The sequence below is a fragment of the Ottowia sp. genome (genome assembly GCF_047975795.1).
Classification (GTDB): Bacteria; Pseudomonadota; Gammaproteobacteria; order Burkholderiales; family Burkholderiaceae_C; genus Ottowia.
In genome coordinates, this window is the sequence record NZ_JBKEEE010000084.1 from 1 (window position 1) to 44,684 (window position 44,684).

Consider the following 44,684-nt stretch of genomic DNA (forward strand, 5'->3'; position numbering starts at 1 on the left):
ACGCTTGCGCGTGCGTTTGGCTGCAAGCTCGAATCCAGTGGTGGCAAGGCTTGTCTGTTGCATCGCTCCACTGTCTCAGATCAGGCCGTCATGGGGCTGACTTTTGCAGACCTTCCTTAAATCAGGTTTACGCATGACTTCTTCCGCCACAGCCTCACCGCCGCGCAGCAAATGGTCGCTGTACCTGGACTTGATCCGTTGGGATCGTCCTGCGGGCTGGCTGCTGCTGCTGTGGCCTTCTTTGAGCGCGTTGTGGCTGGCCGCAGGCGGCTTTCCGGGCGGGCATCTGGTGGTGGTGTTTGTGCTGGGCACGATCTTGATGCGTTCGGCCGGTTGCTGCATCAACGACGTGGCCGACCGCAACTTTGACCGCCACGTCAAACGCACTGCCCAGCGCCCGGTCACCAGCGGCGCAGTGAGTGTGCGCGAGGCGCTGGTGCTGGGCGCAGTGCTGGCTTTGGCCGCCTTTGCCCTGGTGCTGACCACCAGCGCTGCCGCCATCGCCTGGTCGTTCCCGGCGCTGGCCATCAGCCTGATTTACCCCTACGCCAAGCGCCACGTGTCCATGCCGCAGGCGGTGCTGGGCGTGGCCTTCAGCTTTGGCATCCCCATGGCATATGCCGCCGTGCAGTCGCACCTGCCTTGGCAGGCGTGGGCTTTGCTGGCGGGCAACCTGTTTTGGGTGCTGGCCTACGATACCGAATACGCCATGGTCGATCGCGATGACGATCTGCGCATCGGCATGCAAACCTCTGCCATCACGCTGGGCCGCTGGGATGTGGCGGCCATCATGGGCTTTTATGTGCTGCACTTAGGGCTTTGGGCCTGGATCATTACTCGCCAGCTCACCAGCTCCGTGCTGTGGCTGGTCTTCGCCGCCGCGCTGGCGCAGGTTTTTTGGCACTACACCTTGATCAAAGACCGCACGCGCGAAGGCTGCTTCAAGGCATTCAGGCTCAACCACTGGCTGGGGTTCACGCTGTTTTCGGGGGTGGTGGTGGGGTATGCGATGGGTGGATGAGGCGTCATGCACTCACTGGCCCCGTCAGCACCGTCAATGACCACAAATTCAAAAAGGTAAACCGGCCCGAAGGACGCCAGCCGCCGGTGTCGATGAAATACACGTTGCCCAACTGCTCCATCGCAGGCAAGGTGGTATGTCCATGCACCACCGCGTGTACATATTCCACCGGCGTGGCATCGCGCTGCTGATGGCGCATGGACCACCACAGGCAGGAGCCTGCCACGCTGTTCATGCTGTCCAGATCGCGCCAGTCAACGCGCTTGGCATCGCGCCAGTCATAAGAAGGGAAGTCGGCATGCACCAGGCCTACCAGCCCGTCCGGCGTTTCAACCTCGCGCACCAGCGGCAAGGCCGCCAGCCGCTGGCCCAACTGCTGCTGCTGCGCGGACGGCAGGTCATCAAGCCACTGACCCCCATGTCGGAGGTGATCGACCTGATCGAACGGATTGCCCAGGGCGCGATGCCAGGCTAGCAGATCGTGGTTGCCCATAATGGCATGAAACCATGGCAAATCCAGCCATTGCTCTACTTGATCGGACTCTGGCCCACGATCGACCAAATCGCCAACAGAAAACAACCGGTCGCAGCTCGGATCGAATGCAATTGCCGTGAGCGCCGCTTGCAGCGCAGAAAAAGCGCCGTGGATATCGCCTACGGCAAAGTCGCGCCCGTGCAGATTGGCCTCATGCCGGACGATGGAAGGTGGGGGCATGGTCTGAACATACCATTTTGCGCAGCCATCTTTTTGACTGAGTTTGATGGCTTAGTCCCGCGTTTCATCGTCCATGATGCAGCCCGCGCCGCCTATGTCTGCTCCGCCTACGCCTGCCCCAGCTCTTTGGCGCGCTGGGCGCAGGCGTGCATGGCGGCGATGAAGGATTCGGCCATGCCCGCTTCGCGCATCACCGTCAGCGCTGCATAGGTGGTGCCGCCTTTGCTGGTGACGCGCTCGCGCAGGGTGGCCAGCGCTTCGGGCGATTGGGCCGCCAGAGCGCTGCCGCCGGTGAAGGTGGCGGTGGCCAGGTGGCGCGCTTGGTCTGCCGTCAGGCCCAGCTCAACACCTGCTTGTTGCATGGCTTCAAGAAAATAAAACACGTAGGCGGGGCCGGAGCCGGACAGGGCGGTGACGGCGTCGAGCAGGTCTTCGCGCTCCACCCAAAGGTGGCCGCCGGTGCTGGCGATCACGGCCTCGGCCAGCATGCGGTCGGCTGGTGTGGCGGCGGGGGCGGCGAACAGGCCGGTCATGCCCTGGCCTATCAGTGCGGGGGTGTTGGGCATGCAGCGCACGATGCGTGCGGCCCCGGTGGTGGTGGCGATGGCGTCGGCGCGAATGCCCGCCATGACTGACAGGTGCAGCGCCTTGCCGGTGTGAGCGCGCACGGGTGCGACGGCTTCGCCAAACACCTGCGGTTTGACGGCCCAGACCAGCAGATCGGCCCCGGACAGCGCGGCACTGGCGGTGGGGGCGTCAGGGACAGCCGTTACGCCGTGCTGCGCCAGCAGCGCCTGGCGTGTGGCCTCGAAGGGTTCGATGACCTGGATTTGCGCCGCAGGCAGGCCGTGCCGGATCAGCCCGCCGATGATGGCGCTGGCCATGTTGCCGCCGCCGATGAAGACGATGCGGGTGCTGGAAGGCAGGGTGGCTGTGGTGGTCGTGTTCATGGCTGGATGTGTGGTGAAAGGGATCAGGGTTCGATGACTTCAAAAGCCGCGAACTGCGTGACTTGCAAGGTGTTGAAGCCGTCGTCGGTGCACATCAGCAGCGTGCGGTTGCCGCTGGGTAAAGGTGGCCCCCAGGCCATGGCCTCGAAGTTGTCGACGTGTGGCAGGCCGCAGTGCTGCAAATCGAGCAGCAGGCGTTTGGCCATGGGCTGGATGCGGCGCCCGCGCAGGGCGGGTTTGGGCAGGGTGTCGGTGGCACCGGGCAAGTGGGCTTCGTACAGTTTGGCGGACAGGCCGGTCAAGGGTGTCCAGGCGCGTTCCAGCACCCACAGGTGTTCGGGGTCGCGCATCAATATTTCGGCAATGCCGTATTCGGCCGGGCCGTGCGGCCGGTTAGGCCCCAGGGGCAGCGGCTCGGGCTGGTAGGCGCGCTGCTGGTCGGCGCGGCCACTGGCCAACTCAAACCGGGTAATGCGGCAGGGTGCGGCCAGCAGGCCGGGCAGCTTGGGGCCGATGTCTTGCGCCAGCGCACCTTCCATGGCGGCCCAGGCGTGGCGGCCGTCGGGGCTGAGGCTCAAGCCTTCAAATGCTTGGTTGTTGCGCGGGCCGCGGCCCATGCGGCGCACCTCGCGCAGGTGGGTAGGCAGCGTCAACTGTCGCAGCAGGCGGCCGTCCAGAGTGGACTCGTACAACGCTGGGGGCTGGCCCGCGCGGATGCGGCCTTCGCTGCTCCACAGCAAGGTGGTCTGGCCGTTGGCCGGGTTGTGGCGCAGGGCCAGCCCTTCGGGATCGACAGCGGCGCGGGCAAAGGGCTGGCCACGGGCGTCGGTCAGGGTGATGACGCGCACCCATTCAGGCCGCAGGGGCTGGCCGGTGTCAAAGCCGGGCAGGCGCAGCACGTAGCAGCGGGCTGGAGCGTGGGTGCCGCGGTCGTCCGACAGCGCGTACCAAAGCTGGGTGCGGGCGTCGTAGGCCAATGCGGACAGCCCGCCAATGGGCGTTTTCTGGAAAGTGCCGCCCGCAGGCAGGCTGCTGTGGGCCAGCAGGCGCAGGGTGGGTGGCGTGGGTGCTGTGTCAGAGGCAGTGGCTGTGCTGGCACGCGCCATGGCGGGCCAGGTGCAGGCGGCAGCGCTGGCGGTCAATGTGCGCAGTGCGGCCCGCCGGGAAAGCCGGGGCACGGGCGACGGCGCAGTCAGGGGTGAACGCATGGGGCGTCAGTCTACGCCGTGCCGGGGCAGGCTTTAAAAACATCTTTAAAAACGGGTTTTGCGCTGATATGTAAAGCGTTTGCAGCTATGAATTGAATAGTTGATGGCGTGCAGACAAAATCACCGGCACCGATGCTGACCAAGCGTTTGACGCAGGTGGGTAAAGCTTGTGCAGCTGTCCAAAACATAGTTTGAAGGCGTGTACATTGTGCGCCTTGATCATGACTGCTGCTTCTTTCGCCGCCCCGTTCACTGCCCCTTTGCCCACCGACCGTGCTGCGCTGTTGCAGCGCCTGGCGGATGAACCCCGGTTTGATCTGGCGGTGGTGGGCGGCGGGGCCAGCGGCGTGGGCGTGGCGCTGGACGCGGCTGTGCGTGGTCACAGCGTGTTGCTGGTAGAGGCGCACGACTTTGCCAAAGGCACGTCGTCGCGCGCCACCAAGCTGGTGCACGGCGGGGTGCGCTATTTGGTGCAAGGCCACATCGGCTTGGTGCGCGAGGCGCTGCACGAGCGGGTCAACCTGCTGCGCAGCGCGCCGCATCTGGCGCAGCCGCTGTCGTTTGTGATGCCGTCTTACCGTTGGTGGGAAACACCGTTTTACGGCGTAGGCCTGAAGCTGTACGACGTGCTGGCGGGCAAGGCAGGCCTGGGAGACACGCAATGGCTGTCGGCGGCGCAGGCTGTGCGCCTGCTGCCTGGCGTGCAGTCGCACGGGCTGAAAGGCGGTGTGCAGTACTGGGACGGCCAGTTTGACGATGCCCGGCTGGCGCTGGCCGTGGCCCGCACGGCGGCGCGCGCAGGCGCGCTGGTGCTCAATCACTGCGCCGCCACTGAGGTGCTACACGACGCCGGGCGGGTGGCGGGTCTGGTGGTGCAGGACGCGGAAAGCGGCTGCACATTCCGCGTGCAGGCGAAGTGCGTGGTCAACGCCACCGGCGTGTGGGTGGACGCGCTGCGCCAGCAGGACGCGCAAGCTGGCGGCGGCAGCGCCCGGCCCATGGTGGCCCCCAGCCAGGGCGTGCACGTGGTGGTGGACGCTGATTTTTCGCCCGGTGGTCATGCGCTGCTGGTGCCCGGTACCGCCGATGGCCGGGTGCTGTTTGCCGTGCCGTGGCTGGGCAAGCTGATTTTGGGCACCACCGACACGCCGCGCGCTGATGTGCCGCTGGAGCCAGCGCCTTTGGCGCACGAGCTGGATTTCATCTTGCAAGAAGCGGGGCGCTATTTACAGCGTGCGCCCACCCGCGCCGACGTGCGCAGCACCTGGGTGGGCCTGCGCCCGCTGGTCAAGCCGGATGGCGGCGAAAGCGGCAGTACCCAGTCGATCAACCGCGAACACGCGGTGGTGGTGTCGCCTTCTGGCCTGGTGACAGTGACGGGTGGCAAATGGACGACTTACCGGGCCATGGCCGAGGATGTGCTGGCGCAGTGCGTGGCCGCAGGGCTGCTGCCACCGCAAGGCGGCAGCCAAACGGCAGGGATGCGGCTGGTGGGGGCGAATCAGGATGCAGGCGAAGCGGTCAGCCTGAGCCAGCCGCCGGGCCTGCACTTGTACGGCGCAGAGCAATCGGCCGTGGCCGACTTGCCAGGTGCTGACCACTGGCTGGCCCCCGGTTTGAGCGAAGCCATGGTGCGCTTTGCAGCCCGCCATGAATATGCGCGCACGGTCGAAGACGTGCTGGCGCGCCGATCACGCCTGCTGTTTTTGGATGCAGCGGCTGCCAAGAATGCCGCGCCTGCGGTGGCGCAGGTGCTGGCCGATGCGTTGGGCACGCACGGCAGCGGTATGCGCAGCAGCGGCATGCACGACGTGCAGTTAAACGCCTTCCAGCAACTGGCCACGGATTACGCGCAGCACGCGGCTTGACCTCCGGTCTTTCAAGCGTCTGTGGCGGGTGTGCGGCGGCGGAACATGGCGTGGCCGTCGATCAGCAACACCTGATCGCCCTGCTGGTTGAACATCTCCCAGTGCGAGCGGATCAGGCCCACGTCGGGGCGCGAGTTCATAGGGCGCGCTTCGATGATGCGCAGCCGCATGTGCAGCGTGTCGCCGGGGAACACGGGCTTGAGCCACTTGATTTGTTCCAGACCGGGCGAACCTAGGCTGGACGCACGGTTGAGAAAGTTGCGCACCATGATGCCCATGGCCATGGCGCAGGTGTGCCAGCCGCTGGCTGACAGCTTGCCGAAGATGGATTTCGCCGCTGCCGCATCGTCCAGGTGAAAGGGCTGCGGGTCGTATTGGCGGGCAAAGGCGATCACCTCGTCGCGGTCGACGGTGATCTGGCCCAGCTCCAGCGTTTTGCCCGGTGTCAGGTCTTCCCAGAAGTATTGAATGTCGGCTTGCGGGTGGGGGTTGGTGTCGTTGTTCATTGCATCACTCCTCTTATCGTGCGCCAGAAATATCCAGCAAACTCATGGTGGTGTAGCTTGCCTGCGCCGACAGCAGCCAGACAATCGCGTGGGCGACTTCCTGCGCCGTGCCGCCGCGCTGCATGGGCACGCTAGCCTTCAACTCTTGCACGCGGTGGGGGCGGCCACCGCTGGCGTGAATGTCGGTCTCGATCAGGCCAGGCCGCACCGCGTTGACGCGAATGCCCTGGCTGGCCACCTCTTTGGCCAGCCCGATGGTGAAGGTGTCGATGGCGGCCTTGCTGGCGGCGTAATCCACATATTCGTTGGGCGACCCCAGCCGCGCCGCCGCGCTGGACACGTTGACGATGCTGCCACCGGTGCCACCACGGACGGTGCTCATGCGCCGCACCGCCTCGCGTGCGCACAGCATCGAACCAATCACGTTGATGCTGAACAAGCGCTGCCAGCGCGCCACCGTCTGCTCGGCCACCGGCAAGGCTTGATCGACCACGCCCGCGTTGTTGACCAGCCCGTTCAAAGCACCAAACTGCGCGTCAATGCGCTCGAACATGCGCAGCACCTGGGATTCGTCTTGAACGTCGGCCTGCACGGCCATCGCCTTGCCGCCTGCGGCTTCAATGGTGCGCACCACCTGCTCGGCCGCCGCAGCGTGGGCGGTGTAGTTCACCGCCACCTGCCAGCCAGCGCGTGCGGCCAGCACCGCGGTGGCCGCACCAATGCCGCGGCTGCCGCCGGTGATGAGCACAGCGTGGGCGGTGCGTTCAGTGTGTTCGGTGCGCAATAGCTGTCTCCTGCACAATGGTTGTCAGATGCTGGCCTTGGCGAGGCTGGCCCCATTATTCAGGAGACTTCAGGAGACACGCCCATGAGCCGCACTGTGCTGTATTACTTTGCCCCGCAAAGCCCCTGGGCTTATCTGGGGCACCGTCGTTTTGCCGACTTGCTGCGCGCCAGCCGACGCGACGTGGCTGTGCTGCCGGTGGACTACGGGCGCATTTTCCCGGCCAGTGGAGGCTTGCCACTGGGCCAGCGTGCACCGCAGCGGCAGGCTTATCGGCTGCTGGAGCTGCGCCGCTTTGCCGAACATCTGGACGTGGCTTTGAACGTGCAGCCGCGCTTTTTCCCGGTGGACGGCAATCCGGCGGCCCTGCTGATGACTGCCGTGGCGCAAACCGATGGGGCCGACGCCGCCATGCGTCTGGCCGATGCCGTGCTTACCGCCTGCTGGCATCAAGAGCGCGACATTGCCAGCGACGCCACGCTGGCCGAGCTGCTGGACGAAACCGACTTGCCCGCCGAACGCCTGGCCCAGTCGCACCAGCCGGAGGTGAAAACGCGCTATGACGCCCATACCCAGGCGGCGATCGACGCCGGGGTGTTTGGCGCGCCCAGCTGGGTGATCGAAGGCGAACTTTTCTGGGGGCAGGACCGCCTTGAATTCGTGGCCCGCAAACTGGGGTTATGAGTCAGGATTCATGAACTGAATTGGGTTGGAGCGCCCGTTTAAAAAACGTAGGCAGCTATTGATACAGGAGTAACTTGTAATGAAGCAATGGGTTGATTTGGCTGCGGCTGATGGCCGCGCCGTTCCCGCCTACGTGGCCCGGCCCAATGGTGTGCCCAAAGGGGCTGTGGTGGTGGTGCAGGAGATTTTTGGCGTTAATTCGCACATTCGCAGCGTGGCTGACGACTATGCGCAAGACGGCTATCTGGCCGTGGCCCCGAGCACGTTTGAGCGCGTCAAACCCGGCGTCGAGCTGGGCTATGCCGAGGCCGACATGAAAGAAGGCATGGGCTACAAAGGCGCGGTCGAGGCGCTGCCTGCGCCCGGCGTGATGCAGGACTTACAGGCCGCCATCGACTACGCGGCGCAGCACAGCGGCGGCCAAGTCAAGCAAAAACCAACGCTGCCCAGCGCGAAACCTCATCACGGCTGCGGCAAAGTCGGCATGGTCGGTTATTGCTGGGGCGGGCTGCTGACTTGGCGCGCCGCCTGCACACTGCACGGCCTGGCCGCTGCCGTGCCGTATTACGGCGGCGGCATGACGCGACCCGAAGAAATGGCCCGCCAGCCGCAGGTGCCTGTGCTGGCCCACCTGTCTGACCGCGACCAATGGGTGCCCATGGACAGCATCGAAGCGTTCAAAAATGCCCACCCTGAGGTTGAAGTGCACCTGTACGCGGCGCAGCACGGTTTTAATTGTGACCAGCGTGGTGCCTGGGATGCGGCCGCTGCCAAACTGGCGCGAGAGCGCTCGCTGGCGTTTTTGGCCAAGCATCTGGCTTGATTTGCTTCATAAACAGTAGCTTGAAACGGTTGGTGTAACTGCGAATAAGCTGTATCTGAAAATGATGAGCGGGGGCAGATGCGGTACCGTTGATGGCGCATATATGCTTAATATCTTGAAAACCATAGGTGTTTGCCCGGTAGGGCATCTTTACCAATGGGCGTTTGCAGGGGTTTTCTTTGGCGGGCAGCTTCGTAGAATGTTCCGTCGTAGGCAGGCATTACGGTCTGCTTATGGAGCGATTCCGGCTTGTTCGCCGGTTTATTTGACCTGATGAGTGATTCAAGGAGCAACCCATGATCAAGCTGATTTCTTCTGCCGCTGCTGCTTTGCTGCTGACCGGTACTGCTTTTGCTGCCACCGACAGCATCGTCGTGGCCCAAAACACCCGCGCTGAAGTCAAGGCCGAAGCCAAGGCGCATCCGCCCGCAGCGGGCCTGGCCAATGCCACTTCTGATGCGCCGAAAGCCGCTTCCAGCAAAACCCGCGCCGAGGTCAAGGCCGAAGCGCGCAAGTCCAAGCCTGCCGCTGGCCTGCAAAGCGATGTGGGCACCACCGCGCCCAGCAACAAAACGCGCGCTGAAGTGCGTCAGGAAACCCGTGAGGCCGTCAAGGCCGGTGATGGCCCGGCCACCAACGCCACCACCAAGTAAGCCTGAGTCATAACCGTTTGGCGGCAGCAAAGAGGCGGTTTTTCAAACCGCCTCTTTTTTTGCATGCACCCGACAGGAGAGGGCGAGCAGAGAAAGACATTCAGCGTTGTGAGCGGGTGATGTAACGCCTGCGCCAGAACATGACGACGATGCCCACGGCCAGCACCGTCATCAGCACCATGGCCAGCCACATGCCTTCGGTGCTGTGGATCAGCGGCAGGTGGTCGAAGTTCATGCCAAAAAAGCCGGTGAACAGGTTCAACGGTAAAAAGATGGCCGTGACCGCAGTGAGCGTGCGCATGATGTCGTTGGCGCGCTGGCCTTGCGCGCTGAAGTGCAGTTGCACCGCCGTTTCGGTGGATTGTTCCAGCCGTCGGGCGTGGTGCAATACGCGGTCAATATGTTCGATGACGTCGCGCGCACGGGCCATCAACTGGTCGCGCCGCGCCTGCGCCTGTGCGGCGTCGGCGGCGTAGGACGACAGCGGCAACTCGCCCAGGGTGTCCAGCCATTCCTGCATGGCGTCGTGCTGCTCTTCGCACAAGTCTTCCAGCACGTGCAGGCGTTGGCGCGCGTGGATGACGGCGTTCCACACGTCGGGGTGCGGGTCGGCGCGCAGCAGCTCGTGCTGCGTGGCTTCGAGTGCGGCGGACAGGTCTTTGCGCAAATCCAGGTAGCTGTCGACCATGTGGTTGATCAGTCGCAGTACCAGATCGGACGGGCTTTGTGGAATACGGTGGCGCACAATGGTGGCGTCAACACTGAGCTGGGCATCAGAAAGCGAGCGCTGCACAAAGTGGGACGCGGTGTAACAGCCGGGCGGGTGCACGCTGATGAGCAGGCGGTCAAAAATGGCAAAACCGACGGCGCGAGTGTCGATGCGGTCAAAGGCGTCGGGCGTGGCATCCGATGTGCGGGTGCGGTCATGCGCGTGCTGCACTTCGGGCAAGGTGGCCAGTCGCCGGAAGATCACGGTGTCGTAGATCGAGGTGGCGTCGTAGTTGGACGGATGGGCGTCGCTGCCCAAGTCGATTATGTGCACATCCAGCAGGGCCGAGCCGCCCAGTTGCTGAGCTGCCGCTTGCAACTGATTCTGATGGCGGGGGAAGTCGCTGCGCTCAAGGTAAATCCAGACAAAGCCGTCGCTGGGGGCTTGAGGAGGCAAGTTGTCCAGAAAACGCAGGCTGCCTGCGGTGAATTCGAGGATGTGCACGGTGCGGCTTGAGTGTGTAGAGGCCGCCGGTCAGGCGGTGGCGAGCAGGCGCGCCGCATCACGGGCAAAGTAGGTCAGCACACCATCGGCACCGGCGCGCTTGAAGGCCAGCAGCGATTCCATCATCACTTGGTCGTGGTCCAACCAGCCGTTTTGCGCGGCAGCTTTGAGCATGGCGTATTCGCCGCTGACCTGGTAGGCGAATGTGGGCACACTGAATTTAGTTTTTACCCACTGCACGATGTCCAGGTAGGGCATGCCGGGCTTGACCATCACCATGTCGGCACCCTCGGCAACGTCCATGGCTACTTCGCGCAATGCTTCATGGCTATTGGCGGGATCCATTTGATATATTTTCTTATTACTTTTGCCCAAATTGCTGGCTGATCCCACCGCATCTCGGAACGGGCCATAAAACGCGCTGGCGTACTTGGCTGAGTAGGCCATGATGCGGGTGTGGATGTGGCCTTGCGTTTCCAGTGCGCTGCGAATGGCCCCGATGCGCCCGTCCATCATGTCGCTGGGAGCTACGATGTCGACCCCTGCTGCTGCTTGTGTCAGTGCCTGTTTGACCAGTTGGGCCACGGTGTCGTCGTTCAGGATGTAGCCGGTATCGTCCAGCCAGCCGTCTTGCCCGTGGCTGGTGTAGGGATCGAGCGCCACGTCAGTCATGATGCCCAGCTCAGGAAAGCGCGCTTTCAGTGCGCGCACCACGCGGGGAATCAGGCCGTCACTGTTGGTGGCTTCGGTGCCTTGCTCGTCTTTCAGGCGGCTGTCGATGACCGGGAACAAGGCCATGACGGGAATGCCCAGATTGACGCAGTCTTGCGCTACCGGCAGCAGCAAATCCAGCGACAGGCGTTCGACGCCGGGCATGGATGCCACGGCTTGCCGCTGGCCTTGCCCGTCAAGCACGAACACGGGGTAAATCAAATCGTTGGCCGACAAGGCGTGTTCGCGCACCAGGCGGCGCGTGAAATCGTCTCGGCGCAGGCGGCGTGGGCGGCCTGCGGGGAAGGGGGCAAAAGGTGCAGTCATGAGGAAAATTGTGCACCAAACCATGCATGGCGTGGCCCAGGGACGACGAGACGATGAAATTTTGTAAAGTCGATCATAAAAATAAAAACTTTGGTATACTTTCTTTCGGGTGGCTTGCCATCCCCCGCTTTTCCTCCCTGAGCGGGAGCCTTGATGTGTGACAGCAGACAGGCTTTTGACCCCGGCCAGCAGGTCGGGGTTTTTTTTGCGCTGCGTTTTGGGACTCTGTTTTCGGGGCTGCACGCCGGTCGTCGGTCCAGCGCAGACGCTGCGCGTTTTGGCCGCGTGCAGGGCGTTGGGCCTCGTTACACTCAGCGTCATGTTGTGGATCAAAGCCTTGCATATCGTATTTGTGACGAGCTGGTTTGCGGGCTTGTTTTATTTGCCGCGCATCTTCGTCAATCTGGCCATGGCGGCCCCTGAGTCGGTGACCGAGCGGGCGCGGTTGCTGCTGATGGCGCGCAAGTTGTACCGTTTCATGACGCTGCTGGCGGTGCCTGCGCTGGCTTTGGGCTTGTGGCTGTGGCTGGGCTATGGCATTGGGCAGGGGCCAGGCAATGGCTGGCTGCACGCCAAGCTGGCGCTGGTGCTGGTGCTGCTGGGTTATCACGCTGTATGTGGGCATTTGCTCAAGCAATTTGAGCGTCATGCGCCCACGCCCGGTCATGTGTGGTTTCGCTGGTTCAACGAAGCGCCGGTGCTGCTGCTGCTGGGGTCGGTGATTCTGGTGGTGGTCAAGCCTTTTTAATCCGGCACCAAGCTGGCGCAAACCGGTGCAGCGCGATCAATCTGCCGCCTATCCGCTGGCGCTGCTGTACGCGGCGCTGATTGCCTATGCCAGCTTGTTTCCGTTTACCGGCTGGCGCGACCAAGGGATTGTCCCGTGGGCGTATTTGTGGGCACCGTTGCCGCAATATTGGACTCGTTTTGACGTCGGCGGCAATCTGCTTGGTTACATGCCGCTAGGTTTTTTGTGGACGCTGGCGTGGCTGACAGGCAGACCGCGCTGGCGGGCTGCCGTATGGGCCAGCCTGGCAGCGGCCTTGCAGTCGTTGGTGCTGGAGTGTTTGCAGTCGTACTTGCCTTTGCGTGTGGCGTCCAATCTGGATCTGGCCTTGAACGCGGCGGGCGGTGCCACAGGCGCGCTGGCGGCGCTGGCGCTGGATCGGCTGGGCGTGATGGCGCGATGGCAGCGCTTTCGTGCTGCCTGGTTTGTGCGCGAATCGCGTGGGGCGTTGGTGCTGCTGATGCTGTGGCCGGTGGGGCTGCTGTTTCCGCCGCCGGTGGCGTTTGGCCTGGGGCAGGTGCTTGAGCGGCTGGAGCGTGTGCTGGCTGAGTGGCTGCAAGACACTCCGTGGACAGGCCGATTGCCTTTGCGTGATATGGATTTGCAACCGCTGTTGCCCGGTGCGGAGGCGGTGTGTGTGGCCCTGGGCGCGCTGGTGCCGTGCCTGCTGGCGTACACCGTGGTGCAGCGCCGGTGGCCCCGGGCGTTGATGGCGGCGTCGGCGCTGCTGGTGGGGGTGCTGGTGTCGGCGCTGTCGGCGGGTTTGAGTTATGGCCCGCTGTATGCCTGGTCGTGGATCAGCCGCCCGGTGGAGTGGGGGCTGCTGTCGGCGGTGGGGGCGGTGCTGGTGTTGATTCGGCTACCCGCACGCGCTTGCGTAGGCTTGTTGATACTGGCTCTGGTGGTGCAACTGGCGGTGCTCAATGCTGCGCCGCAAAGCCCGTACTTTGCCGCCACTTTGCAAAGTTGGGAGCGGGGGCGCTTTATCCACTTCAACGGCTTGGCGCAATGGGTGGGATGGTTGTGGCCGTTTGGGGCGCTGGCGTATCTGGCCAGCCGGATGGGCCGCACAGGTTATGGCGCACGCAGGCAGTGGACCTAAGAGCGTGTTCAACGTCTCTGCGCGGGTGTGTGGCGCGGCCTCGGGCGGTTTGCTCTTTGCAGCCCATCCCGATCCGCATCCCACATCCCACATCCCTCACGCTCAGACGTTGAACACGCTCTAAAGCCCTGGTCTTGAGGCGGAACAGCGGGCGCTGCCTAAAATTGCAGACATGAGCACATCAACCACACCGCCAGCGCCTTCGCCTTATTACCAGCGCCATGTTTTTTTCTGCCTGAACCAACGCGACAATGGCGAGCGCTCGTGTGGTGACTTCAATGCCCAGGCGGCGTTTGATCATTGCAAAAAGCGCGTCAAGGCCGAAGGTTTGGCCGGCGCGGGCAAGGTGCGGGTGAACAAGGCGGGTTGTCTGGATCGCTGCGCGGCTGGCCCGGTGGCGGTGGTGTACCCGGAAGCCGTTTGGTACACCTATCTGGATTTGACCGATATTGACGAGATTGTGGAGTCGCACCTCAAAGGTGGTCAGCCGGTCGAGCGGCTGCGGGTGCCGCCGCATCTGGGGCGTTGATGCGGCGGCGACCAAAACGGCGTTTGATATTTATAAGAAAAATGATTTTGATTAAATACAGCAAGCAGACAAAGCTACTTTATTGATAGTGATTTGAAAATGTCAGCCGCTGCAGCGATGGTGGCGTCAATGTCTGCATCGCTGTGCGCGCCGCTGACAAAACCTGCTTCATAAAGCGCCGGAGCGATGTACACGCCTTGATTTAGCAGGCCGTGGAACAGGGTGTTGAAGCGGTTGCCATCGGTTTTCATGACTTCGCCGTAGTTGCGCGGCAACTCGGGCAGCAGGAAAAAGCCGAACATGCCGCCCTGACAGTCGGCGGCAAAAGGCACGCCGTGCTGTTGGGCGGCGGCGCTCAGGCCATCGACCAGGCGGCGGGTCTGGGCCGACAGGGCATCGAAAAAGCCAGGTTTTTTGATCTCGCGCAGTGTGGCCAGGCCGCAAGCGGTGGCCACGGGGTTGCCGCTGAGTGTGCCTGCCTGATAGACCGGCCCCAGCGGGGCGAGTTGCTCCATCACCGCACGTTGGCCACCGAATGCGGCCAAAGGCATGCCGCCGCCAATGACTTTGCCCAACACGGTGATGTCGGGCGCAAAGCCGGGGATTTGCTGTGCATAGACGCTTTGCGCGCCGCCCAGCGCCACGCGGCAGCCGGTCATGACCTCGTCGTAAATCAGCAGCGCACCGTGCTGGGTGCACAGCTCGCGGGCGCGGCGTGCGAATTCGACGCTGGCGCGCACGAAGTTCATGTTGCCCGCGATTGGCTCCAGGATGACGCAGGCCACTTCAGCGCCATGCTGTGCAAAGGCTTGTTCCAGTTGTGCAAGGTGGTTGTATTCGAGCACCAGCGTGTGTTGCACCACTTCAGGCGGTACGCCGGCGCTGGTGGGATGGCCAAACGTGGCCAGGCCCGAGCCGGCCTTGACCAGCAGCGCATCGGCATGGCCGTGGTAGCAGCCTTCAAACTTGATGATTTTGCTGCGACCCGTGGCTCCGCGCGCTAAGCGGATGGCGGACATGCCCGCTTCGGTACCTGAGCTGACCAGGCGCAGCATCTCCATCGATGGATAGAGCGCAAGGATTTCTTCGGCCAGCTCGATCTCGCGTTCGGTGGGCGCGCCAAACGAGAAGCCATCGGCAGCAGCTTTTTGCACCGCCTCCAGCACGGCGGGGTGGCCGTGGCCGAGGATCATGGGGCCCCAGGAGCCGATGTAGTCGATGTAGCGCTGACCATTGGCATCCCAAAAGTAAGCGCCCTGCGCGCGTTGCACAAAGCGTGGTGTGCCGCCCACGGCGCGGAAGGCGCGCACGGGCGAGTTGACACCGCCGGGAATGACCTGGCGCGCACGCGCCATGAGCTGTTCGTTGAGGTCGGTATGAAGGGCGGTGCGGGGGTCAATGCTGGGTTTCATGGGTGGGATCAGGAAAAGGGGAAGAAGGTGAGTCGTCGGTGGAGCTTGAATCGTCCGGTTCGCCCCCCGATTCGGCCCAGAACAGGCGATCGGCCATGGCGCGGCCCATGCCGGGGACAAAGCCGTGGCTGAGCGCCTGATCCAGGTATTGCAGGGCTTCGACGGTGGCGCCTTCCAGGCTGCTGCCGCTGGCCAGCAGCGCTGCCAAAGCGGCCGAGAGGATATCGCCCGCGCCGATGAAGGCGGCGTCGATGCGTTCAAATTTCTGCGTCACCAAGGTCGTCTGGGGCGAGGCCAGCACGTTGCCCACCTCGTCGTCTGCCACGGGCAGGCCAGTCACCAGCACATAAGGCACGCCCCATTCGGCGGCGGCGCGGGCCAAGTCGGTGGCGCGGGCATGGCGATCAGTCAGCGACTCTGGCAGCAGCCAGTGGCGCAGCGTGGCATTGTTGCCGACCAGCACGGCGGTTTGTGGCAGCAGCAGCTCACGAAAGGCATCCAGATAGTGCTCAATGTCGTGTTCAGACCACCAAGACAGGTCGGGCAGGTAGGCGATCAGGGGGACATCGGCGTAATCGGCCGCCAGCGCCGCAATGGCAGCCAGCGATTCAGCGCTGCCGACAAAACCGACCTTGATGGCGTGTGGTGGCGCATCTTCGGCCACGAGCCGAGCCTGGTCGGCCACAGCGCTGTCGTCCAAGCTGGCGTGGCTTTGGGTTTCGCGGCTGTCCCGCAGGTAAGCGCCAGTGACCACCGGCAAGGCATGGGCCCCCATGGATGCAACCACGGCCGCATCGCTGCTCAGACCGCCCGCGCCCAAAGGGTCGCTGGCGTTGAAGCAGAGTACGCACGCCAAAGTAGGGGGGATCGTGAATGATTCCATCTTGTGGCCATCCTGCGACGATAAAGCAGCGTTAGAGTGAGGCATTAGACGCAATTGTGGCAATCGGTTGCGACATGATGTCGCTCCAAGACAAGGTGCGCCGATACAATTCGTTAATTTTACGGGTGCGCCGCTGGGAAAATCAGGCAATCATGAGTGTAAGCAGAACGTGGATGTGTTTGATTTGCGGTTGGCTGTACGACGAGGCGGCTGGAGCGCCTGAGCATGGCATAGCGCCAGGGACGTTGTGGGAGCAGGTACCGATGAACTGGACTTGCCCTGAGTGTGGTGCAAGAAAAGAAGATTTTGAAATGGTGCAGATTTGAGGACTTTGGCTTCAATTCTGGACTGAGACAAATACCGGATGGCTTGCCTTCCGCAGCAAAGAGGCTTCAATGGAATCCAAGAAGGTGCTGGTCATTGATGACAGCAACACGATTCGGCGCAGCGCCGAGATTTTTCTCAAGCAAGGCGGGCATGAGGTCATGCTGGCCGAGGATGGTTTCGATGCGCTGGCAAAAATCAACGACGCTGAACCAGATTTGATTTTTTGCGACATCTTGATGCCGCGCCTGGATGGCTACCAAACCTGCGCCATTATCAAACGCAATGAAAAGTTTGCGACCACGCCGGTGGTGATGTTGTCGTCTAAAGATGGCGTGTTCGACAAAGCCCGCGGACGCATGGTGGGATCGCAGGACTATCTGACCAAACCATTTACCAAAGACCAGTTGTTGCAGGCTGTACAACAGTACGGCGCAACAGAAAAAGGAGTGGCCTAAATGTCTATTCGCAATGTTTTGGTGGTGGATGATTCTAAAACCGAGCTGATGTATGTCAGTGAGATACTCAAGAAAGCTGGATTTTTGGTGTCCACAGCCGAAAACGCCGAAGCTGCTAAAAGTCGCTTGGAACAATCAGTGCCCGATTTGATTTTAATGGATGTGGTGATGCCAGGGCAAAATGGTTTTCAGTTGACGCGTGCATTGTCCCGTGATCCTCGTTATGCCAACATTCCAATTATTATGTGCACCAGCAAGAATCAGGAAACAGATCGGGTTTGGGGTATGCGGCAGGGTGCCAAGGATTACATCACCAAACCAGTGAATCAGGTTGAATTGATGGGAAAAATCAAAGCGTTAGGTTGATTGCGGGATGTCGAAGAGAAAACAGAATAAGCAGGCACTGCGAGATTTCCAAAATCGTCTGGCCGAACGCTTGCAGGCTGCCAATGCGGCAGAGGCTACTGCGTCCTGGCTGGCAGTAGAAGCTGGTGCGTTGCAGTTGCTGCTGCCCCTGACGCATGCGGGCGAGATTTTCTCGTGGACAGATGTTCAGAAGGTGCCTTATGTTCAACCTTGGTTCCTGGGGGTGTCTAATTTACGTGGTGGTTTATATGGGTTGATTGATCTGGCTTTGTTCATGGGGAATAGTCAATCTAAGCCACGTACTGAAATCGAACTGAGTCATTGCCGACTGGTGACGTTCAATCCCGTGTTGGAAACCAATGGCGCTTTGTTAGTTGATCGGCTGATAGGCTTGCGCACATCTGAAGATTTTTCATCGTCTGATGAGATACTAAAGACGGATGCCTTATTTTATTTTAGTACTATTTATACTGACTTTAATGGCCAGCAGTGGCAAGAAGTTAATTTACAATTACTATCGCAACATCAGCAATTTTTGGGAATTGGTGCGTAACCTATTATTTTAATATATCATCATGGCAATTAATGATAAATTTTCAAATTTTCTTAAAAAGAAAACAGAAAGTCATCGTGAGCAAATAAAAGGCCATGGTGACCAAGGTCAAACGCACGATTCTATTCGACACGATAGCCAGTTTGGTTCAGGTTTTGCGACGGAGGAGGCGCTGGCTGCATTACCGTTGGATCAACAGGTTGATAGTTCGGTGGCTGTTGCGGAAGACGGTTTTTACATGCCGTTGTTGAGATATCGGACGGCCGCGCAGCATTCACGTATCTTGTGGATTGTTTTAATATTAGCGTTGATTGTTTTGGTGGCCATGACTGGGAGGACTGTAGTTCAAACGGATCGTAGCGCTACCCAGGTGGCTGCCACGGGTCAATCATTGATGCAGTCACAGCGTTTGGCGAAATCTGTTTCTCAAGCGCTAATGGGGCATGCGGAATCTTTTGATGAAATGAAAGAAAGCTCTGCGGCATTATCACGAAACATGCGTGGTTTACAAGCTGGTGGTGGTGACATACCGACATTGGATGCTTCTTATAGCGAAGAAATATCTAAAATTATGCCTTACATTGATCGCGCTGATCAAAATGTAGCGGTAGTTTTAGAACAAAGGCAAATTTTGACGCAAGTGGGAGCATCGTTGCGACAAATCAGTCGCCAGTCTTCGGAGCTGCTGGAGGTGGCTGAGACAGTTTCATCGCTCAAATTGCAGCAAAACGCGGCACCTGCAGAAATCTCTGCGGCAGGCCAACTGGTGATGCTGACCCAGCGTATTGGTAAATCCGCAAATGAGTTTCTGACGGCGGAAGGGGTTAGCCCCGAGGCGGTATTTTTGCTAGGCAAGGATCTGAATACGTTCAAGGAAATTGCTGAGGGGCTGCTACAGGGCAATCAGGATCTTCGTTTGTCTCCTACCAGAGATGAACAAACGCGAGAACGGCTGGCCGCACTGATCAAGCTGTATGAAAATACACGCACTCAGGCAAGTGGCATATTGGGCAATTTGCAGGGGCTGGTTTCGGCGCGTGAAGCGCAGGCAGCGATTACCGCTGACAGCGAGCCTTTGCGGATCGATTTGGAGGCGTTGCAAACCCGTCTTTCTGCTCAAGCAGGTCTGAGCCTTGTGGATTTGATTTGGTTGCTGGTGCCGGCATTGATTGCCATGGCTGCGGTTGCGGGTCTTTGGATGGTGCAGTTGCGCGACAGTCGCCAGCGTCAGGGCGTGTCTGAGCAACAACGCCACTCGGCCGAACAGCAGCAGTTTGAAGCCAAGCGGGTGAACGATGCCAATCAGGCGGCTATTTTGCGTTTGATGAATGAGCTGCAAACGGTGGCTGAAGGCGACTTGACGCAAGAAGCCACCGTGACCGAGGACATCACGGGTGCGATTGCCGACTCCGTGAACTACACCGTAGAGGAATTGCGGTCTTTGGTCGGCAACGTGCAAAGCACGGCCTCGCGGGTGGCGCAGACAACTTCCCGTGTGGAAACCACGTCGACAGAGCTGCTGGCTACATCGTCCGAACAGTTGCGCGAGATCAAAGAGACGGGCCAATCCGTGCTGCAAATGGCCACACGAATCAACGACGTGTCGGCGCAGGCGCAAGAGTCAGCCTTGGTGGCGCGCCAGTCGTTGCAGGCGGCAGAGTCCGGCTTGACGGCGGTGCAAAACACCATTGGTGGCATGAATTCGATTCGTGACCAGATTCAGGAAACCTCCAAGCGCATCAAGCGGCTGGGCGAATCTTCGCAAGAAATTGGTGAGATTACCGAGCTGATCGCCGACATTACCGAGCAGACCAACGTGCTGGCGCTGAATGCTGCGATTCAGGCCGCGTCAGCCGGTGAAGCCGGACGGGGCTTTTCGGTGGTGGCCGAAGAGGTGCAGCGCCTGGCCGAACGATCAGCCGATGCCACACGTCAGATTGCCGCGCTGGTCAAAGCCATTCAAACCGACACCCAGGATGCGGTGGCGGCCATGGAGCGCTCGACCCAGGGTGTGGTGCAAGGCGCGCGTCTTTCAGATAACGCGGGCACGGCGCTGGCAGAAATTGACCAGGTGTCGCGCCGTCTGGCTGAGCTGATTCAGCAGATTTCTGCCTCAGCTTCCAAAGAAGCCAATCAGGCGAATGAAGTGGCGGCCAATATTCAGCATATTTTCGCGGTGACAGAGCAAACCGGAGAAAGCACGCGGTCAACAGCCACTCAGGTGCGCGATCTGACGCGCATGGCCGACGAGCTGCGCCAGTCTGTCGCACGGTTCAAGATTGCCTGATTTTTATTCGATGAGCGGAGGCCGGTGTCTGCGGGAGGGATGCCGGATCAATAGACACCAATTGCAAGAAGGGCTGTACCCATGGTCATGCGTTCCGAAGTCGATGATCGAGTGAGCACTGCGGGCGAAGTGGCCGATCTTGGCCCCTTGGCGTGGGTGCTGGACGAAACGCGTGAGTCGATTGCGTCTGCCACCAAGGCCCTCAAGCGCTATCTTCGTGAGGCCGAGGCGGCGCGCGGCATCGACATGGCCTCGGTCGATGCCAGTCAGCTTCGGCTCGCGCGGCAGCAAATCCACCAGGCCGTTGGCGCGCTCGAAATGGTGGGGCAATCCGTGGCCGCGCACATGGTGCGAGCGATGGAAGAAGCCGTGCACCGTTTCGTGCAGCATCCCGATGGCTTTGACGGGTCTGCAGCACTGACGGTCGAGCGCACCGGTTTTGCCTTGATGGAGTATCTGCAAGGGCAACTGGGCGCACACCCGCGTTCTGCCCTAGGGCTTTTTCCCCAGTTTCGTGAAATTCAGCAAATGGCGGGCGCGGACCGTATTCACCCGGCCGATTTGTGGACGCATCAATGGGGCTGGCTGGAGCCGCAGTGGCCCAGCAGTTCGGTGCAAGCGCTGAAATATGGGCCAGAAGTACGCGCTCAGATCGATCACCGCATTCTGAGGATCATGAAGCGTGGTAGCGTCAATGCGGCGGCAGAACTGGTGCCTCTGTGCCTTGGTTTGGCGGCAGAAGAGCCAGAAAAAAGCCGACCACGCATTTTCTGGATCTTGGTCGCCGGATTGTTCGAGGCTTTAGGCCAGTCGCTGGTGCCGATGGATGTGTATACCAAGCGGGCGACATCGCGCATTTTGCTGCAATACACCGCGATGGCCCACGGCGACAAGGCGGTGTCTGAGCGCTTGTCGCTCGATGTGCTGTTCTTTTGCGCCCAGGCGGTTCCACCCCAAGGTGATGCCGCACCCGTGCTGCAAGCCGTGCGCAGCGCATGGGGCTTGCAAAGCCATCAGCCTGTCGATTACGAGCAGAGCATGTTCGGCATGTTCGATCCGGCACTGCTGGCACAAGGGCGCAAGCGCGTTGAAGCCATCAAGGAAAATTGGTCCGCCTTGGCCGGCGGCGATGTGGGGCGTTTGAAAGCGTGTACCAACCAGCTTGGTTTGGTGGCCGAGTCATTGGACAAGCTGCACCCCAAAGGCCAGCCACTTTCAGCGGCCTTGCGCCGTGTGGCTGAACAACTGCTGCAAACAGGACAAGCGCCCAGTGCAGAGCTGGCCATGGAGACGGCCACTGCGGTGCTGTTTCTCGAGGCGTCTTTCGCTGATTTTCATCCGGCAGACCAGCAGTTTGGCGCGCGTATCGAGCAACTCGCAGCGCGTTTGGACAATGTGCGCTCGGGGGCATCGGCACCTGCGCTTGAATCGTGGATGGAAGAGCTGTACCGCCAGATCAGCGATCAGCAAACCATGGGGACAGTCGTGGCCGAGTTGCGCACCACGCTGGGCGAGGTGGAGCAACGTCTGGACCAATTTTTCCGTCACCCGGAAGATGGCTCCGTATTGGCGAGCGTGCCAGAGCGGATGTCGCAGATGCGGGGGGTACTGTCGGTGCTGGCGTTGGACCAGGCCGCGCTGGCGATGTCGCGCCTGAGCGAAACTGTCGCCGAATGGCTGGCGGACGATCTGGACGTTGAGTCACTGCGCCAGTCCAATGCCTTCAACAGGCTGGGCAATAGCCTGGGGGCGCTCGGTTTTCAGATCGATATGATGGGCTATCAGCCGATGCTGGCCCGCAAGCTGTTTGTGTATGACGAAGCGCAGGGTGAGCTGAAATACGTCATGGGGCGGGTGTCCGCAGCGCCATCGACCTCAAAAGTCGAAAAAACGGTTACTGGCGAACAAGCTGTTTTGACCGATCTTGAGTTGGATTTGAGTGGCCCGAGAGACCCGTCTGCTCAGGCCGATGTGGCTGGTCGACTCAGCCAGATCGCCAAACAGGCCGCTTTAGACGACAAACCAGCTTTGGCGCAGGCGGCCAATCGTGCGGCCACCGCCGCAGGGCAACCCGATGCGGATGGCCTCAGCGATGCCTTGGCCGATTTGCAGACGGTGGTGAACAAAGGCAAAAATGAGCCTGTGCCAGAGCCTGCCATCTCTGGAGCGCCTGAAGAAGCGCTCGATGGCGAAGACGAGTTGCTGGACATTTTCCTCGACGAAGCGCGCGAAGTGGTGCAAGTGGGGCGTCAAGCGCTGATGGCGCTTGGCAGCGCGCCTGGTGATATGGAGCAGCAAACGACGTTGCGTCGCGCCTTCCACACGCTCAAAGGCAGTTCGCGCATGGTGGGCCTGGACGAGTTTGGCGAAGCCGCATGGGCCATGGAGCAATTGCTGAATGCCTGGCTGGCCGAGCAAAAACCAATCAATGATGACGTGCGCACGCTGTCGAGCGAGGCCATCGATGGTTTTGCGCGTTGGGTAGAAGACATTGCCACGCCGCGCGCGAGCCGCTGGAAGGCCGAGCCGTTTTGCGCGGCGGCCGATGCTTTGCGTTTGCAGGGGCAGCGTCGACCTTTGGATTTGCCACAGCAAGCCGGTGCTGCAGACGCTGCGAGCGATGTCACGCTGGACGCAACGCCTGCTGCACCTGAGCCAGCATTGCCGCCAGCCCCTGTCGAGAGCCTGGAGGTCGAAATTTTCGAAGACCTCGATGCTTCTGATGCACCGACCTTGTTGGGTGCCGAGGTGAGCAGCGAAGCAGAGGATACCGACGCATCGCTGGCTGACATGGCGATTGACTTTGAATTGCCTGATCTGGAGTTGGAAGCTTTTGCAGAAGTTGAGGGGGCTGGCGATGTGCCGGCACCAGCCAATCTGCTGGCTGATGAAGCACTTTCGCTTCCGGTGAATGTATTGGCAGATGCGGGCCGGGTTGAGCCACCTGAATCGGCCGAACAGGCGTCACTGCCCGAAGTCAAGATGCTGGATCTGGACCTCAGCGAACTTGGGTTTGATGTTGGCGATGAAGGTGTTGCTACCGCTATCGACGCCGTTGAGCTGACGGCACCGACGGTGCCAGGCAGTGACGATGCATTTGATCTGCCCGAAGGTAACGCAATAGTGGTCGAGTCGGGTGCAGAGGCTGCGGACGTCCTGGACGAATCCTTGCCGACGAGCGAATTGGCTGAGACGCTAGACGGTGCGACCAATGAGCAAGACAACGATGATTCGTACAAGGAAATTGGCGATCTGCGGATCAGCATGCCGCTGTACAACGTGTACCTCAACGAGGCGGATGAATGGTCGCGCCAGTTAATGACGGATTTGTCAGAGTGGGCGCTGGAGTTGAACCGGCCTGTGCCACACAGGGCCATTGCACGCGCGCACTCGCTGGCGGGCAGTTCGGCCACAGTGGGTTTTACGGCGCTGTCGGATCTGGCGCGGGCCATCGAGCATGCTTTGGAGCGCCTGACCGCGCAGTCTCATGGCTCGATCGAGCAGGCGCAGGTGCTGGGCGATGCGGCGGCGGACGTGCGCCGGGTCCTGCACCAGTTTGCCGCAGGTATTTTGAAGCTGCCTAATGAAGACATCCTGCATGCCGTTCAGGCGCTGGAGCCGGTGGAAGGTCAAGCGCACAGCAGCGCGGCCAAGGCCCTGGATGCGGCACATGCGGTTCATGTGCCGCCGCATGCCAGTGTCCAGACAGCCAGTGCCGCGCCGCGGCTGGTATTGGGCGATGGGATCGACGTGGTCGATGCGGTTGACCCAGACCTGTTTCCGATATTTGAAGAAGAGGCCGAAGAGTTGCTGCCCAGCATCAGCGCGTCGCTGCGGCAGTGGGCCAAGCAGCCCGACGATATGGCCGCGCGCGCCGAAGTGCTCAGGGGGCTGCACACGCTCAAGGGCAGTGCCCGATTGGCCGGTGCCCTGCGCCTGGGTGAGATGGCGCACCGCGCAGAGTCGGCCATTGAAGTCATTGGTGTTGAAAAAATCGCCACCGAAGATGTGGAGCCATTGCTCGATCACCTGGACGAGTTGGAGGAAGACTTCCGCAAGCTCCAGGCTGGGGGCGAAGGCGTGGCCACGGTTGGCGTCGAACAGTCGGCCTCAGATGCCGCTTCCAGCGCCCACGCGCAAGCGAAAGAGAGGCCTATAGAAGCGGCACCCGTGGAAATGGTGCCAGTTGCCGAGACGGCGCATGCGCCATCAGTGGACAAGGCGGTGGCGCAACCCGCACAGCCTGTGGTGCGTGGCAATGTGGCCGAACCGGCCGCCTTGTCGCTGGTGTCGGCCCGCGCGTCGGCGGGGCATGCAGTGCGTGTGCGCTCTCAACTGCTGGATCGCATGATGGATCAAGCGGGTGAGGTGATGACCTCGCGAGCACGACTGGAAACTCAGGTGGGACAGTTGCGCGGCTCGCTCAACGAATTGACGGGCAACCTGGAGCGTTTGCGCACGCAGCTGCGGGATGTTGAATTGCAGGCCGAAACGCAGATGCAGTCGCGCATGGCGCTGACCAAGGATGCGCAGCAGAACTTTGACCCGCTTGAATTTGACCGCTTCACGCGCATGCAGGAGTTGACCCGGATGATGGCCGAGTCGGTCAACGACGTGGCGACGGTGCAGCGCAACTTGCAGCGCGCCGTTCAGGCCAGTGAAGACGGTCTGGCGGCTCAAGCGCGCCAGTCGCGCGAATTGCAGCGCGATCTGCTGCGCACGCGCATGGTCGAATTTGATGGCATTTCCGAGCGCCTGTACCGGGTGGTTCGGCAAGCCTCCAAAGAAACCGGCAAGCAGGTTCGTCTGGACGTGGTGGGCGGTACCATCGAGATGGATCGGGGCATTCTGGAGCGCATGACGCCTGCGTTTGAGCATTTGCTGCGCAACTGCGTCGTGCACGGCATCGAAGCACCTGCTGCTCGCGCATCCGCAGGCAAAGACCAAAACGGCTTGATCACCGTCAGTGTGCAGCAGGCGGGCAACGTCGTATCGGTGGCCTTCCGTGACGATGGTGCAGGGCTGGATCTGGCGCGCATTCGAGAGCGCGCGATTGAAAAAGAGGTGATTGCTGCCGATCAGAAACTGAGCGACGGTGAACTCAGCAACCTGATTTTCGCCCCTGGCTTTACCACCACCACCGAGGTGACCGAACTGGCAGGGCGCGGCGTGGGCATGGATGTAGTGCGCACCGAAGTGCTGGCGCTGGGCGGCCGCATCGAGACCGAAACTTCTGCGGGACAGGGCACCTTGTTCCGGCTGGTGCTGCCACTGACCACCGCCGTGACCCACGTGGTGATGGTGCGTGCAGGCCAGTTGTCGATTGGTGTGCCGTCCAACCAGGTCGAAGTGGTGCGGCGCCTGACGCCAGAGCAGTTGAGCGCCGCGTACGCCAGCGGCACGTACCGCTATGGCGACGAAGACATTGCGTTTTATTGGTCAGGGGCTTTGCTGCAAAGCTCGGCGCGCAGTGTGGAGCCGCCCACGCGTTCTACACCCGTGGTGGTGTTCCGTTCGGCCGACCAGCGTGTGGCCATGCACGTGGACGAGGTGCTTGGCAATCAGGAAGTGGTGGTCAAGCCATTGGGGCCGCAGTTGTCGCGCTTGCCGGGCCTGGTGGCCATGACCGCACTGGCTTCGGGCGCGGTGGCCTTGATCTACAACCCGGTGGCGCTGGCGGCGGTGTTTGGCGAACGTGCGCGTGCGCTCAGTGCTGAGGCCGCGCATGCCGAGGGGCTGGGCCAAACGGTGGCCGATGATGGTCGCGGTGGCGTGTCTGCAATCAGGCCGCATTCTCATATTCCGCTGGTGCTGGTGGTGGATGATTCCATCACCGTGCGGCGCGTGACCCAGCGCCTGTTGCAGCGTGAAGGCTACCGTGTGGCGCTGGCCGCCGATGGCTTGCAGGGGCTGGAACAGTTGAAGGCCGAACGTCCGGCGGTGGTGCTGTCGGACATTGAGATGCCCCGCATGGACGGTTTTGACTTTGTACGCAACATCCGCGCTGACGAGCAGTTGCGCGATCTGCCGGTCATCATGATCACTTCGCGCATTGCCGAGAAGCACCGCGAGCATGCCCGGGAACTGGGCGTCGAGCATTATTTGGGCAAGCCTTATGCTGAAGACGCGCTGCTGGGTCTGGTCAGAAGCTTTGCCCAGGCGGCTACGGCCGCAGCCGCTGACGCCGAATGATGACTGCGGGCGATAAGTTAAGACTTATCGCCCGGTAAAATCCGGGCATGGCCGATGACGCCCCGCCCATCAATCTGACCAACCACTTCCTCATCGCCATGCCGGGGATGGAGGATGGCACGTTTTCCCGCAGCGTGGTCTACGTGTGCGACCACAGTGAGCGCGGTGCGTTGGGCCTGATCATCAACAAGCCTGGCGACATCAATCTGGCTGATTTGTTCGACAAGGTTGATCTGCCGCTGCAACGGGCCGATCTGGGTGTGTTGCCGGTGTTTCACGGCGGACCCCTGCAAATGGAACGCGGTTTCGTGCTGCACGACCCCATCGTGGTTGAGGGGCTACAGCCGGATGAGTCGGTGTACGCATCCACCCTCAGCGTGCCGGGCGGGCTGGAGATGACCACCTCCAAAGACGTGCTGGAAGCCATGTCCTCCGGTGCCGGGCCGCGTCGGGTGCTGGTCACACTGGGCTACTCCTCCTGGGCCGAAGGGCAGCTCGAATCGGAAATTGCCCGCAACAGTTGGCTGACGGTAGATGCCGATATCAATCTGATTTTTGAAGCCCCCATTGACCAGCGCTACGACCTGGCTTTGAGTTTGTTGGGCTTGCAAACCTGGATGCTGTCGCCAGAGGCGGGGCATGCATGACTGGGCCACTGCCCAGCGCCCACGTTCCTGCCCATCTGGGCCGTTTTCTGGCTTTTGATTTTGGACTCAAGCGCACCGGGGTGGCCGCTGGCAACCGCCTTACTGGCACGGCCACGCCGCAAGCCACGCTGCGGGCCGAAGGCGATGCACGCTGGCCGCTGATTGCAGCGCGCATGGCCGAATGGCAGCCTGATGCCTTGGTCGTTGGCGTGCCGTGGCACCCCGATGGCGCGGCCCACGACAATACCCGCCGCGCCCAGCGGTTTGCACGCCAGTTGCGCGGCCGCTTTGGCTTGCCCGTGTATGAGGTGGACGAGCGCTACAGCACCACCGAAGCGCATGCCGCTGGTGCGCGCGATGCCGATGCCGCCGCAGCTACCATCATCTTGGAACAGTTTTTGAGGAGCCTTTCATGAGTTCACTCGCGCTTGACGCCGAGGCGCTGTATGCCGATTTGCTGCACGGCGTGCGCCCTTTGGTCGGCCCCGACACGCGCCTGGTGGGCATCGTCTCGGGCGGGCAGTGGCTGGCCGAGCGTTTGCAGACCGATCTGGGTTTGTCTGGCGCAGCAGGGGCCATTTCATCGGCCATGCACCGAGATGATTTTGCCAAGCGCGGTCTGTCGGCAAGCAGCCAGACCACGTTGCCGTTTGACATCGACGGTGCTGACGTGCTGCTGCTGGACGACGTGTTGTACACCGGCCGTACGGTGCGTGCGGTGGTGAACGAATTGTTCGACTACGGCCGTCCGGCGCGCGTGCGGCTGGCCGTGCTGGTCGACCGGGGTGGTCGCCAGTTGCCGGTGGCGGCCGAATACGCCGCTGCGCGCGTGGCCCTGCCTGCGGCGCAGTCGCTGCGGCTGGCGCGGGGCGACGACGGCGCGTTCAGCTTCAGCCTCAACCACAAGGGGTAAATACAGTGCTGGCCCGACACAACCCGCAACTCAACCAGCACGGCGAGCTGATCCATTTGCTGTCCACCGAAGGGTTGCCGCGCGAGATCCTCACCCACATCCTGGACACGGCGGCGCAGTTCGTCAGCGTCAGCGACCGCGAGGTCAAAAAAGTGCCGCTGTTGCGCGGCAAAAGCGTGTTCAACCTGTTTTTCGAGAACAGCACCCGCACCCGCACCACCTTCGACATTGCCGCCACCCGCCTGTCGGCGGATGTGTACACGCTGGACATCGCGCGCTCGTCTACCGCCAAGGGCGAATCGCTGCTGGACACCGTGGCCAACCTCAGCGCCATGGCGGCCGACATTTTTGTGGTGCGCCACAGCGAAAGCGGTGCGCCTTATCTGCTGGCCCAGCATGTGGCGCCGCACGTGCACGTGGTCAATGCGGGCGACGGGCGGCATGCGCACCCCACGCAGGGGCTGCTGGACATGTACACCATCCGCCACTACAAAAAAGACTTCAGCAATCTGGTGGTGGCCATTGTCGGCGACGTGCTGCACTCGCGCGTGGCGCGCTCGGACATCCACGCCCTGACCACCCTGGGCGCGGCTGAAGTGCGGGTGGTCGGCCCGCGCACGCTGGTGCCGGGCGATCTGGGGCCGATGGGCGTGCGCGTGTGCCACACGCTGGAAGAAGGCATTAAAGACGCCGACGTGATCATCATGCTGCGCCTGCAAAATGAGCGCATGAGCGGCGCGCTGCTGCCGTCCAGCCAGGAGTTCTTCGAAAGCTTTGGCCTCACGCAAGACAAGCTGCGCTGGGCCAAACCCGATGCCATCGTCATGCATCCAGGCCCTATCAACCGCGGAGTGGAGATCGACTCGCCCGTGGTCGATGGCGGCCAGAGCGTGATTCTGCCGCAGGTGACCTTTGGCATTGCCGTGCGCATGGCGGTGATGAGCATCGTGGCGGGCAATGAAGCATGACCATTTTTGCTTTCAAAAACATAGCTGCTTGCACTTGTGTAATAAGCGGTTGCAGCTTATTTGAGGCTCAATCATGAAAATTCTGATCGAACAAGGCCGTGTCATCGATCCCGCCACCGGACGCGACGAAGTGGCAGATGTCGCGATTGTGGCGGGCCGCGTGCTGCGCATCGGCACGCTGGCACCTGACTTTGAACCCGACCGCATCATCGACGCACGGGGCTGCTGGGTGCTGCCCGGTCTGGTGGATTTGACGGCGCGCTTGCGCGAGCCTGGTCACGAGCACGCCCGCATGCTGGAAAGCGAAATGGCCGCCGCCGTGGCGGGCGGCGTGACCAGCCTGGTTTGCACGCCCGACACCGACCCCGTGCTGGATGAGCCGGGCCTGGTGGAGATGCTGAAAACCCGTGCCGAGCGCATGCACCAGGCGCGCGTGTTTCCGCAAGGCGCGCTGACCCGCGGGCTGAAAGGCGAGGTGCTGACCGAAATGGGCCAGCTCACCCAGGCCGGCTGCGTGGCGTTTGGGCAGGCCGATGTGCCGCTGGCCAACACCCAGGTGCTGCAACGCGCGCTGCTGTACGCCAGCACCTTTGGCTACGCCGTGTGGCTGCGTCCGGTCGATTCGTGGCTGGGCGGCGGGGTGGCTGCCAGCGGGCCACTGGCCATGCGCATGGGCCTGGCCGGGGTGCCTGCCATGGCCGAAACCATTGCGCTGTACACCTTGTTTGAGCTGCTGCGCTCGGCAGGCGGTGGAGCAGGCGGCGGTGGTGGTGCCGCGCCGCGCGTGCACCTTTGCCGCTTGTCCACCGCAGCGGGGGTCGATTTGCTGCGGCAGGCCAAGGCCGAGGGGTTGAACGTGACGGCCGATGTCAGCATCAACTCGCTGCACCTGACCGAGATGGACATCGGCTACTACGACAGCCGTGCGCGCCTGAACCCGCCATTGCGCCAGGCGCGCGACCGCGGTGCGTTGGCCGCTGCACTGGCTGACGGCACCATCGACGCACTGGTGTCAGACCACACTCCGGTGGCCGCCGACGCCAAGCAGCTGCCTTTTGCCGAGGCCGAACCCGGTGCCACCGGGTTGGAGCTGCTGCTGCCGCTGGCACTGAAGTGGGGCCATGCCGCCGGTGGCCCCGGTGTGGTGCGGGCCTTGCAGGCCATCACCGATGGTGCAGCGCGCGTACTGGGGCCAGCGCTGGGCACGCTGCAAGCCAGTTGTGGCCGTTTGACCGAAGGTGCGGTGGCCGATGTGTGCGTGGTTGATCCTGCGGCGCGCTGGCAGGTGACGCCCGAGGCGCTGCGCAGCCAGGGCAAACACACGCCGTTTGCGGGCCTTCAGATGACGGGCCGCGTCAGCCACACGCTGGTGGGCGGGCATCTGGCGCATGGGGCCTGATCGGCTGCCGACACGCGCCAGTAATCTGCGACGGTCATATTGACTGCCATCATGAAAGGGCTGACAGCGCTGTGGCTGCTGCTGCGCGGCACTGCCCACGTGCTGGGCGGCTGGTGGACGGTGCGCACCGCTTTTCCCCGGTTGACCCCTGCGGAGCGCCAAACGCGCGTGCAGCAGTGGGCGCGCACGTTGCTGCGTCTGTGGCGCGTCGACTTGCAGGTGCACGGACAGCCGCCCCGCCAAGGCCCGGTGCTGCTGGTGGCCAACCACATCTCGTGGCTTGACATTCTGGTGCTGCACGCGGCCGGGTTTTGCCGCTTTGTTTCCAAGGCCGAAGTGCACCACTGGCCATTGATCGGCCCCTTGGCCACGGCGGCGGGCACGCTGTACATCGAACGCGCCTCACCGCGCGACGCCTTGCGCGTGGTGCACCACATGCGCGACGCCTTGCAGCGTGGCGAGGTGCTGGCCGTGTTTCCCGAAGGCACCACCAGCGATGGTCGCAGCTTGCTGCCGTTTCACGCCAACCTGATCCAGGCCGCCATCTCGGCCCAGGCCCCGGTGCAGCCGGTGGCGCTGCAATTCATTGATCAGGCCAGTGGCCAGCCCAGCACCGCGCCCATGTACGTGGACGATCAGACGCTGCTGGGATCGGTATGGCGCACCCTGACCACCCCTGGCATCTGCGCTGTGCTGCGCTACGGCGCGCCGCAGCACGCCGAAGGGCGTGAGCGCCGCGCCTGGGCGGCTGAACTGCGCCAGCAGGTGATGGCTTTGCGCGATTGATATTTGCTATGTTGTTGATAGCTGCCTGCGCTTGATAGGCAGGCGCTAAAGTCGCTTTTTTTAAAAGGCCAGCATTTCAGGAGCCTGAGCGGACAGCCTTTGCGCCGTGCGACTCGCTGTGTCGCCCGTTATAGTGCGGAGCTATTGATACGGATTCTCATGGCGAACCCCACTGTGCATTCACCTTCTGCCGATCATCTGCCTGCCGACGAAGTGTTCGAGATGGCGGCGGAGCTGTTTCGCGTCATGTCTGCGCCCATGCGTCTGAAGATCATCAGCGCCCTGTGCCACGGCGAAAAGAACGTGGGCGATCTGCTGGCCCACATTCCCACCACCCAGCCCAACATGAGCCAGCACTTGCACACGCTGTACCGCGCGGGCATTCTGGGGCGGCGGCGCGTGGGGGTGCAAATCTATTACCGCATCGTCAACGAGCATGTGGTGGCCATTTGCCGCGCCATGTGCAGCCATGTCACGGACGAAACGGCGGCGGTGACGCTGTGACACGGCGCAAGCGTGGAGCGATGGTTAGGGGGCGGTGGACAGCTGGTGCATGGTTGCTTGCCGGACTGTGGGTGGGCAGTGCTGCGTTGGCCCAGTCAGCTGTGCAGATGAATACGCCACCGACTACGTCGCCCGATCCACAACAGGTACGCAGTTGGGCTGCTGCCTGTGCCAACTGTCACGGCACCAATGGCATCGCCCTGCGTGGTATAGAGCCGCTGGCCGGTGCGCGCCGCGATGACCTGGTGCGCAAGCTGGCCGAATTCAAAACCGACATCCGGCCTGCCACCGTGATGCACCAGATCGCCAAAGGCTATACCGACGAACAACTGGCCGCCATCGCGGGCTGGTTTGCGGCGCAGCAATCATGGGCGGAGCAAAAACCATGACACGGCGACCCATCAATCGTCGTCAGTTCGTGGTGGGTACTTCTGCCGCTGCCGTGCTGGGCATGCAGGCGGGTTGCGCATCGGTAGGTGGGTCGTCTGTGGTGGGAAAGGCTGGTGGCAAAGTGGTGGTGGTGGGCGGCGGCTACGGCGGGGCCACAGCAGCCAAGTACATCCGCTTGTGGTCTGAGGGGCAGGTGGAGGTGACGCTGGTCGAGCCTGCCGATGCCTTTGTGTCCTGCCCCCTGTCCAACCTGGTGTTGAACGGCATGTCGCTGCAAGCCGTCACGCTGTCTTATGACCGCCTGCGCCAGCAGCACGGTGTGCGCATCGTCAAAGACCGCGCGAATGCCATTGACGTGGACAAGCAGCAGGTGCGATTGGCCAGCGGCGGCACGCTGGCGTATGACCGCCTGGTGCTCTCGCCCGGCATCGACTTCATGCGGGATGCGCTGCCTGGCCTGAAGCTGCCCGATGCGCAAGGCAAGGTGCTGCACGCCTGGAAAGCGGGGCCACAAACCGTGGCTTTGCAGCGCCAGTTGCAGGCCATGCCCGATGGCGGGGTGTATGCGTTGACCATTCCGCTGACGCCCTATCGCTGCCCGCCCGGGCCTTATGAGCGCGCCAGTCTGGTGGCGCATTACTTCAGCCGACTCAAGCCCAAATCGAAAGTACTGGTGCTGGATGCCAATGAAGACATTACCTCCAAAGGTGCGTTGTTCAAAAAAGTCTGGGCCGAGCGCTACAAGGGCATCATCGACTATCGTCCGGCGCACCGCCTGATCGATGTGGATGCGGCCACCGGCACGCTCAAGTTTGACTTTAACGACGACATTCAGGCCCAGGTGCTGAACGTGATCCCGCCGCAGCGCGCAGGGGCCATTGCCCACGATGCCGGATTGACCACCGCCGATAAACGCTGGTGCGAGGTGGACTGGCTGACGCACGAATCCAAAGCCGCCCGCCACATCCACGTGCTGGGCGATGCGCTGCAAGCGGCATCGGCCATGCCCAAATCCGGCCACATGGCCAATCAGCACGGCAAAGTGGCCGCAGCGGCCATCGTGGCGTTGCTGTCGGGGCGTGACGTCAATCCACTGCCGATCTACAACAACACTTGCTACAGTTTTGTGAATGAGGCTCAGGCCATGCACGTGGCCAGCGTGCACCGTTACGACGCTGAACGCCAAACCATGCAGCCCGTGCCTGGCGCAGGTGGCCTGTCCACGGCGGCCAGCGATCTGGAAGGTGGATACGCCTGGGCCTGGGCGCGCAACATCTGGGCCGACACGCTGGGCTGATCCCAAGCTGCGCCACCTTCCACAAGGAACCCAACAGACATGCTTACCCGTCGAAACACACTCCAGCAAGGTGCTGCCGTCGCCAGCGCATTCGCTGCGGGCGCTCTATGGCCGTTGCAGGCGCAGGCTGCTGGACAGACCGCTGCCCTTGCTGCTGAAAAAGCCGCATTCGCGGCCAAAACCGTGGCCGACGCGGTCAAGGCACTGGGGGCCACCAGGGCCATGACCGCCAGCGAACAGGTGACGTTGACCGCACCTGACATCTCCGACAACGGCTCCGTGGTGCCCGTCGAGGTGGCCAGCACAGCCGCCAACCTGAAGAAAATTGCCCTGGTGGTCGAGAAAAACCCCGCGCCACTGGTGGCCGTGTTCCACGTTACCCCCGAGGTAGAGGCCAGCTTTGCCACGCGCTCCAAAATGAGCCAGTCGTCCGACGTGTACGCCATCGCCTTGACGAGCGACGGTGCGGCGCTTTACGCCAAAAAAGAAGTCAAGGTCACGCTGGGCGGGTGCGGCAGTTGATGTTCAGCCCCTGAATCCGACCCCCTGCGCCCAAGGAGAAAACCCCATGCCCGATCCCATGCGCATCCGCGCCCAGCTTGCCGATGGCAAAACCACCGTGCGTGTGTTGATGGCCCACGAGATGGAATCGGGCCAGCGCAAAGACCCGGCAGGCCAGTTGATCCCTGCCTGGCACATCGCCAGCGTGCGTGCGTCGCTCAACGGCAAACCCGTGTTCGCCTGCGAATGGGGGCCTGCCGTGTCGCGCAACCCTTTGCTCAAGTTCGTTATCAAAGGTGGGCAGGTGGGCGACAAGCTGTCCATCACCTGGCAGGACAACAAGGGCGAAAGCCGCACCGACGAGGCGGTGGTGACAGCCGCCCAAGCCTGAATTGCCAGCTTAAATCGGCACCGGTGCGCCAAACGATTTGACGTAGCTGTAGTGGCAAGCCATGCCGTCTTCGGGCGTCCAGCGGTACACGCCCACCATGGCTGGCTCCATGCGGCAGGCCAGCAGGCCGTCGGCGGCCAAATCCAGCGCCAGTTGGTGTGACACCGAAGGCAGCACCGTCACGGGTGCGCCGCCCAACTGGCCGGTGATGGCGCGGTGCATGTGGCCCGCTGCAATCAATTGCACTTGCCCGTGGGCGGCCACCAGTTGGCCCAGCTCAGCGCGGCCTTGCAGCAGACCGTGACTGTCCATGACGGCCATGCCGCTGACCAATGGCGGATGGTGCATGAAGATCACCACTGGTTGCCCGGCGGCCTGGGCCAGATGGCGCTCAAGCCATTGCAGGCGGGCGGCGTCCAGCGTGCCGTGGGGTGCAGCGGGCACCACGGTGTCCAGACCGATGAAGTGCAGGTCGCCGTGTGTTGCATGCAGGCACATCGTGCCTTCTGGCGCATCGTCCGCAACGGGCATGTACGGGGCCAGCGTGTGCAGCATGGGCGCGCGCAGGTCATGGTTGCCAAGCACCATCAGCACCTGCGGGCCGCCTTGCGCGGGCGCGGGCAGCTGGGTGCGCAGCAAATCAGCGATGGTTTGGTAGTCGGCCTCGTGGCCTGAATCCGTCAGGTCGCCACTGACCAGCAGTACTTCGGGCGCTGGACGCAGATGGGCCACGTGGACCAAGGCGCGGCGCAGTGCCAGAACGGGTTTGATGTCGCACTCAATTTGGCCGGGGCCGAGGCCAATGTGCGGGTCGGTCAGATGCGCAATCAACATAAGATGAAATTTTTGGCATGTATTTTGGATGTGCCAATGCGCATGTACTACAAGAGTGTGAAAAATTTCCCGGCAATTTCAGGTGGCGACGTGCCCGGATGCGGCCAAACAACAATGATCGAGCGGGTTTTTTGAGAGCTTGCGCTCACTTGTTTTATTAATACTTATGCAGGCATTGGGCTGTGTTGGCATGTTGGGGCAGCGATGGTGTCGAACTCAAGGCGGCGGGATGTCCGCTGCGGCTTCCAGATGGCGCGCCAGCGCTTCGTGGCCTGCGCGGCGTGCGTGGTCGATGGCGGTGAAACCGTAGGCGTCAGTGCGCCCAAGGTGGGCACCGGCGTCTTGTAGTAGGCGGGTAATGGCGACGTTGCCGCGTTGCGCCGCCAGCATCAGCGCCGTGCGGCCCGTGCTGTCCACGGCATTGACCGGCGCGCCTGAGGCCAGCGCCTGGCGCACGGCATCAGCTTGCCCGGCGGAGGCTGCGGCCAGCAGGCGCTGGGTGGGCGACAGCTCAGGTGAGGGTGATGAGGCCAATGAAGGCGTGGTGGATGCTGCGCTTGAAGAGGATGGTTGTGTCTCGTCTGAAACCGCCTGGGGCGCGGCCATGTGGGCGGGCGCTTGCGGCGCATCCATGACTGGGCTGCCAGACAAAGTATCGGGCGCTTGAGGCACCGGGGCCGGGATCGCCGCAGGGGCGGCGGGCGCGGCTGAAACCATCGCAGCGCTGGAAGAAGACGTGTCCGCTGCGGCGTGGGTGGCAGCCTCTGCACGTGACCGGGTGTGTGCTGACTGCACGCGGGCTGTTGCGCGGCGGTCAGCGCCGGGAACAGGTGATCCTTGGTGGGCATCTTGCGCAGCGTCTGCCTGCGATTCGGCTGGCGGTGTGTTGGCCATGCGGTGCGCAGGTGAAGGTGCCGCGCTTGAGGTGTGCGGCGCTGTGGTTGAGGCGCGTGGCGCTGTGGCACGGGCGTTGAGCCGTGGCTTTTCTTGCGGTGCAGGCGAAGGCGCAGGTGCCCGTATAGCCTCAACAGGCTGCGCTTCAGGCTCGCTGGGCGTGGCGGAGCGGACGGATTTTTCTGCACGGGTTTCGGTCTGAGTGCCGGAGACTGGAGCGATTTCTGAGGCAACAGGGGCAACGGTTTCGTTGGTCGCCGGGCCGCTGGATGGTGCGGCGGTTTCAGTGGTCGGGATGGCCGACGCGTTGGTGCGACCCAAGGTCAGGTCTTTGTCGGCGTGGCTGCCGCTGTGCTCGAACTGCAAGGCCAACAAACCGGCCAGGCCCAGCACGGTCACGCTGGCGACGGCGGGCACCCACCAGCGGCGGTCGTTGGCGGCTTCGAGCGGGGTGGCGGGGGCCAGTGGCTGGGCGGTGAAGTCGATTTCAGCACCTGGCTGGCTGCCCACAGGCTCTGGCAGTGGCGATGGAAAGTGTGGCGTGCCATCACCGTCTGCTTGCGCCTCGCGCTTCCATGACTGGATCTGCGCTTCGGCCAGCACGGCGGCGCGCAGGTGAATGTCGGGACCGATGGGGCCGCCGGAATCGCTCAATGGCTCCAGCGCGGCGGCCTCGTGGTAGCGCGCCAGCAGCGGGTCGTCCGCTGGTGGCGGCAGGTGGTTGGTGGGGTCATTGCTCATGCCATGTCCTCCAGGGTGCGGCGCAGCGCGGCGCGGGCGTAGCGCAGGCGGCTTTTGGCGGTTTCAGTGCCGACGCCGGTGGCTGCGGCGATGTCGGCCACGCTCAGGCCGCCTTCAGCTTGCAGCAAAAAGGTATCGCGCTGCTCGGGTGACAAGGCGTCCAGCGCGGCCAGAAGTTGCTGGGCTTGCTGGCGGTTTTCGATGCGGCGCACGGGGCCAAAGCCCGAGGGGGCGGCCAGGGTATCGGCCAGAGTCAGCTCGGTTTTTGCCAGTGGTTGATCCAGACTGGTGGCGGGCCGTGCGATGCGCAGGTGATCGACCATGCGGTGATGTGCCAGCGTGAACAGCCAGGTGGTAAAACGCGCCCGAGGGCGACCGGGTGCGGCGGCGTGCGGGGTGTATTGGTCGGCATGACGCGCTACTTTGAACCATACGTCCTGCGCCAGTTCATCGGCCGTGGCGCTGTCGCGCACACCGCGGTAAAGGTAGCGCCACACGCGCAGGTGGTGCCGGTCGTACAGTTGTTCGAACGCGCGCACGTCACCAGCGGCATAGGCGTGCATGAGTGCCTCGTCGGCCAAAAGTGGCGGTTGGGGCGGCGGCTGGGACATGTGCCCGATTATGGCGATGCCTTAGAGCGTGTTCAAAGCCTCTGCGCGGGTGTGTGGGCGCGGCCTGGGGCGGTCTGCTGCGTTGCAAATCCTCGCGATACCGCCAGGTATCGCTGCGGTTTACGCCTTGCAGCCCATCCCGATCCGCATCCCACGCCCCTCGCGCTGAGACTTTAAACATGCTCTTAGCCAGGCCGACGCAGATGGCGGTTGGTGGTTTTCAACGCCACGCGGGCGGATCGGGCGTGTAGCCGGGCGTGGGCGATTGGGGAAACGCTTGCGGGCGCTGCGCGCTGCGCACCGGAGCCTGAATGACGCCCATGGCCACCAGGTTTTCGCGGCTGTCGTAGCGGATGGTGATGACCTCCTGCGGCTGGCTGGTGCGGCGCTCAAAGTCGGTATGGCCTACGCGCGACACCTCGCGTGCGCCGTGGCCCGTGCCCAGGCTGGGCGCGGTTTTTTTTGCGTGGCTTTCGGCTTCGGCCATATCGGCATTGGATGCGTGTGAAGGCGCATGCGATGGGGCATGTGAGGGCGCGTGAGCGGGCGCTTGTCTGCGCATTCCCGGGCTGCCTGCGGCAGACGCTTCGCCCGCCGCAGGGCTTTCGCGGCGCGGGCTGTATTCGGGGGGGGTGGGCGGGGTGCGCAGCATCTCGCGAAACACCGCCACGCCGATCACCCCCACGTGGTCGGGCCTGCCGGTGCGTGCGGCGTAAGACTTGGGCAGCGCGGTAAAGTGAAACTGCGCCACCTCGGCATCGCTTTTGCGCCAACCCGTGATGCGCGCCCGCTGCCGGGGATCGAGCACGTAGCCGGTTTGCGCCCAATGGGCCGTGTCGCCGCTGACCACGTTGACGCCATCGACCGACATCACGCCCAGCACGCGCTCTGAATAGACCTTGTTGCGCACCTGAATGGCATAGCGTGCGCCGGGTCGGCCCGCCACCCACCAGTCACCGTTGTGGCGGTACACCGGCAGGCGCTGGCCGCGGTCGCGGTCGATCACCTGCACGTCGACCAGACGGCCCACTGCATGGGCAGGCGCTGCGGCCATCAGTGCGGCGGCAGTCAAGACCAGTGCGGCCGACAGAGGGGAAAACGGTTTCATGCAAAGCCTCCATTTAAAAAAAGTATGTGGAGCGCTTTGAAACGATGGTGGCAGCCCAACGGGGTTAAGCTGCCACTGTTAAATTGCAACGACTGGTAACCATCTGCGCTGCATCGCAGATCAGTCACCCCCTTGAAAGCTGCACGTATGAGCATCCTGACCTTGCCCACCCTCTACACCGACACCGATGGCCGTGCGCGCTTTCGTGACGACCCCGTGCCACTGACCGAAGGCACGCCCGCCGCCCGCCTGTCGAGCCTGATGGCTTCAGGCGGCTGCCAGTTTCGCCACAGCCCGGTGGGCTTTGCCAGTGACTTTCACTGCACCACCACACCGCAATGGCTGGTGGTGCTGCAAGGGCGCATGGAGATCGGCCTGCAAGACGGCAGCACGCGCGTGTTTGGGCCGGGGCAGTGTTTTTATTCCAACGACACGCTGCCGGTGGGTGCCACATTCGACGCCCAGTTGCACGGACACCGCAGTTGCTTATTGGGCGATGTGCCGCTGGTGACGCTGTTTGTGCGGGCTTGAGATGCGGTGCAGGGCAGTTCAGCGCTGCGGTGGCTGGGCCTTTACTTGATGGTGATGCCTCGCTGCTTCAAGGGCGATAAATCCACCTTGTCCATGTCCACCATGGAGATGATGCGAACCTGTTTGAGGTTGGGCAATGCCTCGATGCCCTCAAAGGACGTGATGTCGAACTCTTCGGTTTCCCCACCCCAGAAGCGATGGATGTAGCTGTAGATTTCGGTGCCGCCATCAAGCTCCAGACTGCGCACTTGGGCCAGAAGCTGGGGCGACAACGGGTAGCGCGCCAGATACGCTTGCGCTTGCGGAATCGACGCGTACCCCTCTTCTTCCAGATCGACCGGGCGGCCAAGCACGTGCTCGGCAAGATCTTGCGGCTCGCCAATGTCGATGTGCGCCTTTTCCATCAACTCGGACAACACCGCGAGCTTGAAGTTGGCGTCCTTGAAGGGCGTGCCCGCCTCGCCAGAAGGTGCGGGAAACGCCACGGGCTGTTTTTCCGGGTAAACCGCCGCCGGATCAAAAAGTTCGATCCAGCGCAGGTACCGTTGGTGGTCATGGGTGCTGCCCATTTCCATCCGGACGTGCAGGTTTGGCCCTTTGACATGGCTGAGCCATGCAAATGGTTTCATCTTGAGCGGTGCCAGATCGATGCCGGGAAACCGCTTTTCGATGATCTTGAGGGGAGCATTCATCGGCACCCCCAGCACCGAAAATTCGTTGCCAAAACGCCAGTTGAACCGGATGGAGCCAAGCTCGCCACGCTGGGTCATGCGCGCCACAACACCGTGCGTGCTGTCGAGTGAAAGCACGCGCCCTTCGCGGTGCGGCAAGGGCCGCATCCAGCGTTCGCCGTAGGCATTTGTGACCTGTTGAGTGGATGCGCCTGGGCGCAGGGCGGCAAGTTTGAAATGATCGGCGGGTGTCTCGGTCATGGTGCAAATCTCTTGTGTTTGCATGACATTGTGCTTGGCCCCATGAGGGCAAAGAGATTGTCACGCAGGCAATGCAAACACAAAAAACAGATTCAGCATGAAAAAAGGCTTCCAGCCAGGAAGCCTTTTGAAGATGTGGACTTGCGCTTACCGGCCATGCCCACCCGAGCGGTTGCCACCGCCGTAGTTGCGGTTACTTCCACCACCCCCGCCACCACCGCGTTTGCGGTTGCCGCCCCCGCCGCCTTTGCCCTTGCCCATCATGTCGATGCTGGTGCGCATGGGGTCGGGCTGGCCGACTGCGCCGTGGCTGGGGCCGCGTGGGGCGTTGCGGCGGCCGTGCAGGTTGGTTTGCAGCGGGTCGATGTGGCGCGGCAGGCGATCCATGTCGCGGTCATGGTCGTCGTCGTCAAAGCCGAAGTCGCGCGTGGGGCGCGGTGGTTGGGCCTGGCGCTGGCCTTGGCCGTTCTGGCCGTTGTTGCCATTGGCGTTACCGCCAGTGCTGGTGCGCCCACGGCGACGGCGGTTGCGGCTGGTGCGCTGGCCTTGCGGGCGATCACCTAGCGGCTGACTGCTGCCCTCGATGGAGGTGCCATCGGCGTTGAGCGCGGCTTCGGCATCGCTGGGGGCGTTGCCGTCACCTGCGCGTTGCGGACGGGCACCGCGCTGGGGTTGGCCGCCGCGCCCACCGCGGGTGCCCTGGCTGGCTTTGTTGTCGCGGATGCGCTGCATCATCTCTTGCCGTGCGTTGCGGGCGGCGGCCTGCATGACCTCGCGGCTGGGCGGCTTGCCGAGGCCGCCCCACAGGGTCTGGCGACCCATGGCGATAGGCTCGGCCTGCTCGCCCTCGGCGGGGCCAAAGCCGTCGAGGATCTGCACCGGAATCTGCTGCTTGGTAAAGCGCTCGATCTCGTGCATGAAGCCCTCTTCGTCCATGCACACCAGGCTGACGGCCTGGCCGCTGGCGCCGGCACGGCCAGTGCGGCCGATACGGTGCACGTAGTCTTCGGGCACGTTGGGGATGTCGTAGTTGACCACGTGCGGTAGCTCGTCGATGTCGATGCCGCGCGCGGCGATGTCGGTGGCCACCAGGGCACGCAGCTCGCCGCTCTTGAACTCGGCCAGCGCCTGGGTGCGGGCGCTCTGACTCTTGTTGCCGTGCAGGGCCATGGCCTTGATGCCCTGGTCGCACAGAAAGTCGGCCACGCGGTTGGCACCAAACTTGGTGCGGGTGAACACCAGCACCTGCGTCCAGTCGCCTTCGCCGATCAGGTGCGCCAGCACGTCGCGCTTGCGGCTGCGGCCCACAGGGTAGATCAGTTGGGCGATGCGCTCCACCGTGGTGTTGGGCGGCGTGACCTGGATGCTCTTGGGGTCGTTGAGCAGGCCCGCTGCCAGCTCACGGATTTCGTTGCTGAAGGTGGCTGAGAACAGCAGGCTTTGCTTGGCCTTGGGCAGCAGGTCCAGCACTTTCTTGACGTCGTGGATAAAGCCCATGTCCAGCATGCGGTCAGCTTCATCGAGCACCAGAATTTCGACGTGCGACAAGTCTATGTGGCCTTGCTGCTGAAGATCGAGCAGGCGGCCCGGCGTGGCCACCAGAATATCGACACCGCGGGCGATGCGGTTGATCTGCGGGTTCATGCCCACGCCGCCGAAAATGACGGTGGATTTGAGGTCGAGGTATTGGCCGTAGGTGCGCACCGAGTCTTCCACCTGCGCGGCCAGCTCGCGCGTGGGCGTGAGCACCAGGGCGCGGATGGCACCAGGTTGGGTGGCGGGGCGGCCCGACAGCAGTTGCAGCATGGGCAGGGTAAAGCCGGCGGTTTTGCCAGTACCGGTTTGCGCGCCGGCCAGCAGATCGTGGCCTTCGAGCACCACGGGAATGGCCTGCGCCTGCACGGGGGTGGGCTGGGTGTAGCCCTGTTCTTGCACGGCCCGCAAAATGGCGGGAGCCAGGTTCAGATCATCAAAGTTCATCTAAATGGAAACGCCGGTCTCTTTGTCGGCGTGGCGACTTGCGGCCTGCTTCGGCGGGTGCCGACCAGTTGATGAGGCCCAAGCGGGTTCTTTTGGGAGATGGGCGACTGAGCCTTGTGATGAGAACAGTGCCCCAGCGTAAGCGCTGGCGTTGCGGTGAACTGGTGTCCGCAAGCGGGGGCATTATCGCACGCTGCGACCGGGGTATGGCAAGGGGCGTGTCACAAGATGTGGTCAGCCTGGCGTGGTGCGGTGGTGGCATTCAGCGCTTTGGCGCTGCACCGATAATTGCGGCTGCGCCGCGTGGGGTGCCTGCCGCCGTTTTCAGAACGGGTGCCGTTGCAATCCGCCCCTGTTTTTAAATCGAATTAACCTTTGGTGCTTGTGCAATAAGCGCTGACAGCTATCAATTAAAGAGTAAATCCATGGCCCAGTACGTTTTCACCATGAACCGCGTCGGCAAGATCGTGCCGCCCAAGCGGCAGATCCTGAAGGACATTTCGCTCAGCTTCTTTCCGGGTGCCAAGATTGGCGTTTTGGGCCTGAACGGCTCGGGCAAGTCCACGCTGCTGAAAATCATGGCCGGCATCGACCAGGAGATTGAAGGCGAGGCCACGCCCATGCCGGGGCTGGACATTGGCTATCTGCCGCAGGAGCCGCAGCTCGACCCCACGCACACGGTGCGCCAGGAGGTGGAGCTGGCCATGGGCGAGGTGAACGCCGCGCGCGCCCGGCTGGAAGAAATCTACGCCGCCTACGCCGAGCCCGACGCCGACTTTGACGCGCTCTCCGAAGAGCAAGGCAAGCTCGAAGCCGTGATTGCCGCCGCCGGCACCGACAGCGAGCACCAGCTCGAAATCGCCGCCGACGCGCTGCGCCTGCCGCCGTGGGACGCGGTGATCGGTCAACTGTCGGGCGGTGAGAAGCGCCGCGTGGCGCTGTGCAAGCTGCTGCTGTCCAAGCCCGACATGCTGCTGCTGGACGAGCCGACCAACCACCTGGACGCCGAAAGCGTGGAATGGTTGGAAATCTTCTTGAAGCGATTCACCGGCACCGTGGTGGCCATCACCCACGACCGCTACTTTCTCGACAACGCCGCCGAGTGGATTCTGGAGCTGGACCGCGGCCACGGCATTCCCTACAAAGGCAACTACAGCACCTGGCTGGAGCAAAAGGAAGCGCGCCTCAAGCAAGAGCAGCGCACCGAAGACGCCCGCGCCAAGGCCATGAAGAAAGAGCTGGAGTGGGCACGCCAGAACCCCAAGGGTCGCCAGGCCAAGAGCAAGGCGCGGCTGGCGCGCATTGAAGAACTCTCCGACTACGACTACCAGCGCCGCAACGAAACGAACGAAATCTTCATCCCCGTGGCCGAGCGCCTGGGCCATGAGGTGTTCGAGTTCAAAGGTGTGAGCAAGAGCTTTGGCGAGCGCCTGCTGATCGACAACCTCAGCTTCAAGGTGCCGGCCGGTGCCATCGTCGGCATCATCGGCCCCAACGGCGCGGGCAAGTCCACGCTGTTCAAGCTGATTGCGGGCAAGGAGCAGCCCGACAGTGGTGAGGTCACGGTGGGCAAGACGATGCAAATGGCCTTTGTGGACCAAAGCCGCGACGACCTGGCCAACGACCAGACGGTGTGGGAAGACATCTCCGGCGGGCTGGACATCATCACCGTCGGCAAGTTCCAGATGCCCAGCCGCGCCTACTGCGGGCGCTTCAACTTCAACGGACAAGACCAGCAAAAGAAAGTCGGCATGCTCTCGGGCGGCGAGCGCGGCCGCCTGCACCTGGCCAAAACGCTGATGCAGGGAGGCAACGTGCTGCTGCTGGACGAGCCGAGCAACGACCTCGACGTGGAAACTCTGCGCGCGCTGGAAGACGCGCTGCTGGAGTTTGCCGGCAGCGTGATGGTCATCAGCCACGACCGCTGGTTTCTCGACCGCATCTGCACCCACATCCTCGCCGCCGAAGGCGACAGCCAGTGGGTCTTCTTCGACGGCAACTACCAGGAATACGAAGCCGACAAGATCAAGCGCCTGGGCGAAGAAGGCGCCCGGCCGCACCGGGTGCGCTACAAGGCGCTGAAGTGACCGCCTGAACGCTCAAAACAAAACTTTACATAGTTCCCAATTGATCTAGAATCCGCCCTGCTGCTCTGGTTGGTTACTTTTCGACACTTGGGAGATGGGTATGCATGAGAGGGTTCGACGCTGGATGGGTGCTGGCTGCGTGTGGGCTGGCGTGTTTTTGACTGCGGGTGCGCAAGCTGCATTGCTGGATGCACCTGTGCCCTCAAACGCCACTGTCGTCAAGGGCGGGCTGGAGTGGGCTTGGGCCAACCCATTACCAGCGAGTTCGGGCTTGGATCTTTCGTACCAGTCCACAAACGGATGGCGTTTGCCGACAGCTGCCGAACTGGCCAATGCGCCTTTGGCAACTGAGTTCATGTACGGCGGGGCCAATGTGCCACTCGGAGGGATCGACCCTGTCAGCAATGCCAGCTTTTCTGTATCCAATGCCGCGCTGACGGGAAATGCTGCTTGTGCGGCACCTTACTTTTCATCGAGCTATCCTCACTGTGATTGGCAGGATGGCTTGGGGCAACCGCAGGGCCCCTGGGCTGGCATGACTGGAGCTGCAGGCTTTGCGGAGCAGTTGGTGGTGCGGAGGGCGCTAGTGACCGGCGGGGCGGGTATCGCCGCCGTACCCACGTTGGGATTGCCTGCCTTGATTGCATTGGCACTTGGACTGGCTGGCATGGTGGGCTGGCGCACCAAGAAGAACTAAGGAAGGTCTGCAAAAGTCAGCCCCATGACGGCCTGATCTGAGACAGTGGAGCGATGCAACAGACAAGCCTTGCCACCACTGGATTCGAGCTTGCAGCCAAACGCACGCGCAAGCGTG

At 62.5% G+C, this 44,684-nt stretch carries 43 protein-coding genes; 28 read left to right on the plus strand and 15 right to left on the minus strand.

From position 1 onward, the window contains the following. The first annotated feature begins 133 nt into the window (after positions 1 to 133). Complete coding sequence (ubiA, locus tag ACK5NW_RS12705; protein ID WP_416928615.1) at positions 134 to 1,021, plus strand: 4-hydroxybenzoate octaprenyltransferase; 888 nt, start codon at positions 134 to 136, stop codon at positions 1,019 to 1,021. A 4-nt stretch (positions 1,022 to 1,025) separates the two neighbouring features. On the opposite strand, the gene ACK5NW_RS12710 is transcribed toward ubiA, so the two are convergent. From ACK5NW_RS12710 to ACK5NW_RS12720, 3 genes are all read right to left on the minus strand, one after another. Continuing rightward, positions 1,026 to 1,736, minus strand: coding sequence for a metallophosphoesterase (locus ACK5NW_RS12710; RefSeq protein WP_416928617.1), 711 nt, complete (start codon positions 1,734 to 1,736; stop codon positions 1,026 to 1,028). 107 nt (positions 1,737 to 1,843) lie between these two features. After that, positions 1,844 to 2,686, minus strand: a complete 843-nt coding sequence (proC, locus tag ACK5NW_RS12715; protein ID WP_416928619.1) for a pyrroline-5-carboxylate reductase — start codon at positions 2,684 to 2,686, stop codon at positions 1,844 to 1,846. A 23-nt stretch (positions 2,687 to 2,709) separates the two neighbouring features. Further along, positions 2,710 to 3,894: an esterase-like activity of phytase family protein gene (locus ACK5NW_RS12720; RefSeq protein ID WP_416928621.1), complete on the minus strand. Its 1,185-nt coding sequence runs from the start codon at positions 3,892 to 3,894 to the stop codon at positions 2,710 to 2,712. Positions 3,895 to 4,115: 221 nt separating this feature from the next. Here ACK5NW_RS12720 and ACK5NW_RS12725 point away from each other — a divergent pair, with 221 nt between their 5' ends. After that, positions 4,116 to 5,762, plus strand: coding sequence for a glycerol-3-phosphate dehydrogenase/oxidase (locus ACK5NW_RS12725; RefSeq protein ID WP_416928623.1), 1,647 nt, complete (start codon positions 4,116 to 4,118; stop codon positions 5,760 to 5,762). An 11-nt stretch (positions 5,763 to 5,773) separates the two neighbouring features. Here ACK5NW_RS12725 and ACK5NW_RS12730 read toward each other — a convergent pair whose 3' ends face one another. Beyond that, the gene (locus ACK5NW_RS12730; protein WP_416928625.1) at positions 5,774 to 6,268 is read right to left on the minus strand and encodes a MaoC family dehydratase; all 495 of its coding nucleotides are present in this window, start codon (positions 6,266 to 6,268) and stop codon (positions 5,774 to 5,776) included. A 13-nt stretch (positions 6,269 to 6,281) separates the two neighbouring features. Then, positions 6,282 to 7,052: an SDR family oxidoreductase gene (locus tag ACK5NW_RS12735; RefSeq protein WP_416928627.1), complete on the minus strand. Its 771-nt coding sequence runs from the start codon at positions 7,050 to 7,052 to the stop codon at positions 6,282 to 6,284. Between the two features lie 84 nt (positions 7,053 to 7,136). Between ACK5NW_RS12735 and ACK5NW_RS12740 the strand changes: the two genes are divergently transcribed. The 3 genes from ACK5NW_RS12740 to ACK5NW_RS12750 all read left to right on the plus strand — a co-directional run bounded on the left by ACK5NW_RS12740 (position 7,137) and on the right by ACK5NW_RS12750 (position 9,212). Beyond that, positions 7,137 to 7,736, plus strand: coding sequence for a 2-hydroxychromene-2-carboxylate isomerase (locus tag ACK5NW_RS12740; protein WP_416928629.1), 600 nt, complete (start codon positions 7,137 to 7,139; stop codon positions 7,734 to 7,736). 79 nt (positions 7,737 to 7,815) lie between these two features. Further along, complete coding sequence (locus ACK5NW_RS12745) at positions 7,816 to 8,559, plus strand: dienelactone hydrolase family protein (RefSeq protein ID WP_416928631.1); 744 nt, start codon at positions 7,816 to 7,818, stop codon at positions 8,557 to 8,559. 296 nt (positions 8,560 to 8,855) lie between these two features. Continuing rightward, on the plus strand, positions 8,856 to 9,212 hold the full coding sequence (locus ACK5NW_RS12750; protein WP_416928633.1) for a hypothetical protein: 357 nt from the start codon (positions 8,856 to 8,858) through the stop codon (positions 9,210 to 9,212). A 100-nt stretch (positions 9,213 to 9,312) separates the two neighbouring features. Here ACK5NW_RS12750 and ACK5NW_RS12755 read toward each other — a convergent pair whose 3' ends face one another. Continuing rightward, a complete protein-coding gene (locus ACK5NW_RS12755) occupies positions 9,313 to 10,425 on the minus strand; it encodes a magnesium transporter CorA family protein (RefSeq protein WP_416928635.1) in 1,113 nt (370 codons plus the stop codon). 30 nt (positions 10,426 to 10,455) lie between these two features. After that, the gene (hemB, locus tag ACK5NW_RS12760; protein ID WP_416928637.1) at positions 10,456 to 11,463 is read right to left on the minus strand and encodes a porphobilinogen synthase; all 1,008 of its coding nucleotides are present in this window, start codon (positions 11,461 to 11,463) and stop codon (positions 10,456 to 10,458) included. Between the two features lie 319 nt (positions 11,464 to 11,782). On the opposite strand from hemB, the gene ACK5NW_RS12765 reads away from it, so the two are divergent. From ACK5NW_RS12765 to ACK5NW_RS12775, 3 genes are all read left to right on the plus strand, one after another. Further along, on the plus strand, positions 11,783 to 12,211 hold the full coding sequence (locus ACK5NW_RS12765) for a CopD family protein (protein ID WP_416928639.1): 429 nt from the start codon (positions 11,783 to 11,785) through the stop codon (positions 12,209 to 12,211). A 25-nt stretch (positions 12,212 to 12,236) separates the two neighbouring features. Then, positions 12,237 to 13,352 carry a VanZ family protein gene (locus ACK5NW_RS12770; protein WP_416928641.1) on the plus strand — a complete coding sequence of 372 codons (1,116 nt, stop codon included), beginning with the start codon at positions 12,237 to 12,239 and terminating at the stop codon, positions 13,350 to 13,352. 172 nt (positions 13,353 to 13,524) lie between these two features. Further along, positions 13,525 to 13,881: a (2Fe-2S) ferredoxin domain-containing protein gene (locus ACK5NW_RS12775; protein WP_416928643.1), complete on the plus strand. Its 357-nt coding sequence runs from the start codon at positions 13,525 to 13,527 to the stop codon at positions 13,879 to 13,881. A 74-nt stretch (positions 13,882 to 13,955) separates the two neighbouring features. On the opposite strand, the gene hemL is transcribed toward ACK5NW_RS12775, so the two are convergent. Then, on the minus strand, positions 13,956 to 15,293 hold the full coding sequence (hemL, locus tag ACK5NW_RS12780; RefSeq protein WP_416928645.1) for a glutamate-1-semialdehyde 2,1-aminomutase: 1,338 nt from the start codon (positions 15,291 to 15,293) through the stop codon (positions 13,956 to 13,958). Beyond that, positions 15,277 to 16,176 (minus strand): bifunctional hydroxymethylpyrimidine kinase/phosphomethylpyrimidine kinase, encoded by a 900-nt coding sequence (locus ACK5NW_RS12785; RefSeq protein ID WP_416928647.1) that lies wholly within the window; start codon positions 16,174 to 16,176, stop codon positions 15,277 to 15,279. Before ACK5NW_RS12785 ends, hemL begins: the two co-directional genes overlap by 17 nt. Before the next feature lie 152 nt (positions 16,177 to 16,328). Between ACK5NW_RS12785 and ACK5NW_RS12790 the strand changes: the two genes are divergently transcribed. The 17 genes from ACK5NW_RS12790 (at position 16,329) to soxZ (ending at position 34,152) form a co-directional block, all read left to right on the plus strand. Beyond that, complete coding sequence (locus tag ACK5NW_RS12790) at positions 16,329 to 16,502, plus strand: rubredoxin (RefSeq protein WP_416928698.1); 174 nt, start codon at positions 16,329 to 16,331, stop codon at positions 16,500 to 16,502. 69 nt (positions 16,503 to 16,571) lie between these two features. After that, positions 16,572 to 16,958: a response regulator gene (locus tag ACK5NW_RS12795; RefSeq protein ID WP_416928649.1), complete on the plus strand. Its 387-nt coding sequence runs from the start codon at positions 16,572 to 16,574 to the stop codon at positions 16,956 to 16,958. Next, complete coding sequence (locus ACK5NW_RS12800; RefSeq protein ID WP_416928651.1) at positions 16,959 to 17,324, plus strand: response regulator; 366 nt, start codon at positions 16,959 to 16,961, stop codon at positions 17,322 to 17,324. 7 nt (positions 17,325 to 17,331) lie between these two features. Further along, positions 17,332 to 17,877: a chemotaxis protein CheW gene (locus ACK5NW_RS12805; protein ID WP_416928653.1), complete on the plus strand. Its 546-nt coding sequence runs from the start codon at positions 17,332 to 17,334 to the stop codon at positions 17,875 to 17,877. Between the two features lie 22 nt (positions 17,878 to 17,899). Next, entirely contained in the window at positions 17,900 to 20,164 is a 2,265-nt protein-coding gene (locus tag ACK5NW_RS12810) for a methyl-accepting chemotaxis protein (protein ID WP_416928655.1), read from the plus strand. Between the two features lie 87 nt (positions 20,165 to 20,251). Continuing rightward, the gene (locus ACK5NW_RS12815; RefSeq protein ID WP_416928700.1) at positions 20,252 to 26,356 is read left to right on the plus strand and encodes an Hpt domain-containing protein; all 6,105 of its coding nucleotides are present in this window, start codon (positions 20,252 to 20,254) and stop codon (positions 26,354 to 26,356) included. A 47-nt stretch (positions 26,357 to 26,403) separates the two neighbouring features. After that, complete coding sequence (locus ACK5NW_RS12820; protein ID WP_416928657.1) at positions 26,404 to 27,003, plus strand: YqgE/AlgH family protein; 600 nt, start codon at positions 26,404 to 26,406, stop codon at positions 27,001 to 27,003. After that, positions 27,000 to 27,419, plus strand: a complete 420-nt coding sequence (gene ruvX, locus ACK5NW_RS12825; protein WP_416928659.1) for a Holliday junction resolvase RuvX — start codon at positions 27,000 to 27,002, stop codon at positions 27,417 to 27,419. Before ACK5NW_RS12820 ends, ruvX begins: the two co-directional genes overlap by 4 nt. Continuing rightward, positions 27,416 to 27,916, plus strand: coding sequence for a bifunctional pyr operon transcriptional regulator/uracil phosphoribosyltransferase PyrR (gene pyrR / locus ACK5NW_RS12830; RefSeq protein ID WP_416928661.1), 501 nt, complete (start codon positions 27,416 to 27,418; stop codon positions 27,914 to 27,916). The genes ruvX and pyrR overlap by 4 nt, the downstream gene beginning before the upstream one ends. A gap of 5 nt (positions 27,917 to 27,921) precedes the next feature. Continuing rightward, positions 27,922 to 28,884 carry an aspartate carbamoyltransferase catalytic subunit gene (locus tag ACK5NW_RS12835; RefSeq protein ID WP_416928663.1) on the plus strand — a complete coding sequence of 321 codons (963 nt, stop codon included), beginning with the start codon at positions 27,922 to 27,924 and terminating at the stop codon, positions 28,882 to 28,884. 73 nt (positions 28,885 to 28,957) lie between these two features. Then, positions 28,958 to 30,283: a dihydroorotase gene (locus ACK5NW_RS12840; RefSeq protein ID WP_416928665.1), complete on the plus strand. Its 1,326-nt coding sequence runs from the start codon at positions 28,958 to 28,960 to the stop codon at positions 30,281 to 30,283. Positions 30,284 to 30,334: 51 nt separating this feature from the next. Then, a complete protein-coding gene (locus ACK5NW_RS12845) occupies positions 30,335 to 31,069 on the plus strand; it encodes a lysophospholipid acyltransferase family protein (RefSeq protein ID WP_416928667.1) in 735 nt (244 codons plus the stop codon). 159 nt (positions 31,070 to 31,228) lie between these two features. Next, the gene (locus ACK5NW_RS12850; RefSeq protein WP_416928669.1) at positions 31,229 to 31,573 is read left to right on the plus strand and encodes an ArsR/SmtB family transcription factor; all 345 of its coding nucleotides are present in this window, start codon (positions 31,229 to 31,231) and stop codon (positions 31,571 to 31,573) included. A gap of 107 nt (positions 31,574 to 31,680) precedes the next feature. Further along, entirely contained in the window at positions 31,681 to 31,962 is a 282-nt protein-coding gene (locus ACK5NW_RS12855) for a c-type cytochrome (RefSeq protein ID WP_416928671.1), read from the plus strand. Next, positions 31,959 to 33,260 (plus strand): FCSD flavin-binding domain-containing protein, encoded by a 1,302-nt coding sequence (locus ACK5NW_RS12860; RefSeq protein WP_416928673.1) that lies wholly within the window; start codon positions 31,959 to 31,961, stop codon positions 33,258 to 33,260. Before ACK5NW_RS12855 ends, ACK5NW_RS12860 begins: the two co-directional genes overlap by 4 nt. Positions 33,261 to 33,299: 39 nt before the next feature. Beyond that, positions 33,300 to 33,782 carry a thiosulfate oxidation carrier protein SoxY gene (soxY, locus tag ACK5NW_RS12865; RefSeq protein ID WP_416928675.1) on the plus strand — a complete coding sequence of 161 codons (483 nt, stop codon included), beginning with the start codon at positions 33,300 to 33,302 and terminating at the stop codon, positions 33,780 to 33,782. A 46-nt stretch (positions 33,783 to 33,828) separates the two neighbouring features. Continuing rightward, on the plus strand, positions 33,829 to 34,152 hold the full coding sequence (gene soxZ / locus ACK5NW_RS12870) for a thiosulfate oxidation carrier complex protein SoxZ (RefSeq protein ID WP_416928677.1): 324 nt from the start codon (positions 33,829 to 33,831) through the stop codon (positions 34,150 to 34,152). A 9-nt stretch (positions 34,153 to 34,161) separates the two neighbouring features. Here soxZ and ACK5NW_RS12875 read toward each other — a convergent pair whose 3' ends face one another. The 4 genes from ACK5NW_RS12875 to ACK5NW_RS12890 all read right to left on the minus strand — a co-directional run bounded on the left by ACK5NW_RS12875 (position 34,162) and on the right by ACK5NW_RS12890 (position 38,340). Continuing rightward, positions 34,162 to 34,986 (minus strand): metallophosphoesterase, encoded by an 825-nt coding sequence (locus ACK5NW_RS12875; RefSeq protein ID WP_416928679.1) that lies wholly within the window; start codon positions 34,984 to 34,986, stop codon positions 34,162 to 34,164. Positions 34,987 to 35,202: 216 nt separating this feature from the next. Continuing rightward, a complete protein-coding gene (locus ACK5NW_RS12880) occupies positions 35,203 to 36,621 on the minus strand; it encodes an ankyrin repeat domain-containing protein (protein ID WP_416928681.1) in 1,419 nt (472 codons plus the stop codon). Further along, positions 36,618 to 37,232 carry a sigma-70 family RNA polymerase sigma factor gene (locus ACK5NW_RS12885; RefSeq protein WP_416928683.1) on the minus strand — a complete coding sequence of 205 codons (615 nt, stop codon included), beginning with the start codon at positions 37,230 to 37,232 and terminating at the stop codon, positions 36,618 to 36,620. The genes ACK5NW_RS12880 and ACK5NW_RS12885 overlap by 4 nt, the downstream gene beginning before the upstream one ends. A gap of 220 nt (positions 37,233 to 37,452) precedes the next feature. After that, positions 37,453 to 38,340: a hypothetical protein gene (locus ACK5NW_RS12890; protein ID WP_416928685.1), complete on the minus strand. Its 888-nt coding sequence runs from the start codon at positions 38,338 to 38,340 to the stop codon at positions 37,453 to 37,455. Positions 38,341 to 38,487: 147 nt separating this feature from the next. On the opposite strand from ACK5NW_RS12890, the gene ACK5NW_RS12895 reads away from it, so the two are divergent. Further along, positions 38,488 to 38,871, plus strand: a complete 384-nt coding sequence (locus tag ACK5NW_RS12895; RefSeq protein WP_416928687.1) for a hypothetical protein — start codon at positions 38,488 to 38,490, stop codon at positions 38,869 to 38,871. Between the two features lie 41 nt (positions 38,872 to 38,912). Here the strand turns inward: ACK5NW_RS12895 and ACK5NW_RS12900 are convergent, their stop codons facing one another. Next, on the minus strand, positions 38,913 to 39,803 hold the full coding sequence (locus tag ACK5NW_RS12900) for a DUF6892 domain-containing protein (RefSeq protein WP_416928689.1): 891 nt from the start codon (positions 39,801 to 39,803) through the stop codon (positions 38,913 to 38,915). Between the two features lie 147 nt (positions 39,804 to 39,950). Beyond that, entirely contained in the window at positions 39,951 to 41,783 is a 1,833-nt protein-coding gene (locus tag ACK5NW_RS12905) for a DEAD/DEAH box helicase (protein WP_416928691.1), read from the minus strand. Between the two features lie 425 nt (positions 41,784 to 42,208). On the opposite strand from ACK5NW_RS12905, the gene ettA reads away from it, so the two are divergent. Together ettA and ACK5NW_RS12915 are read left to right on the plus strand one after the other, a co-directional pair. Next, positions 42,209 to 43,870 (plus strand): energy-dependent translational throttle protein EttA, encoded by a 1,662-nt coding sequence (ettA, locus tag ACK5NW_RS12910; RefSeq protein WP_416928694.1) that lies wholly within the window; start codon positions 42,209 to 42,211, stop codon positions 43,868 to 43,870. 100 nt (positions 43,871 to 43,970) lie between these two features. Next, the gene (locus ACK5NW_RS12915) at positions 43,971 to 44,567 is read left to right on the plus strand and encodes a PEP-CTERM sorting domain-containing protein (protein ID WP_416928696.1); all 597 of its coding nucleotides are present in this window, start codon (positions 43,971 to 43,973) and stop codon (positions 44,565 to 44,567) included. The last annotated feature ends 117 nt before the right edge of the window (positions 44,568 to 44,684 follow it).

Excerpts from the sequence above, each read along its gene's own strand:
- ubiA (WP_416928615.1), top strand. The coding sequence starts at position 134 with ATGACTTCTTCCGCCACAGCCTCACCGCCGCGCAGCAAATGGTCGCTG.
- ACK5NW_RS12710 (WP_416928617.1), bottom strand. The coding sequence starts at position 1,736 with ATGCCCCCACCTTCCATCGTCCGGCATGAGGCCAATCTGCACGGGCGC.
- proC (WP_416928619.1), bottom strand. The coding sequence starts at position 2,686 with ATGAACACGACCACCACAGCCACCCTGCCTTCCAGCACCCGCATCGTC.
- ACK5NW_RS12720 (WP_416928621.1), bottom strand. The coding sequence starts at position 3,894 with ATGCGTTCACCCCTGACTGCGCCGTCGCCCGTGCCCCGGCTTTCCCGG.
- ACK5NW_RS12725 (WP_416928623.1), top strand. The coding sequence starts at position 4,116 with ATGACTGCTGCTTCTTTCGCCGCCCCGTTCACTGCCCCTTTGCCCACC.
- ACK5NW_RS12730 (WP_416928625.1), bottom strand. The coding sequence starts at position 6,268 with ATGAACAACGACACCAACCCCCACCCGCAAGCCGACATTCAATACTTC.
- ACK5NW_RS12740 (WP_416928629.1), top strand. The coding sequence starts at position 7,137 with ATGAGCCGCACTGTGCTGTATTACTTTGCCCCGCAAAGCCCCTGGGCT.
- ACK5NW_RS12745 (WP_416928631.1), top strand. The coding sequence starts at position 7,816 with ATGAAGCAATGGGTTGATTTGGCTGCGGCTGATGGCCGCGCCGTTCCC.
- ACK5NW_RS12750 (WP_416928633.1), top strand. The coding sequence starts at position 8,856 with ATGATCAAGCTGATTTCTTCTGCCGCTGCTGCTTTGCTGCTGACCGGT.
- hemB (WP_416928637.1), bottom strand. The coding sequence starts at position 11,463 with ATGACTGCACCTTTTGCCCCCTTCCCCGCAGGCCGCCCACGCCGCCTG.
- ACK5NW_RS12765 (WP_416928639.1), top strand. The coding sequence starts at position 11,783 with ATGTTGTGGATCAAAGCCTTGCATATCGTATTTGTGACGAGCTGGTTT.
- ACK5NW_RS12775 (WP_416928643.1), top strand. The coding sequence starts at position 13,525 with ATGAGCACATCAACCACACCGCCAGCGCCTTCGCCTTATTACCAGCGC.
- hemL (WP_416928645.1), bottom strand. The coding sequence starts at position 15,293 with ATGAAACCCAGCATTGACCCCCGCACCGCCCTTCATACCGACCTCAAC.
- ACK5NW_RS12785 (WP_416928647.1), bottom strand. The coding sequence starts at position 16,176 with ATGGAATCATTCACGATCCCCCCTACTTTGGCGTGCGTACTCTGCTTC.
- ACK5NW_RS12790 (WP_416928698.1), top strand. The coding sequence starts at position 16,329 with ATGAGTGTAAGCAGAACGTGGATGTGTTTGATTTGCGGTTGGCTGTAC.
- ACK5NW_RS12795 (WP_416928649.1), top strand. The coding sequence starts at position 16,572 with ATGGAATCCAAGAAGGTGCTGGTCATTGATGACAGCAACACGATTCGG.
- ACK5NW_RS12800 (WP_416928651.1), top strand. The coding sequence starts at position 16,959 with ATGTCTATTCGCAATGTTTTGGTGGTGGATGATTCTAAAACCGAGCTG.
- ACK5NW_RS12805 (WP_416928653.1), top strand. The coding sequence starts at position 17,332 with ATGTCGAAGAGAAAACAGAATAAGCAGGCACTGCGAGATTTCCAAAAT.
- ACK5NW_RS12810 (WP_416928655.1), top strand. The coding sequence starts at position 17,900 with ATGGCAATTAATGATAAATTTTCAAATTTTCTTAAAAAGAAAACAGAA.
- ACK5NW_RS12815 (WP_416928700.1), top strand. The coding sequence starts at position 20,252 with ATGCGTTCCGAAGTCGATGATCGAGTGAGCACTGCGGGCGAAGTGGCC.
- ACK5NW_RS12820 (WP_416928657.1), top strand. The coding sequence starts at position 26,404 with ATGGCCGATGACGCCCCGCCCATCAATCTGACCAACCACTTCCTCATC.
- ruvX (WP_416928659.1), top strand. The coding sequence starts at position 27,000 with ATGACTGGGCCACTGCCCAGCGCCCACGTTCCTGCCCATCTGGGCCGT.
- pyrR (WP_416928661.1), top strand. The coding sequence starts at position 27,416 with ATGAGTTCACTCGCGCTTGACGCCGAGGCGCTGTATGCCGATTTGCTG.
- ACK5NW_RS12840 (WP_416928665.1), top strand. The coding sequence starts at position 28,958 with ATGAAAATTCTGATCGAACAAGGCCGTGTCATCGATCCCGCCACCGGA.
- ACK5NW_RS12845 (WP_416928667.1), top strand. The coding sequence starts at position 30,335 with ATGAAAGGGCTGACAGCGCTGTGGCTGCTGCTGCGCGGCACTGCCCAC.
- ACK5NW_RS12850 (WP_416928669.1), top strand. The coding sequence starts at position 31,229 with ATGGCGAACCCCACTGTGCATTCACCTTCTGCCGATCATCTGCCTGCC.
- ACK5NW_RS12855 (WP_416928671.1), top strand. The coding sequence starts at position 31,681 with ATGAATACGCCACCGACTACGTCGCCCGATCCACAACAGGTACGCAGT.
- ACK5NW_RS12860 (WP_416928673.1), top strand. The coding sequence starts at position 31,959 with ATGACACGGCGACCCATCAATCGTCGTCAGTTCGTGGTGGGTACTTCT.
- soxY (WP_416928675.1), top strand. The coding sequence starts at position 33,300 with ATGCTTACCCGTCGAAACACACTCCAGCAAGGTGCTGCCGTCGCCAGC.
- soxZ (WP_416928677.1), top strand. The coding sequence starts at position 33,829 with ATGCCCGATCCCATGCGCATCCGCGCCCAGCTTGCCGATGGCAAAACC.
- ACK5NW_RS12875 (WP_416928679.1), bottom strand. The coding sequence starts at position 34,986 with ATGTTGATTGCGCATCTGACCGACCCGCACATTGGCCTCGGCCCCGGC.
- ACK5NW_RS12880 (WP_416928681.1), bottom strand. The coding sequence starts at position 36,621 with ATGAGCAATGACCCCACCAACCACCTGCCGCCACCAGCGGACGACCCG.
- ACK5NW_RS12885 (WP_416928683.1), bottom strand. The coding sequence starts at position 37,232 with ATGTCCCAGCCGCCGCCCCAACCGCCACTTTTGGCCGACGAGGCACTC.
- ACK5NW_RS12890 (WP_416928685.1), bottom strand. The coding sequence starts at position 38,340 with ATGAAACCGTTTTCCCCTCTGTCGGCCGCACTGGTCTTGACTGCCGCC.
- ACK5NW_RS12895 (WP_416928687.1), top strand. The coding sequence starts at position 38,488 with ATGAGCATCCTGACCTTGCCCACCCTCTACACCGACACCGATGGCCGT.
- ACK5NW_RS12900 (WP_416928689.1), bottom strand. The coding sequence starts at position 39,803 with ATGACCGAGACACCCGCCGATCATTTCAAACTTGCCGCCCTGCGCCCA.
- ACK5NW_RS12905 (WP_416928691.1), bottom strand. The coding sequence starts at position 41,783 with ATGAACTTTGATGATCTGAACCTGGCTCCCGCCATTTTGCGGGCCGTG.
- ettA (WP_416928694.1), top strand. The coding sequence starts at position 42,209 with ATGGCCCAGTACGTTTTCACCATGAACCGCGTCGGCAAGATCGTGCCG.
- ACK5NW_RS12915 (WP_416928696.1), top strand. The coding sequence starts at position 43,971 with ATGCATGAGAGGGTTCGACGCTGGATGGGTGCTGGCTGCGTGTGGGCT.